Annotated in this window: 50 protein-coding genes and 2 pseudogenes; 40 read left to right on the top strand and 12 right to left on the bottom strand. The window is 50.2% G+C overall.

Annotated elements, in window-relative coordinates:
• Nucleotides 1-1,069 (top strand): IS701 family transposase (locus L1N85_RS20615; RefSeq protein ID WP_235240931.1); only part of this gene is annotated, 1,069 nt, incomplete at its 5' end.
• A gap of 208 nt (nucleotides 1,070-1,277) precedes the next feature.
• Here L1N85_RS20615 and L1N85_RS20610 read toward each other — a convergent pair.
• A complete protein-coding gene (locus tag L1N85_RS20610; RefSeq protein WP_235240930.1) occupies nucleotides 1,278-1,496 on the bottom strand; it encodes a sensor histidine kinase in 219 nt (72 codons plus the stop codon).
• 404 nt (nucleotides 1,497-1,900) lie between these two features.
• Here L1N85_RS20610 and L1N85_RS28025 point away from each other — a divergent pair.
• From L1N85_RS28025 to L1N85_RS20545, 12 genes and pseudogenes are all read left to right on the top strand, one after another.
• Nucleotides 1,901-2,647 (top strand): annotated as a pseudogene (locus L1N85_RS28025) (BMP family ABC transporter substrate-binding protein).
• Complete coding sequence (locus tag L1N85_RS20595) at nucleotides 2,644-2,970, top strand: BMP family lipoprotein (protein ID WP_235240927.1); 327 nt, start codon at nucleotides 2,644-2,646, stop codon at nucleotides 2,968-2,970. Before L1N85_RS28025 ends, L1N85_RS20595 begins: the two are co-directional and overlap by 4 nt.
• Nucleotides 2,971-3,066: 96 nt before the next feature.
• Nucleotides 3,067-3,372, top strand: a complete 306-nt coding sequence (locus tag L1N85_RS20590; RefSeq protein ID WP_235240935.1) for a hypothetical protein — start codon at nucleotides 3,067-3,069, stop codon at nucleotides 3,370-3,372.
• Between the two features lie 242 nt (nucleotides 3,373-3,614).
• Complete coding sequence (locus tag L1N85_RS20585; protein WP_235240926.1) at nucleotides 3,615-3,755, top strand: hypothetical protein; 141 nt, start codon at nucleotides 3,615-3,617, stop codon at nucleotides 3,753-3,755.
• 1 nt (nucleotide 3,756) lies between these two features.
• Nucleotides 3,757-4,362, top strand: coding sequence for an ABC transporter permease subunit (locus L1N85_RS20580; RefSeq protein ID WP_235240925.1), 606 nt, complete (start codon nucleotides 3,757-3,759; stop codon nucleotides 4,360-4,362).
• A 68-nt stretch (nucleotides 4,363-4,430) separates the two neighbouring features.
• Nucleotides 4,431-6,299 (top strand): bifunctional metallophosphatase/5'-nucleotidase, encoded by a 1,869-nt coding sequence (locus L1N85_RS20575; protein ID WP_235240934.1) that lies wholly within the window; start codon nucleotides 4,431-4,433, stop codon nucleotides 6,297-6,299.
• A 206-nt stretch (nucleotides 6,300-6,505) separates the two neighbouring features.
• Nucleotides 6,506-6,910 carry a LysM peptidoglycan-binding domain-containing protein gene (locus L1N85_RS27690; protein WP_235240924.1) on the top strand — a complete coding sequence of 135 codons (405 nt, stop codon included), beginning with the start codon at nucleotides 6,506-6,508 and terminating at the stop codon, nucleotides 6,908-6,910.
• Complete coding sequence (locus L1N85_RS20565; protein ID WP_235240923.1) at nucleotides 6,907-7,146, top strand: polya polymerase; 240 nt, start codon at nucleotides 6,907-6,909, stop codon at nucleotides 7,144-7,146. Before L1N85_RS27690 ends, L1N85_RS20565 begins: the two co-directional genes overlap by 4 nt.
• 38 nt (nucleotides 7,147-7,184) lie before the next feature.
• The gene (locus L1N85_RS20560; protein WP_235240922.1) at nucleotides 7,185-7,553 is read left to right on the top strand and encodes a hypothetical protein; all 369 of its coding nucleotides are present in this window, start codon (nucleotides 7,185-7,187) and stop codon (nucleotides 7,551-7,553) included.
• Between the two features lie 33 nt (nucleotides 7,554-7,586).
• Nucleotides 7,587-7,784, top strand: coding sequence for a hypothetical protein (locus tag L1N85_RS20555; RefSeq protein ID WP_235240921.1), 198 nt, complete (start codon nucleotides 7,587-7,589; stop codon nucleotides 7,782-7,784).
• Complete coding sequence (locus L1N85_RS20550) at nucleotides 7,738-8,103, top strand: hypothetical protein (protein ID WP_235240920.1); 366 nt, start codon at nucleotides 7,738-7,740, stop codon at nucleotides 8,101-8,103. Before L1N85_RS20555 ends, L1N85_RS20550 begins: the two co-directional genes overlap by 47 nt.
• The gene (locus L1N85_RS20545; protein ID WP_235240919.1) at nucleotides 8,094-8,312 is read left to right on the top strand and encodes a hypothetical protein; all 219 of its coding nucleotides are present in this window, start codon (nucleotides 8,094-8,096) and stop codon (nucleotides 8,310-8,312) included. Before L1N85_RS20550 ends, L1N85_RS20545 begins: the two co-directional genes overlap by 10 nt.
• Before the next feature lie 124 nt (nucleotides 8,313-8,436).
• Here the strand turns inward: L1N85_RS20545 and L1N85_RS20540 are convergent, their stop codons facing one another.
• Nucleotides 8,437-9,591, bottom strand: a complete 1,155-nt coding sequence (locus L1N85_RS20540; RefSeq protein ID WP_235240918.1) for an MFS transporter — start codon at nucleotides 9,589-9,591, stop codon at nucleotides 8,437-8,439.
• A gap of 157 nt (nucleotides 9,592-9,748) precedes the next feature.
• Nucleotides 9,749-9,964: a hypothetical protein gene (locus L1N85_RS20535; RefSeq protein ID WP_235240917.1), complete on the bottom strand. Its 216-nt coding sequence runs from the start codon at nucleotides 9,962-9,964 to the stop codon at nucleotides 9,749-9,751.
• A gap of 233 nt (nucleotides 9,965-10,197) precedes the next feature.
• Between L1N85_RS20535 and yunB the strand changes: the two genes are divergently transcribed.
• Complete coding sequence (gene yunB, locus L1N85_RS20530; protein ID WP_235240916.1) at nucleotides 10,198-11,358, top strand: sporulation protein YunB; 1,161 nt, start codon at nucleotides 10,198-10,200, stop codon at nucleotides 11,356-11,358.
• Between the two features lie 103 nt (nucleotides 11,359-11,461).
• Here the strand turns inward: yunB and L1N85_RS20525 are convergent, their stop codons facing one another.
• A complete protein-coding gene (locus L1N85_RS20525) occupies nucleotides 11,462-12,526 on the bottom strand; it encodes a M23 family metallopeptidase (protein ID WP_235240915.1) in 1,065 nt (354 codons plus the stop codon).
• Nucleotides 12,527-12,649: 123 nt separating this feature from the next.
• Here L1N85_RS20525 and lipA point away from each other — a divergent pair, with 123 nt between their 5' ends.
• Both lipA and L1N85_RS20515 read left to right on the top strand, forming a co-directional pair.
• Nucleotides 12,650-13,594: a lipoyl synthase gene (gene lipA, locus L1N85_RS20520; RefSeq protein WP_235240914.1), complete on the top strand. Its 945-nt coding sequence runs from the start codon at nucleotides 12,650-12,652 to the stop codon at nucleotides 13,592-13,594.
• A 26-nt stretch (nucleotides 13,595-13,620) separates the two neighbouring features.
• On the top strand, nucleotides 13,621-14,346 hold the full coding sequence (locus L1N85_RS20515; RefSeq protein ID WP_235240913.1) for a YutD family protein: 726 nt from the start codon (nucleotides 13,621-13,623) through the stop codon (nucleotides 14,344-14,346).
• A gap of 52 nt (nucleotides 14,347-14,398) precedes the next feature.
• On the opposite strand, the gene L1N85_RS20510 is transcribed toward L1N85_RS20515, so the two are convergent.
• Together L1N85_RS20510 and ylbJ are read right to left on the bottom strand one after the other, a co-directional pair.
• The gene (locus L1N85_RS20510) at nucleotides 14,399-15,196 is read right to left on the bottom strand and encodes an NAD kinase (RefSeq protein ID WP_235240912.1); all 798 of its coding nucleotides are present in this window, start codon (nucleotides 15,194-15,196) and stop codon (nucleotides 14,399-14,401) included.
• A gap of 98 nt (nucleotides 15,197-15,294) precedes the next feature.
• Complete coding sequence (gene ylbJ / locus L1N85_RS20505; protein WP_235240933.1) at nucleotides 15,295-16,305, bottom strand: sporulation integral membrane protein YlbJ; 1,011 nt, start codon at nucleotides 16,303-16,305, stop codon at nucleotides 15,295-15,297.
• Between the two features lie 460 nt (nucleotides 16,306-16,765).
• Here ylbJ and L1N85_RS20500 point away from each other — a divergent pair, with 460 nt between their 5' ends.
• Together L1N85_RS20500 and L1N85_RS20495 are read left to right on the top strand one after the other, a co-directional pair.
• Nucleotides 16,766-17,155, top strand: coding sequence for a globin domain-containing protein (locus L1N85_RS20500; protein WP_235240932.1), 390 nt, complete (start codon nucleotides 16,766-16,768; stop codon nucleotides 17,153-17,155).
• Between the two features lie 5 nt (nucleotides 17,156-17,160).
• Nucleotides 17,161-17,901 (top strand): DUF2225 domain-containing protein, encoded by a 741-nt coding sequence (locus L1N85_RS20495; protein ID WP_235240911.1) that lies wholly within the window; start codon nucleotides 17,161-17,163, stop codon nucleotides 17,899-17,901.
• Nucleotides 17,902-17,906: 5 nt separating this feature from the next.
• Here the strand turns inward: L1N85_RS20495 and L1N85_RS20490 are convergent, their stop codons facing one another.
• Both L1N85_RS20490 and L1N85_RS20485 read right to left on the bottom strand, forming a co-directional pair.
• The gene (locus L1N85_RS20490; RefSeq protein WP_235240910.1) at nucleotides 17,907-18,140 is read right to left on the bottom strand and encodes a hypothetical protein; all 234 of its coding nucleotides are present in this window, start codon (nucleotides 18,138-18,140) and stop codon (nucleotides 17,907-17,909) included.
• A complete protein-coding gene (locus L1N85_RS20485) occupies nucleotides 18,137-18,307 on the bottom strand; it encodes a YycC family protein (RefSeq protein WP_235240909.1) in 171 nt (56 codons plus the stop codon). The genes L1N85_RS20490 and L1N85_RS20485 overlap by 4 nt, the downstream gene beginning before the upstream one ends.
• A 118-nt stretch (nucleotides 18,308-18,425) precedes the next feature.
• Here L1N85_RS20485 and L1N85_RS20480 point away from each other — a divergent pair, with 118 nt between their 5' ends.
• From L1N85_RS20480 to L1N85_RS20410, 15 genes and pseudogenes are all read left to right on the top strand, one after another.
• A complete protein-coding gene (locus tag L1N85_RS20480; RefSeq protein WP_235240908.1) occupies nucleotides 18,426-20,207 on the top strand; it encodes a M3 family oligoendopeptidase in 1,782 nt (593 codons plus the stop codon).
• Between the two features lie 135 nt (nucleotides 20,208-20,342).
• A complete protein-coding gene (locus L1N85_RS20475) occupies nucleotides 20,343-21,011 on the top strand; it encodes a CBS domain-containing protein (protein WP_328285252.1) in 669 nt (222 codons plus the stop codon).
• A complete protein-coding gene (locus tag L1N85_RS20470) occupies nucleotides 21,008-21,811 on the top strand; it encodes a pyruvate, water dikinase regulatory protein (RefSeq protein WP_235240906.1) in 804 nt (267 codons plus the stop codon). The genes L1N85_RS20475 and L1N85_RS20470 overlap by 4 nt, the downstream gene beginning before the upstream one ends.
• Before the next feature lie 34 nt (nucleotides 21,812-21,845).
• Entirely contained in the window at nucleotides 21,846-22,244 is a 399-nt protein-coding gene (ndk, locus tag L1N85_RS20465; RefSeq protein WP_235240905.1) for a nucleoside-diphosphate kinase, read from the top strand.
• Between the two features lie 36 nt (nucleotides 22,245-22,280).
• A pseudogene (locus L1N85_RS20460) lies at nucleotides 22,281-22,793 on the top strand (transaldolase family protein); the annotation flags it as partial.
• 149 nt (nucleotides 22,794-22,942) lie between these two features.
• The gene (locus tag L1N85_RS20455) at nucleotides 22,943-24,100 is read left to right on the top strand and encodes a P-loop NTPase family protein (RefSeq protein WP_235240904.1); all 1,158 of its coding nucleotides are present in this window, start codon (nucleotides 22,943-22,945) and stop codon (nucleotides 24,098-24,100) included.
• 5 nt (nucleotides 24,101-24,105) lie between these two features.
• Complete coding sequence (locus L1N85_RS20450; protein ID WP_407946528.1) at nucleotides 24,106-25,341, top strand: CpaF family protein; 1,236 nt, start codon at nucleotides 24,106-24,108, stop codon at nucleotides 25,339-25,341.
• Nucleotides 25,338-26,201: a type II secretion system F family protein gene (locus L1N85_RS20445; RefSeq protein WP_235240902.1), complete on the top strand. Its 864-nt coding sequence runs from the start codon at nucleotides 25,338-25,340 to the stop codon at nucleotides 26,199-26,201. Before L1N85_RS20450 ends, L1N85_RS20445 begins: the two co-directional genes overlap by 4 nt.
• Before the next feature lie 24 nt (nucleotides 26,202-26,225).
• Entirely contained in the window at nucleotides 26,226-27,110 is an 885-nt protein-coding gene (locus L1N85_RS20440; protein ID WP_235240901.1) for a type II secretion system F family protein, read from the top strand.
• A 26-nt stretch (nucleotides 27,111-27,136) separates the two neighbouring features.
• Nucleotides 27,137-27,322: a Flp1 family type IVb pilin gene (locus L1N85_RS20435; RefSeq protein WP_235240900.1), complete on the top strand. Its 186-nt coding sequence runs from the start codon at nucleotides 27,137-27,139 to the stop codon at nucleotides 27,320-27,322.
• A gap of 12 nt (nucleotides 27,323-27,334) precedes the next feature.
• The gene (locus L1N85_RS20430; protein ID WP_235240899.1) at nucleotides 27,335-28,072 is read left to right on the top strand and encodes a TadE/TadG family type IV pilus assembly protein; all 738 of its coding nucleotides are present in this window, start codon (nucleotides 27,335-27,337) and stop codon (nucleotides 28,070-28,072) included.
• Nucleotides 28,056-30,308 carry a hypothetical protein gene (locus L1N85_RS20425; RefSeq protein WP_235240898.1) on the top strand — a complete coding sequence of 751 codons (2,253 nt, stop codon included), beginning with the start codon at nucleotides 28,056-28,058 and terminating at the stop codon, nucleotides 30,306-30,308. Before L1N85_RS20430 ends, L1N85_RS20425 begins: the two co-directional genes overlap by 17 nt.
• Complete coding sequence (locus L1N85_RS20420; RefSeq protein ID WP_235240897.1) at nucleotides 30,274-31,245, top strand: TadE/TadG family type IV pilus assembly protein; 972 nt, start codon at nucleotides 30,274-30,276, stop codon at nucleotides 31,243-31,245. The genes L1N85_RS20425 and L1N85_RS20420 overlap by 35 nt, the downstream gene beginning before the upstream one ends.
• Nucleotides 31,246-31,279: 34 nt before the next feature.
• Nucleotides 31,280-31,813: an A24 family peptidase gene (locus tag L1N85_RS20415; protein WP_235240896.1), complete on the top strand. Its 534-nt coding sequence runs from the start codon at nucleotides 31,280-31,282 to the stop codon at nucleotides 31,811-31,813.
• Nucleotides 31,801-33,321, top strand: a complete 1,521-nt coding sequence (locus L1N85_RS20410) for a DUF6382 domain-containing protein (protein ID WP_235240895.1) — start codon at nucleotides 31,801-31,803, stop codon at nucleotides 33,319-33,321. The genes L1N85_RS20415 and L1N85_RS20410 overlap by 13 nt, the downstream gene beginning before the upstream one ends.
• An 8-nt stretch (nucleotides 33,322-33,329) precedes the next feature.
• Here the strand turns inward: L1N85_RS20410 and L1N85_RS20405 are convergent, their stop codons facing one another.
• The 3 genes from L1N85_RS20405 to L1N85_RS20395 form a co-directional block, all read right to left on the bottom strand.
• Nucleotides 33,330-33,716: a DUF1731 domain-containing protein gene (locus tag L1N85_RS20405; protein ID WP_235240894.1), complete on the bottom strand. Its 387-nt coding sequence runs from the start codon at nucleotides 33,714-33,716 to the stop codon at nucleotides 33,330-33,332.
• 25 nt (nucleotides 33,717-33,741) lie between these two features.
• The gene (locus L1N85_RS20400) at nucleotides 33,742-34,227 is read right to left on the bottom strand and encodes a hypothetical protein (protein ID WP_235240893.1); all 486 of its coding nucleotides are present in this window, start codon (nucleotides 34,225-34,227) and stop codon (nucleotides 33,742-33,744) included.
• A 124-nt stretch (nucleotides 34,228-34,351) separates the two neighbouring features.
• The gene (locus L1N85_RS20395) at nucleotides 34,352-34,789 is read right to left on the bottom strand and encodes a DUF2621 domain-containing protein (protein ID WP_235240892.1); all 438 of its coding nucleotides are present in this window, start codon (nucleotides 34,787-34,789) and stop codon (nucleotides 34,352-34,354) included.
• A gap of 101 nt (nucleotides 34,790-34,890) precedes the next feature.
• On the opposite strand from L1N85_RS20395, the gene L1N85_RS20390 reads away from it, so the two are divergent.
• The 5 genes from L1N85_RS20390 (at nucleotide 34,891) to L1N85_RS20370 (ending at nucleotide 40,261) form a co-directional block, all read left to right on the top strand.
• Nucleotides 34,891-36,021: a deoxyribonuclease IV gene (locus tag L1N85_RS20390; RefSeq protein ID WP_235240891.1), complete on the top strand. Its 1,131-nt coding sequence runs from the start codon at nucleotides 34,891-34,893 to the stop codon at nucleotides 36,019-36,021.
• A 59-nt stretch (nucleotides 36,022-36,080) separates the two neighbouring features.
• On the top strand, nucleotides 36,081-36,983 hold the full coding sequence (purU, locus tag L1N85_RS20385) for a formyltetrahydrofolate deformylase (RefSeq protein WP_235240890.1): 903 nt from the start codon (nucleotides 36,081-36,083) through the stop codon (nucleotides 36,981-36,983).
• Between the two features lie 161 nt (nucleotides 36,984-37,144).
• The gene (tkt, locus tag L1N85_RS20380) at nucleotides 37,145-39,163 is read left to right on the top strand and encodes a transketolase (protein ID WP_235240889.1); all 2,019 of its coding nucleotides are present in this window, start codon (nucleotides 37,145-37,147) and stop codon (nucleotides 39,161-39,163) included.
• A 51-nt stretch (nucleotides 39,164-39,214) separates the two neighbouring features.
• Nucleotides 39,215-39,532 carry a pyrimidine/purine nucleoside phosphorylase gene (ppnP, locus tag L1N85_RS20375; RefSeq protein ID WP_235240888.1) on the top strand — a complete coding sequence of 106 codons (318 nt, stop codon included), beginning with the start codon at nucleotides 39,215-39,217 and terminating at the stop codon, nucleotides 39,530-39,532.
• Nucleotides 39,533-39,739: 207 nt separating this feature from the next.
• On the top strand, nucleotides 39,740-40,261 hold the full coding sequence (locus L1N85_RS20370; protein WP_235240887.1) for a DUF420 domain-containing protein: 522 nt from the start codon (nucleotides 39,740-39,742) through the stop codon (nucleotides 40,259-40,261).
• A gap of 124 nt (nucleotides 40,262-40,385) precedes the next feature.
• Here L1N85_RS20370 and L1N85_RS20365 read toward each other — a convergent pair whose 3' ends face one another.
• Complete coding sequence (locus L1N85_RS20365; RefSeq protein WP_268818398.1) at nucleotides 40,386-41,333, bottom strand: NAD(P)-dependent oxidoreductase; 948 nt, start codon at nucleotides 41,331-41,333, stop codon at nucleotides 40,386-40,388.
• 122 nt (nucleotides 41,334-41,455) lie between these two features.
• On the opposite strand from L1N85_RS20365, the gene L1N85_RS20360 reads away from it, so the two are divergent.
• Both L1N85_RS20360 and L1N85_RS20355 read left to right on the top strand, forming a co-directional pair.
• The gene (locus L1N85_RS20360) at nucleotides 41,456-42,805 is read left to right on the top strand and encodes a glucose-6-phosphate isomerase (RefSeq protein WP_235240885.1); all 1,350 of its coding nucleotides are present in this window, start codon (nucleotides 41,456-41,458) and stop codon (nucleotides 42,803-42,805) included.
• 36 nt (nucleotides 42,806-42,841) lie between these two features.
• Nucleotides 42,842-43,477, top strand: coding sequence for a YigZ family protein (locus tag L1N85_RS20355; protein ID WP_235240884.1), 636 nt, complete (start codon nucleotides 42,842-42,844; stop codon nucleotides 43,475-43,477).
• The last annotated feature ends 122 nt before the right edge of the window (nucleotides 43,478-43,599 follow it).

Genomic DNA, 43,599 nt, shown 5'->3' with positions numbered 1-43,599 from the left:
TGGTAAAGAGCGGCATCTCAGCTCGACTACTCGATTCTTGAATGAGTCGCCGTGGTCTGTGAATCACTTGCAAAAACAACGGATGGGACTAATCATGCAATCGATTCGGAAGCAGCCAAGGAATCGTGGTAAGCTGATTGTTTATCTTCTATTAGACGACACGTCATGCAAGAAAGAATCCACCACTCGCCGAATGGAAGGGCTGGACTTCCACTACTCTCATGAGAATGGAAAAAGCGTGTGGTCACATTGTATCGTCACGATGCATGTCGTCTCCGAAGGGCAATCCTTTGCTTGGGATTATCGCCCGTATTTCCGTGAGAAGTATTGTGAAGATCATCGTCTGACATTCAAAAGTAAAAACGAATTAGCCATGGAGATGATTGAAGCCTTCCCAGCGGATGAAGCCGATTGCATCTATGTACTTGCTGACAGCTGGTATACAAGTCGCGATCTACTTGATGCCTGCAACGCTCGCGGCTTTCATGTCATTGCAGCTGTCAAATCGAATCGAACAATCTGCCCTACAGGTATTCGGACTTCCATGTCCGACTTCGCAGCAACATACATCGATAACGCGGATCTCCGCTCCGTAACCGTGGAGAACAAACGTTACCGCGTCTATGCCTACGAAGGACCGCTTGCGGATACAGAAAATGTTCGGGTGTTATTATCTTGGGAAGGCAAATTTGACGCTAACGCGTGCCCATTTTGTATCGTGTGTACCGATCTAAGCTTGGATCTCGTTACGATCTTAAGCTATTACCGTATACGTTGGCACATTGAAACGGGATACCGTTACTTCAAAGAATTGCTTGGCTTTGATCAATACCAATTGCTTTCGTTTAAGGGCATTAATCGTTATTGGGCTATTCAATTTCTGACCCAAAATCTCTTAGAGCTTCAAAGAATGACATGGTCTAAATCCTCAGCCAAGTTAACGCTTGGTGATGTGGTTCGAAGGTTCCGTCATGAGCATAAGGGGCAAATGCTGCTCTATGTCTTTGAACAAGCGATGCAGAAGAAACCGTTGTTCGACATATTACGAGATCTAAAGATGATCTCATAACGCTCCTTTGACCACTAACACCACCAGTCTGCCTTTTTCAAGGTCAGATTATGTTTTTTGCAAGAGTCAAGTTAATAACTTCGTTCTCTTCATAGTTCGTTTGAGCCAAAATAAAGCTTTATGCGCGATTGTACATTGAATAAGCCTACTTTTCCATGATGCTTTGCCATTTTGATTGAGCGGATCTCCAAATCGTTATTTAGCTTATTCAGCGCTTCAGCCTCCATCCCAACACTTGGTCACTGATACTGATGTAGACGTCCTCTCCGCTGAGCCAACCCTTCACCTCAATGTCGCCGGCGTGCTGTTTCGGGTCGATCCCGTGAATGATTGCGTTTTCGATAACAGGCTGCAAAATCCACTTGATCGTATACAGCTGAAGCAGCTGAGGATCAAGCTGGATGTCATAATAGAAGTCTTCCTTCATACGCAGCTTGTGAATTTGGATCCAGGGCGATACTATCTCCCATGCGCTGCATATCGGCAATATAAAAAGATAACGTTTTCAGCTTTTGATCTAGGATATTGTTGGTTTCCCTTTGGAGCTTCTCATTCAATGTCCGTTCAGAGCCTGATAGCATAAACATACCCGATAGCATTAGCGGTACTTTTAAAAAGTCTCAAATAATGACTTACATATTCAAGCTCTTTCGAGAAAGCGTTTAGCTGGCTTTAGTTTTTTATGACTTGGAATGCGCCATACGTTTGTCCATCATTTTTACACCTTAATCCACGATTTGTCTCACTACTCAAACAAATAGTTTCGTGAGATATTGTAAAAGCAATTATTGTTAATGTAATGGGCTAAAGACAATTTCTGGGGGAGCTTGTATGAAGCGGAGGGTTTGGTTTCTGGAAATCATGCTCGCCATGTGCGTCTCGATGTTAATAGGATGCGGCATCACGAAGGAAAGTGAACGAGATACTTCATATGTGGAAGAAGTTCCTATTAAAGTGGTTCATTATGTAAGCGGTAAACTCGGAGATAAAAGTTTCTTTGATTCGGCAGAGCGTGGATTGAAAAAAAGTGAGATGGTATACGGGCATGAAGCGTCGACCATTGAAGGCGGGAATGATTCCGCGGTATGGGCTTCGGATTTGGAGGAACTGGCTGCCTCTGAAAAGTACGATAATATCATCGTCGGAACGTTTCCAATGACAGACACGGTGAGAAAATTGGCTCAACAATACCCGGATCAGAGGTTCATTTTTTATGATGATTCGGTTAAAGATGACCCCAATGTGTATTCAATGGCCTACTCTCAAAGTGAAGGCTCGTTTTAGGCAGGAGCTTTTGCGGCAATGGTGACGACAAATGCCAAACTTGAAGGATCGAATCCTGACAAAGTCATAGGATTCATCGGTGGTATGAACGACGAAGTTATTAACGATTTCAAGTCGGGTTATGAGCAAGGAGCCGCATTTATCGACCCGGAAGTGAAGGTCGTTGCCCACTATGTAGGTGACTTCACGAATGTTAGTAAGGCTGGCGAGTTGGCATTTAACCAATTCCGTGAGCATAAAGTGGACATCATTTACAATGTTGCGGGCGGTGCGGGGCTGGGCTGGGGATTTTGAAAGCAGGCGCCGAGGCGGGGAAATATACGATTGGTATCGATAGCAATCAAAATTCGTTATACCCTGGCAGCGTATTGACATCGATGCTCAAGAACGTGGACGAATCCGTATTTCGAGCACTCTGTTTTGTTCGCAGCGGCTATCTGCCCTTTGGCACACTGGAAATTATTGGAGTGACGGACGGGGCTGTCGGCATTGCGCGAGACGCCTTGTATGAGAAATACGTACCCAGTGAAATTCGCGAGGAAATGAAAGAAATTGAGGGTGCAATCGCATGCGGAATGATAGAAGTAAAGTCTGAATTGACGAAGGTTAAACCATAATAAGTTTCGATAGACACCACTAGACAAATACAGGATAGGAACATCATTTATGCATAAAAATATTACAATAAATTTGCGGTTGATTAGCAAATCAAAATGAAACCGCTTGCTTTTTCACGTGTTTTTCTGATTGTCATTGATTTCGTAGGATTTGGAGAAGCGCCTGAAGCTGCTACCTTAATAGCCAGGCCTTTGATAGGAATGCCGGGAATATGGGAGAGGACGGCAAATCGTCATGATTTCGCGCTGAAACCATTTGATCGAACTGTCTTGAACGAGTTGATCTTACCCCCAGAAGGATTTGTAATCAAAACCGTAAAAGACCGCTATGCACGTGTGAACAAACGTGAAGCCAATCGAATTGATGAATATAAAGCAACTTTAGGAGGAATCGATCTATGAGAAAATCAAGTGGAAATACTATATTAAGCTTATACGACGATTATGTTGAACTGGATCGCTTTATATCTTTCCAACTTTTTAGTTCGAATGTTTGCGCTGGAACCGAATCAGCAGCGATCCTACATGATCCATGATTCCGCGAAGGTTAACTTGGACTTGCTGTCCCACATGTTTGGCGACGCCCGCTTGGCGTTGTTCTTGCCGCAGGATTGTTCGGTTCCCTCACGTATGGTTCATCGGGAATGAGCTTCGGTGCAGATGTGCCGCCCGAGATTATTCGAATCATCATTGGATTGGTTATCTTTTTCGTTGCATCGCCGGGTATCATTCGTTGGGTGCTTCGTTTTTTAACCAGTGACCGCAAGCAGAAGGAGGTAATCTAAGATGGATTTGATCGTTACCGTCAGCGAAATGTTCATTACGATGCTTGTTTTCTCCACTGTACTTATATTCGCAGCATTAGGGGGATTAATCTCCGAGAAATCAGGCGTAATCAATATCGGATTAGAAGGCTTAATGATCGCCGGAGCTTTTTCCTCCGCCGTGGCAGTCTTATTTGCCGAGGATGCGAATCTTGGCGGCATGTCGCCGTGGCTCGGGCTTCTCACAGGATTACTGTTATTCCTTGCGCTCGGCACAACGGTCTTCTTGGTGAAGCTTATCTATGGGGCGGGCGAAACGAGAACGCTCAAGGAGGTTTTCACAAAGATACACGTTCCTATTCTTTCGGATATTCCGGTATTGGGAAAAGCGCTGTTCGTCGCGTATCCGACAACGTATATCGCGCTCTTCCTGGTGGCAGCCATGTTCTTCGGCATTGCCCAGACGCTGAAGAACCAGATCCAACTATTTCCGTTCGCGGACCAGATCCCTACGGAATTTATCTTTATGTTTCCGAATGTGTTAATCATTCTAGTATTGATCGGAGTGGTAGGAAGGGCAAATCCGCCTTCGGCGCTAGGGGAAGCGTACTATCCTGGAAAAAGATAGACATGACGCGCATTCTACTGACAACGGTTTCAAAGAAACAAAATATATGAGGAGGGTTTCAATTGAAAATGAGAGGAAGAATCATGGTTTCATGCATGACAATCGTTGCATCGCTTATGCTGGCGGGTTCTGCATTTGCCGAAACGTCCCGTACCGTGGAGCACACCCAGTGGATGGCGGAGAAGGATGTTGTGCAAGGCTACAAGGATGGGGATTTGGCTTTAGATCGCGGCATTTCGCTAGCGGAAGCTATTGCTTTCATTGCAAGAGCAAAAGGGGCGGCGATTACGAACAAGCCGGGAAATTGGTCAAGCGGTTATTTGCATTGGGCTTACGGGCAAGGCGCCATTACGCAAGCGGAATTGAAGGCCGGCAACAAAATTCCGAGCACGGAAGCGCTGCAGCGAATGACGGAGAAACTCGGATTCAAACTGTCCTTCTCCGCGTCCGGTCAAGTTACGCGGGGAGATTTTCTGCAGAAATTGGGCGAAGCCGTTACCACGCATGTCACGATCGCCCATACGAACGATGTGCACGGACATATCCAGGAGGATAAGTTCAATAAAGAGTTTGGTTATGCCAAGATGGCAACGCTAGTGGAAGCGTGGCGCAAAGAAAATTCGAATTTCTTCTTATTGGATGCGGGGGATACTTTCCAGGGAACGATATTTGCCAATCAATTTCAAGGGGAAGCCCTGCTGCCGATCTTGAATGCGCTGAATTATGACGTAATGGTGGCGGGAAATCACGAGTTTGATTTCGGTTACGAACAGCTATTGAAGCTTCGCGACCAATTGGAATATCCGATGATCAACGCGAACGTATTCAAAGCGGACGGCACAAACCTGCTCATTCCGACATTTACCATGAATATTGGCGAGAAGAAGTTCGCCTTTATCGGCTTGGTCACGGAGGAAACGCCGATCGCGACTCATCCTAAGAACGTTGTTGGCCTTACCTTCAAGGACCCGGTAGATATCGCTAAAGACTGGGTTCCGAAGTTAAAAAAGGACGCGGACCATGTCATTGTCATATCCCACGTTGGGATTGAGGTAGATAGAGAGATTGCGAGAAATGTCCAAGGAATCGACTTGATCATTGGAGCACATTCCCATACGCCGGTGAGAACGCCCGAGAAAGTGAACGATACCTACATCGTTCAGGATTGGGAGTATGGAAAGTCGCTTGGACGCGTCGATCTCTACTATTACAACAAAGAGGTTGTTCATTTCAGCGGAGGATTGCTGGAATACGATGAGAATGTTCAGGCAGACCCTAAAGTCGACAAGCTTGTTCAAGAAGTATTGAAAAAAGTGGACGAATCTATGAATATCGTAATCTCCAAATCAGAAGTTGATCTTATCGGTGACAGAAAATATTTGCGTTCCGGTGAAACGAATCTTGGCAATTATATTACGGATACAATGCTGGCAAAAACGAAAAGCTTCAAAGGGTATGAGGCGGATGTCGCGATAATGAACGGCGGGGGAATCCGTGCAGGCAAGTCGAAAGGCGACATAACGAAAAAAGATCTTTATACGATGCTTCCGTTCCCGAATACGTTAGTTGTCGTTGAAGTTACGGGAGAAGACATCGTGAAGGCGCTGGAGAATGGAATTAAAGGGGTCGAGAAGACGGACGATCTTCCCGGCAGCTTCCCGCAAATCAGCGGCATGACCTTCACTTACGACTCAAGCAAGCCTGCGGGTTCCCGCGTCTTGGAAGTTAAAGTAGGAGGGAAACCGATCGATCTGATGGGCGCATACAAAGTGGCAACGAATGACTTTTTGGCGGCAGGCGGAGACGGGTATAAAACTTTGCTAAAGGCGAATGTCTTCAACAGCGGATTTACGCTGTATGACGTGATCGAAGAACGCTTGCTGCAACAAAAATCCATCAGTCCTAAATCGGAAGGCCGTATTACATCTGTGAAATAACAAACCAAAGCGCCTCTTTTTATTTCATCTATAAAAGAGGCGCTCCTATAGGGGAGGATACACTTTGAAAATTTCTAATCGATTTCATAAAAGTAGTCTTGTTCTTGCTGCGGGCGCTATGCTCTACCCGCCAGATATGACAAAGAAGGAAAGGTCATCAATGTTAAATACTTGTCATCGCTTCTCCGGATGAAAACCGTCAGATCGTGATCGATTACATACGCGAACAGGGAACCATCAACCCTTCCGCCGATGGCAACTGGTCATTTGCCCCGATTGCAGACAAGGCTAAGATTACGTTCGAAACGTCGCCAATCGCCCGGAATCATTTGAAGAATCTGACTGGCATAACCTATCTGGAGACACTGAAGACCGGATTTGCCAAATACAGAATCGACCTGTCGAAGCCGGCTTCAGGTCCAAAGATGAAACGTCACTCCGATATTATTTATACCGTAAAGGCCGGGGATACGCTATCCCATATCGGGCAGCGGTTCGGCATTAGCTGGAGAAAGCTGGCCGAGTACAATAAGCTTGCAAATCCTCACCGTATCCGGGTGGGTCAGCAGATTCGAATCCCCAATGGCGGCGCAACGAGGGCTTCGAAATGAAAATCTACAACTTGGACAATGTGGATGGGTTCTTCAGCGTACTAGATCAGTGCAAAGGAGTCGTAGAGTTGATCACGCCCGACGGGGATCGGCTTAATCTTAAATCGAAGCTTTGCCAATACGTGGCCTTAAGCAAGTTGCTGAAGGAAGCGAAAATAAACGATATCGAAATCGTGGCCTATGATCCGGACGACGTTCATTTATTATTTCACTTTCTTATGGAAGACAAGAGATAGAAAGCTCTTTCAAACCAATGTTTAGGGGGAGTCATAAAATGTCAATTAGAAGGACTGCAGGTGCCGCTCTATCAGCCGCTTTGCTTCTCGGTGCTCTTATTGGAGCTGAGCATACACAAGCAAAGGAGAGCATGCATAAGCTGAAGGTTATGGTCACAACCGAGATTCACGCGCATCTCATGCCATATGACTATTTTCGCGATGCTCCGGATGAAGGTTTGGGTCTTGCGAAAACTTATTCGCTCGTGAAAAAGGTGAGAGAGCAAAATCCTAACACACTGCTGTTCAACACAGGCGACTTTATGCAAGGTGCAATAATTGGCGAGCATGCGGCAAAAATCCAGCCTCTCGCTGAAGGAGTGCCCTATGTCATCCTTGATCGCGAAGTGGATGGAATACCGATTTAAATTGGGATACTGGGGCTGACTCCCCCGGGCATTATGGCATGGCATGCCGACAAATTAACCGGACAGGTAACGGCTGAGCCGGTAATGGACACGGTCGAGAAATTTTTGCCGCAAATGAAAGAAGAAGGCACTGACCTGATCATCATCAATCTTCATGGCGGGAAGCGGCTTGAGGACGGCAAAAATGCGGTCATCATTCGGCCACGAACAGAGCGTTTTCCCTGGCGATAAAGATTATGACGGGGTTGAAGGGTTGGATAATAAAGCAGGCCTGATTCATGGGGTACCTTCTGTCATGGCGGGATTTGCAGGCGATCATCTAGGCGTAATTGATTTAAAGCTTACCCATAACAACGGGAAATGGAAGGTCGTGGACGGATCTTCGAAAAATATTCCCGTCGAGGAAACGACGGAGGCGGCGCCGGAGCTTGTTGAGGCGATAAAGATGCGGTTGAGGATGCGTTTAATAATAAAGCTCTTGTCACCTATTATTTTCGCTCGGACCATGTTTATATTCATCATGAAAAGGAAGAGGCTCAAGTGGTATTAATCGGGTTGTTCGTGAAAAAAGATGATCATACTGCGAAATTGGAACTTGAAGCGGGTTTTGTGGACGGTATGATGGTGGGGCGAAAAATATTAGACGAGCTCATTACCATTGAAATCGATTATTCTAAATTAAATCCGGAAGCAGAAAACTTTACGATCGAACGTGCGAACGGATCCGTCATTTTCCGAGAAATCGGAAAGCAGCTATAGCTTGTCTTTTTATTTGCTATGTGCGTGAGATAGATTTAGTTATGGAAGTTAGCCTAGCGAGATCCAGGAAACGAGTCCTGATCTCCTAGGCTTTTTCGTGTTTTTGTAAACAACACTCTGCATATCACCTACTTACAGCGGGTTCTCTCACCTTCCAAAAGATGACGGCGAATACTGCCATGCAGAGAAGGGCCACCACGGAATTATACATAAAAACATTACGCATGCCGAAGCTGTAGGTGGCAATCCCGCCTACGAAGCTCCCGATAATCCGCGCCGCGCCGAGATTCAGCAGACCGTTGAACGTTTGGCCGCTCGCTTTCAGCTCCTTCGGCACCTCCTGATTGATGAAGGTAGCCATCGTTACCGTGAGGACGATAAAGATCAGCCCGTGTAATGCTTGAACCGGAAGCGCCCAATAGGGGCTGTCGATGACGGAGAAGAGGTACCACCGTACAGCCGTGGCGGCGGCGGCTACTAATAAGATGTAGGGAATTTTCACTCGTTGAAAGATTTTGTTTGCAAATAGTAAAAAAGGAATTTCGCTCATCGACGAAATGACCATCGACCAGCCAAGCAATAAGTTATCTCCGCCCAATTCTTTGAAGTAGATCGGAAAAAATGCGTAATAATAACCAAGTGTAATTTGCAGCACGAAGTTGATTCCCAAATAGAGCATTAATTTGCGGTTTCGGAACAAGACCGTAACTGACATTTTCCGTCCTTTGGATTGATGTCCTTCAATTTTAGGAAACCGTAACACCAGCAGGAAGCATACGACCATAATGACCGCATATACCGCGAACATGGATTTGATATGGTCCTGAGCGATGATGCCGAAGGCGATGGACATCATCGCGAAGCCGAACGTTCCGCCCATACGGATCAAGCCGTAATTTTGCGATTTGTTGCGATCCAGTACCTCCAGCGTTATCGTATCGCTAATTGCAAAGATCGACGTTTGGAAGAATGTGAAGACACACATCATGAACAGCAGAAAGGCGAATTGCTCCGACAAAGGATATAACAGCATGGATAGGCCGCTGCCTGCAAGCAAGACATAAAGAATGTGGTTTTTTATTTTGGCCTTATCCCCGAAAGCGCCCCAAATCGGCTGCGCCAAGATGGCTACGAGCGGCCCCAAACTAAGCAGCGTTCCGATTTGCAAGGAAGTAAAGCCGATATCTTGAAAATAAACAGGCAGAAATGTGCCGTAGACCGCATTGCCTGCATAGATAAATACATAGAAAAGCACAAAATAATATAAATTAATTTTCACATAATCGCTTCTTTCCGCAGGAAAATTGGACATTGCTTTTTATTATATCACGAATAAAAGCACCCGATTGTGAATTTGTAGAAATTGATGGTAGGACCAAACGGTGCCCTCCTCTCACGCTGCTGCGGAAAGGGGGACACCATTTTGTTGCCGCGTCTTAACGCCTTCTAAGCTCGAAAAATTCGCATGCTTTCCGGTCGTGATAGGCGATATCGCTTACCCCCGATTGAGTCACGACGACGCTGTCGTTAAACCGGACGACGTTTGAGCTCGCGTCTACGATCTGATTATCTTGAAACACGCGAATGCGCAGCTGCTTTTTAATCATTTCCTCAAAGTCTTGGTCACTGCTCAGGCGACGGTTAATGGCCATGCGTAATCTCCTTTAACGAATCATTCTTTTCAGTTAGTCTAACGCATGAGCCTCCGATTGCAAAGTCTTCTTTGTTCGGGAGGCCGGAAGGAAAAAAGTCGATACGCGCCCGATTACTGCTGTCTTATACTTGTATCCTGATCGTTACGATCAGGGGCCGTCTTCTTTTTTGGCCGAGTTCCGCATAAGAATGGGAATAGGAAGCGGACTGTATCAAGCAGGAGGGGATGGTTTTGGCAAAATGGGGCAGGAAGGGCTGGCGGTTTCGACCGTTTGGCGGAAGCCGGATGCATCTTTGGTCAGGTCGTCCTTTTTCAAAGGTGAAGACAGTGCATTGGGGCAGCCGCGGAGGCTCGCAGACATCAGGAGCCGCTCCAAAAAAATGGGGCTCAGGCACGGGCCCCGCAGTGTTGAAATGGGGCTCGCGCTCCGGCTCCGGCAGCGGAAAATGGGGCTCCCGCCGACCTTCGTTTTCGCTTGGCAGCCGTAATCGCAGCGGGGCAACCGGAGGCACGGGAAGCTCATGGGGGGCCCGCCCGGCCAAACCGCGAATTCGGCGCCGTACCTTCGTTATTATCGTACTTATTGTCGCTATGGTCTTTTCGATTCAATCTTTCGTCTACGTGGAAAGGAATTTGCGTCCTCCTCTTATGAATATCGCGAAAATCAGAGTGAAGCAAATTGCGACGGAGGCGATTAATAAGGCAATTACCGAGCAAGTCGCCAAGCGGTCCGAATCGGATAAGCTTATCGATTGGAAGATGAACAGCAATGGTAAAATATCTGGCTTCATGCTGAATTATTCCGAGCATATGAGCATAACCTCCCAGACGATTCATACGGTTCAATCGACGCTCAAGGAAATGGAAAATATCCCGGAAAACATTCCGATCGGCCATGCTTTGAACAGTGCGATTATTTCCTCGTTCGGACCGAGAGTGCCGGTCAAGTTCGAGCCTGTCGGGGCGGCGAAGGTAGAGCTCAGCACCCGTCATAAGGAAGCGGCAATCAATATGATTTTAGTGGAGGTCTATATTCGGATAGTCGCAGAGGTTTCGATTATTATTCCGTTTGATACGGAGCCGCAGCTTGTTGAAACGGAGATTCCGATCTCCTACGCGCTCGTTGTGGGCGACGTGCCGATGTATTATTACGACGGTTCAGGCAAGCCTGTCGGCGATACGGCTGCGCAAGCGCCGAATATTTCGGTACCGCTCGGGCAAGGAACAAACGGCGGCGTTACATCGAATGCCGAAAATAATGAAAATTCAGGAGCCGCGGATGAGGGTTCAGACGGTTCAGACACATCATCCGAAGGTTCAGAAGAGGGTACGGCTAACTCTAACGCACATACGGGAACCGCGAATAACGCCGAAGATTCATCGGGAGAATAAAAAGTAAAAACGACTTTATCGTTCTCCGTTATGACGGATGATAAAGTCGTTTTTGCTGTAGAGTGATACGGCATCATGGAAATGATCGCATGCGTCGGGCGGTTTATTTTTTGGATCGCTTGCGCTTCCGTTCGTCCTGCTCCCATTTTCGCAGCATCGGATACGGGTCGAACGACCACTCGATGAGTCCGCGGTCGCTATAAACGCCATAATGCAAATGCGGCGGGAATTTTCCTTGCGTGCCCGGTTTGCCGTAGCCGGAGCTGCCGACCCAACCGACCACTTGACCGGGCTTTACGACATCGCCGATATTAACGGTTTTGTCAAAGCCGGATAGATGCGCGTAATAGTGGTAAAAGTTGTTTAAATCCCGTATGCCGATCCGCCATCCGCCAAAAGGATTCCACCCTTTCACCTCAACGATGCCGTAGCAGGTGCTGCGGACGGGAAGGCCGTGGGGAGCAAAGATATCCGTTCCCTCATGGGTTCTCCTGCCGCCCCATCCTCGGCCTGCTCCCCACGTATCGCGATAAGAATAGTTGGAGCCGAGGGGGACAGGGAAGGCATGCTCGAACAAATCGAGCTGACCGAATGCGGCATATATTCGCGAAAATTGCTGAATGCGCTGTACGGAGCGGCTGTTCTGATAATACTCCCAAAGGCCGATCGAGAAATCGTCATCCGTCATTCCATAAGCCGCAATTCGGCTGACAAGTGAATAGAGCAGGTCAAAGTCGCTCGTTCGCTCCGCTTGCCCGTTGCCGTCGCCATCGCGGCCGATGCCGTTGAAGAAGCGGATTGAAGCGGGCGTTCTGTCTTCCAAATTCGGATTTAAGGGACCGGCCCAATGCTCTTCATCGATAAAAACGCCGACGGTATCGCCTAGCATCGGCCTGGCTTTAGGCTTGACCTTTGACATGGATCGTTCATACTGATCGACTGCCGCTATCCAATACCAGGGGATTTCAGTCACAATGCTGAGCTTGTCATATAAACCTTTGCGGGCTGCGAGCGCATCCGTCTCTGCCGCCGCCGCTTGCTCCCTGGCCGGTTCAGGTCGCTGAATTTGAGCCGGGGATGCGATCGCATGGCTGACTGGCTGGACTAGGAATAGAGAGGCTGCGGTTAACGCCGCTGTAAGCGGGATAGTCAGTTTCAATCGTCTCATCCTTTCAGAAGCATGACGGTTATAAGGTTATGTTTCGCAAATCATTGGTTTTTATTCGAAATCTGTTATAATTAATCCATGAGTTTTGGACTTATAAATGAACGTGAAAGCAGGTAATGCCGTATGAAACAACAGGAAACGCTAAAAAAGCCGGACTGGCTTCGCATAAAATTAGCAACTGACGGTAATTTTGCCGAAATTAAAGATATGATGCGTTCGAAAACGCTGCATACCGTATGCGAGGAAGCGCGTTGTCCGAATATTTACGAATGCTGGGCGAATCGCACGGCTACTTTCATGATTTTGGGAGATATTTGCACGCGCGCATGCCGTTTCTGTGCGGTTAAGACCGGAATGCCTACCGAGCTCGATTTGGATGAGCCGGAGCGCGTAGCGGAAGCCGCCGAACAAATGGGCTTGCAGCATTGCGTCGTGACATCGGTCGCCCGCGATGATTTGAAGGATGGCGGCGCATCGATATTCGCGGCAACCGTTCACGCGATTCGCAAGCGGATGCCGTTTTGCCGAGTCGAGGTGCTTATTCCCGATTTCTTAGGCAACAAGGATGCTCTGCAAATCGTTATGGATGCGAACCCGGATATTTTGAATCATAATGTAGAGACTGTGGAAAGACTATCCGACCGCGTGCGCGCTAAAGCTAAATACAGCCGCACGATGGAGCTTTTAAAACGCGCAAAAGAGATGAAGCCGAAAATTCCAACCAAGTCGAGCATTATGCTGGGCGTTGGCGAGGAATGGGATGAAATTTTACAAACGATGGATGATTTGCGCGCGGTAGATGTCAATATATTAACACTGGGCCAATACTTGCAGCCGACGCCGAACCATTTGCCTATCGTACGTTATGTTCATCCGGATGAATTCGTAAAACTGAAAGAAGAAGGGCTGAAGCGCGGTTTCCGTCACGTTGAATCGGCACCGCTGGTTCGCAGCTCTTATCATGCGCACGAGCAAACCGATTCGGCACACGCGGCAATTGCTGCAAATATCCAAGAAGCGGGCTTCGACCGTGAGGTTTCCTCCGGTTCTTGCTCCGGCAGCATCTAATCGACGCTCAAGATGAGGTGGAGAATATGGGTTTGATTCATATCGGCGGCAAAACATATGAGATTGTACACGAAAATCGAAACGGCTGGAATGCGGAAGCGTTCCGCGACCGATACAGCGAGGTGCTGGAGCGTTACGATTTCATTGTGGGCGACTGGGGCTATAATCAGCTTCGTCTAAAGGGCTTCTTCCGTGATAATCATCAGAAGGCTACGAAGGACAGCAATCTCTCCGGCATGCCGGATTACATTAATGAATATTGCAATTTCGGCTGCGCTTATTTCGTTCTTGAGAAAACGATCAGCACGAAGAAGGAGCCTGAGGACTACGACCTGGATGCGGATGACGGGTTGCCAAGATTGGAAGCGGCCGATCTTAGAGCCGCGGCAGGGGCTGGCTATTCCGAAGTATCCGAAGCGGGAGACTCGGCTTTGGAGGAGGTTGCAAGCGCGAGAGAAGCAGCTCCTATGCAGGAAAGGCATACTCGCAGTTACCGCGGCGATCATCGGCATGGCAGCTCCAACCGCCACAATCAAGAAAATCGGAAAAGCAACGACAATACCGGTACCGAAGAAAACCGCAGCGGACCGGACAAACGCGGCAATGGCGGCAAGCGCGAGGCTCAGCACCGAAAGAGCTATCGCGGCAACGACCAACGAAGCAAGAAGCCGTACCGGCTTGCAGCCAGCGAGACTGCTGCGGCATCCGCCGAACCGAATGGACCAAAAAAAAGAGACACCGAACGTTCCTAAACGGAGCGGTCGGTGTCTCTTTTTTCAAAAAATGGCGTTGGGTCAATGTCCATTAACGAACGTCATAGCCCAGGAACGCTTCTCGTACGCGGTTCCAGAAGGGGAACGGGCGATAGCGGGCAAAGCTGACCTTACGGCTGGATACGCTGCAGCGGATCGAGCGGATGTCGCTGCGCATAATGCTGACGTGGTCGACCGTAAGCTGAATTCGCTGTTCCTTCTTGGAGATGATGTCGCAGTGATGATGCTGCGGCAGCAGCACCGACGAACCGAGCGTGCGGTAAACGCGATTGTTAATAGATGCGATCTCTGCAATTTGCAGCGTTTCGATGGATGGATGGACGATAGCTCCACCCAAGCTTTTGTTATAGGCCGTGCTTCCGGAAGGGGTGGAAATGACAATTCCGTCTCCGCGAAACATTTCGAACATCTCGTCATTGATGTTGATTTGGGCGACCAGCGTGCCGTCCACGCCTTTGAGCGTAAACTCGTTCAAGGACAAGTAATTGCGGCATTCCGTTGGTGTTTCCAGCTCGATTTCGGCTAGTGGATATCTCACCATTCTAGGCGTTTCACCCGCCATCATTCCGACAAGCTCCTCAAGCTCATCCGCTTGCCAATCCGCGTAAAAGCCAAGATGGCCTGTATGGATGCCGACAAATGCAACATCGGATATTTGATCGACATATTTATGGAATGCCTGCAAAAGCGTCCCGTCTCCCCCAATTGAAATGACGATTTCCGGCGTTTCATCATTTCGAATGAAGCCGCGCTCTGCAGCCAATTGGTGAAATCTCTCTGTCAACGCTTTGGATAACGAATCACCTCGATCGATAACCGCATACTTCAAAGGTAAATCTCCTTCCGAACTCTTAGTATCTAAGATTTTAAAGGAAATTCACTTCGAATTCAATGAGCGTAAGCGTCCTGGGACATTTCGGTGCAAATTTACGGCCCAAGCCAGCCCCAGAGAACGTAAACGAGAGCAAAAGCAATGAAGCTGTGCAGCAATCTTGAGAGTATAAACGGCCGGTAGCGTAAATCGGTACGGCTGAGCAGACTCGCAACCTGCGCGTGTACCGACAGGCCGCCCCATGAAAGCACCCAAGCGGCTATCGCGGCTTGATGCATCAGACCTGTGCCCGCCGTGCCCGCAGCGCGGGCGCCGAGCGTAACCTCAAACAATCCGAATATGCCGGCATCCGCCAGCGTAACCGGCATTCCGATAACGCCGAATAAGAACCGCAATGCTTCGGAGAGAACTTCAACAACACCGGCATGGGTCAGCATCTCCATGACAACGGAGAAGAAGACGACAAGTCCGCCGACGACAATCATTAAGCGAAGTGCCGATTGAACGGAATCCTGAAGCAGCGCGCCGAGCTCTCTTCCATCGAGCAGTCTCGCCTCATGCATCGCTTTAAGTGCTTCGGCAACACGGGAGGGACGACGTATCCTTAGCGTGCCGGAGACTTCGCTGCGTTTATTCGTCGAAGTTGCGGGAGCGTGCCGGTCATGGAAACGCATGAGGAATCCGATTAGAAGTCCGCCTCCGTAATGCGCTGCGGCAAGAACAGGCGCAAGCGCAACATTTTGGAAGAAGCCTACCGAAACCGCTCCGATTAGGAAAATAGGATCAGATGTCGTCGTAAATGCGACTAGCCGCTCCCCCTCCGCACGATTTACGAGTCTCTGTTCCCAGAGTTGCGCCGTCAGCCTTGCTCCTACCGGATAACCCGAGATATAACCCATCGTTACAACAAAACCGCCGATGCCGGGAAGCCTGAATAACGGTCGCATCAACGGATCCAGCAGCTTGCCGAAGAAATGAACGATGCCGAAGCCAAGCAGCAGTTCCGAGATGACGAAGAACGGGAATAAAGCAGGGAAGAGCACCTGCCACCAGATCGAAAGTCCCCGCAGCGACGAGTTCAGCGTTTCTGTTGGAAAGACGGCCATTAACAGCACGATGAATAATGCCCCTAATGCGGTGACAGATAGAGGATGAATGAATGCGCGCAGCAGATTGACCGCCTCCTTATGATGAAGTACAACCCCTCCTACACGTATATGTTTGAAATGGGTCGTCCATCACTTGAGCGGGAGGAAAAAAAAACAAGCTGAAAAGAAAACGTTTACAAAAAAGCTGGATTCCTGTATTTTTTATGGTACAATAGATTTACCTTAAAACGGTTGGAGTGATGAGCTTGAGTATAATTGCTGGCATCCTGGTATGTGCTTTTGTCTATGTCATTCGAGAGTCCCTTTCGGCACCTGGTGAAGAGGATTATGAAGGTTAGTGAGTAATACGTACTATATGACGAGGCCCGTGCGTGAAAATGCGGGCTTTTTTTTGTGCCCTACAAATTTTTTTTGTGATATAATTCTAAATACCTACATAATGGAGTTGATCCTGATGATGAATAGGAATATAAGCCTTTATGATGCGATTGGCGGACATGAGACTTTAAGACTAATTGTTGAAGCTTTTTATCCAAAGGTACAAGCTCATCCTTTGCTTGGACCGCTATTTCCGCAGGATATCGATCCTGTAATAGAGAAGCAATATTTGTTTTTGACTCAGTTTTTTGGCGGGCCGACGCTTTACTCCGATCAATACGGGCATCCGATGATGCGTGCGCGGCATTTGCCATTTCCCATTACTCCCGAGCGGGCGGAGGCATGGCTGGGCTGCATGCGCAGAGCGCTGGAAGAGGTTGGAATAGAAGAACGGCTGCAAGCGATCGTCATAGATAGATTATCCGGACCTGCACACCATTTCGTGAACCAATCAGAAGAGGAGACGTGATCTTTATGGAACCGCTCTACCAATCCAAAATCGAATGCATCTGCTGCGAAAAGACTTATATGACCTCTCGTGTTAGACCCAGCTTCAAAAAAGCGACGAAGACGGATTCTGACTTTTGCGGGTATTACAAAACAGAAGTAAATCCTGATTTCTACGTTGTCCGGGTTTGTCCGAATTGCGGCTTTGCTTCGACGGAGAACGGACTGGAGCGTCTGAACGATCAGCAAAAGAAGCAGTACCACGAGAAGATTGGTTCACAGTGGCAGAAGCAGGATTATTGCGGGCAGAGGAGCGCCAAGCAGGCTATGACCTGCTACAAGCTTGCGCTTCTCTCGGCTCAGGCCGTTGGGGAGAAGGACCGCGTGCTTGCCGGCATTTTGCATCACATCGGCTGGCTTTATCGATACGAATCGAATCAGAATGAGGAAAAAAGGTTTCTGCGGTTCGCGCTTCAGGCATACATACGGGTTTACGAGGCCGAGGGCGTGGCGCTAAATAATGCTAAGCTCATGTATCTTATCGGGGAACTAAATCGACGGATCGGCGAAGATAATGATGCCGTGCGTTGGTTCTCCCGCGTCGTGAATGATAAGAAAATCGTCGATGCGGCAATGATACGCGCAAGCAGGGAGCAATGGCAGCTCATTCGCGAGGAAACGGAAGCCAGACGGCTCAGGTCGTCCGGCGACATTCCGTTTTCAGAAAATAGCGCAGAGGAAGATAAGTCGGTCTCTACGTCTGCTTAATAAAACTATTTACGAAGGACATGATCCGTCAGCAAGTAATCGCGATCCGCGTCCAAAACTGTCACCTTGCTGTAACAGCAAGGGAAGACGAGCAAGCGTTTCATGCCTTCCTGGATGTCCTTAAGCTCGGAAGGACGCACGGGCAGCAAAACATTTTCCGCCTTGCAGAAGGGGCAGCTTGCTACGTAGAGATCGCCCATGACAATGTCATAAGGCCATGCTCTCTCGAACGGAATCATGATTTTTCTTCGCTCTCTGTTGATGCCGGTGTATCGTTCTTAGCCAGTTCTGCAAGCTTCTGCAATAAAATGTGGCGCGGCATATGCATCAAATGCTCTAACGGCACGCCAAGCTGCTCTGCCAGCTTAACAGCCGTATCGGCCGATATTTGCAACGGTTTAGACATGGTGAAATTCCTCCAATCTGGATATAATTAAGTTATACACCGCCTGGAAGGTTTGCGCAAATAAAAAACGCGGCCGCTTCTTGGCTTTTTTTATTTCGGAGAGGAGATGGAGGCTGACATGAAGGGATATCCGCAAAGCTGGAATTTGGACGTTATTTACGAGGGAGGCTCTGGCTCGTCTGCCTTCGCGCAAGAATTGAAAGGAATCGAAGTGGATATCGCGCAGCTGGATGCGGCGCTTTCCCCCGAGGCAGGCAAGGACAGCTTCGAACTGGAGCGATGTACGGAGCTTCTGCAAAGCGTATTGCTTCGCTTGCGACAATCGGAATCATTCGTATCCTGTTTATTGGCTCAAAATGTGAAGGATTCCGCGGCTAGCGCGCTTAACGACCGTGTGAAGACGTTAGCGGCGAGGTTTCTTGGCGTGCTTACCCGTTTTGACAATACGCTGCGGGAAATCGGCGAAGAGGCGTGGACGAAGCTGCTCGGGCAGGAGAAGCTCTCCGGGGTAGCTTTTAATCTAGCGGAGCGGCGCGAGCTTGCGAAGCGGAAGATGGCTCCAGAGCTGGAAGCGCTGGCAGGCGATTTGGCAGTGGACGGCTATCATGGCTGGAGCGATTATTACAATGTAATCGTAGCGAGAGCGAAGTTCACTGACATCGGCAAGAATGGGGAGAAGAAGATCCTTTCAGCCGGACAAATGCAAAACCGCTTATCGGACGGCGATCGATCCGTGAGGCAGGCGGCTTTCGCGGAGTGGGAGCGCGAATGGTCGGAGCAAGCTGAGCTTTGCGCGGAGACGCTGAATCGTATTTCCGGCTTCCGCTTGAAGCTGTATGAGAAACGAGGCTGGGAATCGGTGCTGCAGGAGACGCTGCAAATGAATAGGATGAGCGAAGCGACGCTGCACGCGATGTGGTCGGCAATCGGAGAAAGCAAGCATGTGCTTGTCCGTTATTTGGAGCGCAAGGCGAAACTGCTCGGCGTAGAGAAGCTGGATTGGCATGACGTGGAGGCGCCAATCGGCTCGGCGACTCGGACCATTCCGTATGATGATGCGGCTGCTTTCATCGTCGAACAGTTCCGGACGTTTAGTCCTGAGCTTGCCGACTTTTCGGAAATGGCGTTCAAGGATGCTTGGATCGAAGCGGAGGATCGCGCCGGCAAGCGTCCGGGAGGCTTCTGCACCGCTTTCCCGAAAAGCGGGCAAACGCGTATTTTCATGACCTATTCGGGCACGGCCTCGAACATATCCACGCTGGCGCATGAGCTTGGTCACGCGTATCATCAGCATGTCATGAACGACCTGCCTGCATTGTCGCAGGAGTACGCGATGAACGTAGCCGAGACGGCCTCGACTTTCGCGGAGCTGATCGTGTCGGACTGCGCGATGAAGGCAGCGGTTGATCCCGATGAGAAGCTGGGGCTGCTTGAGGACAAAATCCAGCGCTCGGTTGCTTTTTTCATGAACATCCATGCGCGCTTTTTGTTCGAAAATCGGTTTTACGATCGGCGCAGAGAGGGCCTGGTCTCGATTGAGGAACTGAATGCGTTAATGGAGGCGGCACAGCGGGAGGCCTATTGCGATTCGCTCGGGGAGGTACACCCGCACTTCTGGGCGTCCAAGCTGCATTTCTACTTAACTGATGTTCCGTTCTACAATTTCCCTTATACTTTCGGTTATTTGTTCAGTGCGGGTATTTACGCGCGTGCGCTGAAGGAGGGGGCTGACTTTAAGGAACGATACGTATCCTTGCTGCGCGATACGGGGAGAATGAGCGTAGAGCAGCTGGCGAAGAAGCATCTTGGCGTTAATGTGGAGGAGATCGGCTTTTGGCGGGATGCGGCAGCCTTAACGGCGGTCGATGTCGAGCAATTTTTGGAGATGACAAACGAGTAATAACGGAGGCTGCCGCGATCATAGAGCATTCTATGGTCGCGGCAGCCATGGTGTTTGTTGAATGGAAAATTTTAATATGATATATTATTCATCGAATAGTAGCGTTAAATAGTTTATTTATGACTCATATACGGATTGGAGGGGAGTACGATTCAGCTATCCTCGCGGCAATTGGAGCTTCTTGAGCTCGTGAAGAGGCATGCGCCGATTACCGGTGAACAATTGGCAGAATATTTAGGAGTCAGCAGGCCGACGCTGCGCTCGGATCTATCGCTTCTCGTCATGCTTGGTTTGCTTGATGCGAAGCCGAAGGTCGGTTATTTTCTGGGAAATACGTATCGTTCAAGCGGCGAGCCCCTGCAGCAATTCCACGCTTTAAAGGTGAAAGAGGTGCAGGGGGTTCCGGTCAACGTACCCGATTCCCTGTCGGTGCACGATGCTGTCATTACGCTGTTTACCGAAAATGCCGATACCCTTCTGGTCGTTAACGACCAGAAACGTTTCGTAGGCATTGTAACGCCTAAGGACTTGCTCAAAATAACGCTGGGCAATACTGGCTCCGCAGCCATTCCCGTCAGTATGGTAATGACCCGCTACCCGAATATCGTAACGTTAATGCCCGACGATTCCGTTATGGACGCGATTCGCAAAATGTCGCTCCACCAGGTTGATTGCCTTCCTGTTATTATGTCCCGCGAGGAGCAAGCGGCAGATCCGGAAGTAACCGGCTGGGTATCGAAATCGAACATTATACGTATGATGGCGGACTTTGCTGCGGCAGGGGAATTGGAGGAGCCAGAATGAAGACAGAGCAAACGATATACGTATGCTCCGATGCCGTCGGAGAAACGGCGGAAGCGGTAGCAAAGGCAACCTTGCGGCAATTTTCATCCGAGCGCGTGAAGATTAAGCGGTACGGACATTTAAAATCCGAGGATGAGATTGTCCGCATCGTTGCGGAGGCGCGCAGCACGGGAGGCTTCATCAGCTACACGCTCGTGCAGCCGGAGCTTCGGGAGCTGATGAAGGAAGAGGCGCTTCATGCGGGCGTCCGGGCGGTTGACGTTATGGGGCCGATGATGCAAGCCTATATTGATACGTTCGGCAGCTTTCCGAAGCGGGAGCCGGGGCTTCTGCACTCTATTGATGATGCCTACCATCGCCGGATGGATGCGATTGAATTTGCAGTAAAATACGATGACGGCAAGGATGCGCGCGGCTTTGTGCAGGCGCAGGTTGTATTAATCGGTGTAAGCCGTACCTCTAAGACGCCTCTCAGCATATTTTTGTCCCACAAGGGCATTAAGACAGCGAATTTGCCGCTTATGCCTGAGGTGAATCCGCCCGAGGAGCTGAAATCAGCCCCAGGCCGATTAATCGTGGGATTAACGATGCATCCGGAGCATTTGCTCGAGATTCGTTCGGAAAGGCTGAAGACGCTCGGACTGCCGGCATCGGCCCAGTATGCTTCTACAGAGAGGATTCTAGAGGAGCTTGAATACGCAGAGACGATCATGAAATCGCTCGATTGTCCAATCATTGACGTGACTAACCGGGCAATTGAAGAGACCGCCGGCATTATTATTGAATGGCTTAACAATTAAATGGCTATACCGTTAGAGACAAGGGGGAATCTACATGGATAGAACGTTTGTAATGGTTAAGCCAGATGGCTACGCACGCGGATTAGTAGGCCGCATTGTGGCGCGCTTCGAAGAGAAAGGATTTAAGTTGGTCGATGCGAAGGTGATGCAATTAAGCAGAGAGCTTGCCGAGCATCACTATGAGCATTTACGCTCTAAGGTGTTTTTTGATGAATTAGTCGATTTTATCGTATCGGGACCGGTTTTCGCCATGATCTGGGAAGGCAAGGATGCAATCAAAAATGCCAGGGCGCTTATTGGCGCCACAAATCCGTCAGATGCGCCGGCAGGAACGATCCGCGGTGATTATGCGGTTGACGTGGCGAGCAATATCATCCATGGCTCGGACTCCGACGAGAGCGCGGAGCGGGAGATCAAACTGTTTTTTCGATAAAAAGGGAGTTGACCGGATATGAAGTTTTTCTTGGATAAGGAAATTTGCAACATCGTATCCGGTCCTGTCAGCGCCTAGGTTATCGGCACGAAAGCTGACGATATGCTGAAGGAAGCTCTTGAAATAGCGGAATGGGCTCCTAATGTCGTTATTAAGCTGCCTCTGACGGAGGACGGTCTATATGCGACGCACGCACTTGCTGAGAAGGGCATTAAAACGAATGTAACGCTCGTATTCTCAGCGGCGCAGGGGCTCATGGCTGTCAAAGCGGGATCGACCTTCATCAGCCCGTTTGTCGGAAGGCTGGACGACATTGGCGTTGAAGGCTTAAAGCTGGTTCGCGATCTAAACGCCATTATTAGGAACTATGGTTATTCTACCGAAATTATTGTTGCGAGCATCCGTCATATCGGCCACTTAGAGCAAGCGGCGATTGCAGGGGCTCATATAGCGACCATACCAGGTTCGCTGCTGCCGTCGCTATGGAAGCACCCCCTTACCGACATCGGTATCGAGAAGTTTTTGAGCGACTGGAGCAAGCAGAAATAACTCTGCTGTTGACGGATGGAATAAGGTTATGGTAAATTTTAAAAAAAGTTAATTCTAAAAAACGGAAGCACCGTACAAGGCTGCAGATATCTGCGCCTTCTATGGTGCTTTTTTTGTGTTTTTTGAAGAATTGAGGGGAGGGCTTGCGATTGAGAAAATATCAGCTGGCAGTAGCGGTGAGGGAGCCGGAATACATGAAGCGGCTAGCCGATTACGTGCGTGACAGCCCGCTGTTCGAACAATGGCAGGTGATTGCTTTCACCAATGCGGGCGCATGCATGCAATACGTGAAGCAAGGCTACAGAATCGATTTATTGGCGGCACAGCCGGAGCTTCTAAACGAGCTGAAGGGGCGCGATGAAGCATTTGCCGCTATTCCGACAGCAGCGCTCGTAATGAAGCTTGGTGAAAGCAAAGAAGTACTCGAGCTGCACCAGTACCAGCCGCTTCCGTTATTGCTGCAGCGTTTATCGGATCTGCATGCGATGTCCATTGGTCACCCAGGCCAAATAGACGCGGCCTCCGAGCTTGCAGCAGGCATCAAGATCATTTCGGTATACTCGGCAACGGGCGGTACGGGAAAGACCGCTTTGGCGCTTCATTTGGCGCATGCAGCAAGCACTCATCGCTACCGTACGTTCTATTTGAATTTAGAGAGGTGGAATACGTCAGAGGCATGGCTCGGTCTGCCGCAGAACGGCGATGCTCCTAATGCTCCAGGCGTAAGAGAAGGGCTCTCCGAGTTCCTGTACGGCTTGAAGGCGCAGCCGGACCAATCTGTGAAATGGCTGCTGGAGCATCGTAACCGCCATTCGCTTCTGAAAGGCGACTATTTGGCACCCTGCACAAACATGGAGGATCGATTGACGCTTGGCGCGGAGGATGCGCTTGGCTTGGTAGACGTCATTGCCCGCAGCCGGCAATACGATCTTATCGTAATCGATTTGGATGATGGGCTGGAAGAGCTTCATGCCGCTCTATTCGAGCAATCGAATCAAGTGCTCTGGGTGATGAACGATGACGGCTCCGTACGGGATAAGCAATCGATGAAGCTCCGTTATGGCGAGCAGAGGTGGGGCGAGAGATTCCGCAGTTGTTCTCGCAAATTTGTTTTCGTCAATAATCGGGCGACTACGGCAGCAAAGCCTTCGCTAAGCGAGAGGAATGATATCGTATGCGCACCGGTCCAACTGCCGGAGGTGCCTGAATGGCGCGGGGCGGCTGCCGTGACTCTGCTGTCCTCGCCTTTGTTCCGCGCGGCTGCGGATAAGCTGTTTAAATTTATTCTTCAGGAAGGAGGGGAGTAGAACTGCTGACAGATGAGATCGTCATGGAGCTGCGAAACATGGTGCGCTCGAAAATTGATTTCAGCGGCGCGCTGTCAGACGGCAGCTTAATGAAACTCGTTGAGGAAATCGTGTTCGAGTGGTGTGAGCGCCATCCGCTTACGGCAACGGAGAAGGTGAAACTGGTACGCAGACTATTCCATTCATTTAGAGGGTTAGACATTTTGCAGCCCTTGATGGAGGATGCGTCCGTCAGCGAGATTATGATTAACCATCATGCCGAGATTTTTGTTGAACGCGAAGGAAGAATGACGCTGCTTCCCGTTTCATTTGAAAGCAGGGAGCGGCTGGAGGATTTAATTCAGACCGTTGTGGCCAGTGTCAACCGCGTCGTAAATGAGTCGTCGCCGATTGTGGATGCCAGACTGAAGGATGGCTCCCGAGTGCATGTGGTGCTGCCGCCTGTTGCGCTCAAAGGACCATGCATGACGATTCGAAAGTTTCCCGAGAAGCCGCTTACGATGGAACAGCTGGTGTCAATAGGATCACTAACGGCCGCTGCCGCAGTCTTCTTGAAGGAAATGATCGGCGCGCAATACAACATCTTTATAAGCGGCGGCACGGGAACGGGCAAAACCACGTTCTTAAATGCGTTGTCGCAGTTTATCCCTTCCGACGAGCGAATCGTTACGATCGAAGACTCGGCCGAGCTGCAAATCCGATCGCTGCCTAATTTGGTTTCGATGGAGACGCGAAATGCGAATACCGAAGGCAAAGGGGAAATTAAGATGCGCGATCTCATACGAGCCTCCCTTCGCATGCGACCCAATCGAATTATTGTTGGCGAGGTGCGCGGCGGAGAGGCGCTCGATATGCTGCAAGCACTCAATACCGGACATTCAGGCAGTATGAGTACGGGCCACAGCAACGGGGCTAAGGATATGATTGCTCGCCTAGAAACGATGGTATTAAGCGCTGCAGAGCTGCCTGTGCAGGTCATACGCCAGCAAATCGCTTCGGCCATCGATATCGTCATCCATTTATCAAGGTTTCGTGACCGCTCCCGGAAGGTAATGGAAATATGCGAGGTTGTTGGCGTAGAAGCGGGCGAAATACGGCTTAATCCGCTCTTCCTGTTCGAAGAGGAGAGAGGAGCGGACGGTCAGGTGCCGGGCAGCCTTAAGCGAACGGCAAATTCGTTGGTGCACACCGAAAAATTGGTGATGGCCGGAAAAGGCATGGAGGGAGGAATAAGGGGATGAGCAGTCTGGGAGGGGTGCATCGGCCGAGGAGATTAAAGAATGGCCGGATGCAGGAAATGCTTGAATGGTGCGGCTGGGAAAACGAAGCGATGATGGCTGACATTCGAGCAGGACGCTTGTTAACGAATTATGATCAATACCATTTAAGCCGGAGGCAGTTTGTTATTACGGCCGCAGCTGCAGCGCTCATTATTTTCGCAGCTGTCTACCTGTTTTATCATTCGGTTGCCGTCTCTTACGCGGCGTCAGTCCTCTGTATAATTGCACCGCGATTTAGACGCAGAGCTTTGCGGGATAGGCGCAAGGAGAGGCTGAAGCTGCAGTTCAAAGAAGCGCTGTTTTCGTTAACCTCATCGCTGGCAGCAGGGCGCTCGCTCGAAAATGCCTTTTTATCCGCGCTTGATGATTTGAGGCTGCTGTATCCCGATCCGCGAACCGAGCTTTTGCTGGAATTTCAAATTGTTCGATTTCGATTGGACAATGCTGAGCCGCTCGAATATGCACTGCGAAATCTTGCCGATCGTGCGCATATCGACGAAATCACGCATTTCGTTGACGCGCTCGCTGCTTGCAAGCGTTCGGGCGGAGATCTGCTTGAGGTAATGAAACGGACCTCGATTATTATAGGCGAGAAGCTGGAAACCGAACAGGAAATTGCCGTCATGATGGCTCAGAAAAAGTTCGAGGGGCGAATTATGATGGCGGTTCCGTTCGTATTTCTAGCCTTCCTGGGTTTTGCTGCCCCTGACTATATGGCGCCCTTGTACGGAGGAACCGGCTATTTTTTGTTAACGGCGGCGCTGCTGCTTCTGCTCCTATGCTTCTGGATCATGGGAAAAATGATGAGCATCCGGATGTAGTAAGGAAGGGAGGAAGTACGGCGAATGATTGCGGCGATAGCTGCTGTAACGCTTGCATCCGTCTGGGTTTACATGACTGGAGGGAAGACATTGCAATCGATAGGGCTTCAGCTCATGAGCGGAAAGCGCGATGCGAGGAGATCCGGGCAGCGGCTCAAGCAGCTCTTGATGATTGTCCCCTTTGCGAACATGCTTGAGCGTCTGCACGCTTTTGATTACTTTCAGCTCCCTCTAAGCAGCTACCATATGAAGCTGTTGATACTGAAAGATGGCGATTGGTCCATCGAGCGGACGAAATCGGAGGCGGCGGCCTCCATCGGCATCGGTTACGCCGCGTTAACCGGCTGTGCTTGGCTTAGCTTGCTGGCACAGGAGCCGCTGCTGCTCATGATGGGAGTTTTGTTCGCGCTGCTGCTTGTCACGCGCCCGTTCCTGGAAGCAGGTCGCAGAGTGGAGGAGCGCAAGCAGCAAATAATCTTGATGCTGCCGGATATGCTCAGCCAGCTCATGCTGCTTGTCGGGGCCGGGGAGACGGTACAGCTGGCGCTGGCCCGCTGCCTGGATGGAAAGGATAAGGATCAGCACCCGCTCTATAAGGAATGGCATGATGCGGTGTCATCTATGCGAAACGGACAATCACTGAGTATGGCAATGGAGAGATTTAACCGGCGCTGCGCAGTTCAAGAGGTATCTATATTCACGACGGTGCTGCTTCTTAATTACCGGCGAGGGGGCGAGCATTTTGTGCTGGCATTGAGAGAGCTGTCTTACACGCTTTGGGAGAAGAGAAAGGCAATGGCAAGGATGCGTGGAGAGCAGGCTTCTTCCAAGCTCGTATTTCCGCTCGTCGGCATATTGCTCGTGCTTATGGTTCTGGTGGCCGCTCCGGCTGTTCTGCTTATGTCTTAATTAAAACGAGAGAGGACGTTGGGAAAATGAAAAAGCTAGGTCAAGCTATTCGATCATTTTGGGAAGAGGAAGACGGTTTGGGAACGCTTGAGATTATTTTAATTATTGCGGTTGTCATTATTATTGCGCTGCTGTTCAAGGATTGGATTATTGGATTGATTGAACGTTTAATGGGTAAAGCGGATGATGAGGCGGATAAAATATTTGGTTAGCGGGTGATGGCATTGAATTGGCCGAGTGTCAGGGGGAGGCTGCTGCAGTGGCATAGGAAGGAGCAGGGCAGCTTTACTCTAGAATCGACGCTCGTATTTCCTTTGCTATTGACTCTCATTCTGCTGTTCCTTGTTTTCGGGATGTATATGTATCAGAAGGTTCAGCTGTATTATGCTGCATCGTCAACCGCCGAGCGTGCAGCCTTCGGCTGGGATAACAGCCATCGGGATCCGCGAAGCGGCATGCTTACGGAAACGAAGTATGATGGCCTGTACTGGCGAATAGGGGAAGACGAGATGCTTGGCAGCTTATTTGGTCTGGGAGCAGGGAGCACGGATACCGTAATCACGCTTCCGCAGGAGTTGTCATCTGACGGGGGTGAGATTGATTTGTCACAGAGCAAAATGCTGCGTTCGGTCCAGTGGCTTGAGCGAGCCGGCCTCGGTTACAAAGGTGAAATCAGCTATTCCAACCGCATTCTAAAGAGAAAGATCGAAGTAAAGCTGAAGCAGCCTCTAGCGGTTGATGCATTGGAGCAAAGCTGGTTGAAGCGAGAGCCGAAGACGGTGTCCGCGGCTTCTGTCGTTGATCCCGTTGAGTTTATTAGAAGCGTCGATCTCATGCGTTATTATTCGTCGAAGTTCGCGGACAGGGGAGGCGGAGCGGGACCGGCTAAGGCTCAGGCGGGTAAGGTTCTTGCTACATATCAAGGGATTGGGGGGGAAGATGAGCTTGAGAAGAGTGGATAGGGCAACGCTCTTATACCGCTGCAGGCGGCTTCTATTGGCCGGTGACGGAGCCGTTGCCATATTTTCGGTTATCGTGTTATCTTCGCTGCTGCTGTTTTTCTCGCTGTTAATTGATTACGCGCGGATTGCGGCTTTTCATAAGCTGACCGAAGATGTCGTTCGTTCCGGTATACGTTCCGTCTTGTCCGCATATGACGCTGCCTTATACGAGAGATATGGCTTATTTGGCCGCGGAGGTACGGATGGTGAGCTGCTTTTTACTGAAGTGCTGGAGGCGAACGCAGACGAGAATATGAATTCGATTGGGGAGTCGTACAAGCTTATTCGCATGAAGCCGGAAACTTCTAAGCTGCACACGGCTGATTTTCTGGGAAAGCATGATGTTTTCGCCAGACAGGTGCTTGAAGATATGAAGTATAAGGCACCGGTCGACTTTACGCTGGAACTGGCCGCGAGATTTGCGCCGATGGCGGGAGCCATGAAGGAAGCTGCCGTTACGGTTAGTCTGCTGGAGAATATGCGCAGGCTGTATGAGAAACGGGAAGCGCATTTAGCGTTAGTTCTTGAACTGCAAGAACAGGCTGCCGCTATCGTGAGAGGGAGCGGTATCGATGCGCTCATTCCTGTCCGGACGGCAGAGCTTGCTGCAGGAGGAGATACCGCGTTTGCCATTGTGAGCGAGTACGGGTCGTATGCATCGCAGGTGATGCATGATCAGTCCGTACCGGCTGAAGGCGAGACTATATACGAGAATGAAATTCATGCATACGAAGAAAAGGCTAGAGCTGTCGGAATGGAGCTGCGCCGGCTAAGCTCAGAGCTGCTTAAGAGTCACGAAAAACTGCAGGGCGATGCACGGAAGGAGCTTGAAACAGCCAGGTTGCTTAATACGGATATGCAGCGGCTTGTTCAGCAAGCGAGTGCGTCCACAGCCAGTGACGGATACGATGCGGTATCAAGAAGCAGCGTAACGGGCGCTGGCCAGTATCAGGTGCCAGCGAGCGCTGCAGCGGATATCGAGCAGGTGAGGAAGTCGGCCGATGAGCTTGTGTTGGCCGAAAGCTGGTTTAATCAGTACAGTCAGGAGTTATCGGCACAAGGCTCAGCTGCATCTGCGATCCATATGGAAACGGGGAGCTTTCAGTCGAGCAGCTTAGCCTCGATGTCCAGGCCGATTGCCAGCCTTGCGTCCGACGGTCTGCTGGAGGGTGTTGCCAGCCTGCGTCTTGCCTACGGCATGTACGAAGAGAAATATATTCGTCCAGGAGCTATTTTGGCAAGCCGGAGGCAGACACTGGAAAGCGGAAATGTGAAAGCGCAGCTGAAGCATCAGGAGGAGCAAGCCGGGGTGCTCTGGAAGCAAGCGCGAGGCATGCTGCACGGCTTGACGGCCATACCGCAGACGGAAGAGCATATGAAGCTCTTCGAGCTGGTTCGGAAGCGCTACAATGATAATTTATTGTTCAATCAACAGTCTGACGCAGCGACGGTTAGTTATGAGCAAGGAGCCGATATACATGATGCCGCAAAGCAATCCGCTGCATTAATGGACGGTTTATTTACAGGTATGGCGGGTATGCTCGAGCGAACGAGAGACACCCTTTATGTTGGCGAATATGTCGTAGGGCGTTTTCCTTCGTTTGCCCCGCAAAATTTGAGGATGATGATGACAGAAGGAGATCTGACGGAGCTCTCCCATGCGATTGCTTTCAATAATCAAGAAGCGGAGTACATTCTTTACGGTTTTCATAATCCGGTCGGAAATATCATCGCGGCTTACGGGGAATTATTTGCGGCGCGTCTCGCCGTGCGAACCATGGAGGGTCTTATTGAAAGCCGGTCTCTTGGTCACCCTCTGCTTATATTGTCAGCCGCTCTTCTATACGGTTTGGAGAAGACGATGGAGGATCTGCTCGCTTTCAGTGAGCGAGGTACCGCACCTTTGTCGAAATTTGTGAAGGCGGAGCTGTCTTACAAGGATTATTTGCGGCTATTTATGCTTATGCATGATGCCGATGAAGGGTCCAGGCTGGCCCGGATGATAGCAGTCATCGAACAAAACAGCGGGACGACGCTTTCAGCCGTACCAAGCGGAGTGACCGGTGAAGCCCGGATTTCCATGGAGCTATGGTTTGTTTCCGGACTAATGCGAGAGTTAGGTCGTTTTGGACTATTGGAAGGAAAGGTTGTCGGCAACCGCTATGAGGCAACGCAAACGATTGGCTGGTCCTATTGAAGCAAAGCGCCGTACGAATGAGCAAGGCTCTATTGTTGTCGAAGCCGCTTTAGTTATGCCCGTCATTATAATCGTACTCCTCGTATTTGTCATGCTTATAAGGTTATGCGCCGTGCAGATGGCGCTTCACTCAGCAGCTTCGCAGACCGTAAGACAGCTGGCTGCTCATATGCATCCGGCTGAGCTGGCCTGGCAGCAAGCGGCTACAGCCAATCCGCTGCCTGCGCTGCCTGCTTTGGAGCTTTCCCCGTGGAGTGAGATTGCAGCGGAAGCTGCGGAATGGCTGCCTTCACCGGCTGGAGCGATTGTCCCGTCCGCGCTTAGAGGCGACTTCCGTCCGCTGCAAAATATGGCCTCGACTGAGATAGGACGTACGGTCGTGGAGCCGCAGCTTCGGGATTTCGCTGACATCGCGATCATATCGCCGGAACGGCTGAGCTTGAATTGGCTTACGCTTCCAGATCTAGAGAAGAACAACGAGCCATATTTGGTAATAGCCGTCGAATACGAATTTCCATTCAAGCTTCCCTTTTATGGAAAGCCGATCATTCTGAAGGAGCAGGCCGCCGAGCGTGTTTGGATAAGCGATGCAGCGCCGGCGAGGTATGGGGCTGAAGGCGGAGGTACGGATCGAATAACGCTGCAAATCGTAGCGATAGAACCGGCGCCCCTGCGTCCGGGCAGGAAAGCAGCCGTCATTGTGAAGACGGCGCCCGGCGCTTCCATCTCCTTGAGTGTCATGTACAAAAGCGGCTCCAGCAAAGCGAAGCATCTTGGGGAAGCCATCGCTGACAGCATGGGGTATGTAACGTGGACGTGGCATGTATCCGGTAATACGACGCCAGGCATCTGGCAGCTTACCGTCACGGAGACCGCAAAGCAAGATAATAAGGTATCGATGCATTTTGTAGTCGAAAAGAGCGCCGCCGGAAAATAGCAAGAATAAGAAGCTTGGCGCGAAGGAGATTGGAATGGACATCATTCAGACGGCAGCGCTTGCCGTATTGCTAATTATTGCTTTCGTTACGGATGTTAAATCGCAAATAATTCCTAACCGCTTGACGGTAAGCTTCTTCGCAGCCGCATGGCTGTACCAGTTTACCGTTCACGGCAAGACGGGACTTATTGCCGCTGCTTCAGGTGCCGCCGCCGGATTTGTACCGCTGCTGCTGCTTCATCTTGCGAAAGGAATAGGAGCGGGCGATGTCAAGCTGTTTGCGGCAATTGGCGCGTGGGCAGGCGTATGGATCGTCTTGCAAATGCTGTTTTACGCGATTTTGTATGCAGGCCTGATCGGGATCGTTCTTCTTCTCGTGAATCGCTCCTTTGGACGAAAAATATGGCTGGAGGTGACGGCTCTTACCGTTCCATCATCAGGCTGGAGAAAGCATCAGTGGCTGCAGTGGACCGAATCAGGCAATAAGTTTCCGTTCATGCTTGCGGTAGCGCCTGCGGCGATAACGGTATGGTCGATGCTTCAAGAAGTGAACTTATGGGGAAGGTGATGATCGCCATGCAAAGCTACCGGATAGATTTTGCCATGAATCGCGGGCATGAAATGACGTTAGACCGAGAGTCTGGCATAGATCGCAGTGAACTAGACGACATCGAGCTTCAAATGCTGCATAGCCAGCGTATTCCTTATTTGCTGCCTGTCGATTGGTTTGAATTAGACGGTAAAGTAACCTTTCGCTATACGCTGACCGGTATGAAAATGTTATTGCATCGTATGCAGCAGCAATCGCTTACGATGGAGCAATACTATACACTCATTCTTAGCGTGACGGATGCGTTAAGCGAGTGCAAGCACTACATGCTGCGGCCGGAGGGCTGTTTGCTTGATGAGCAATTTATTTTTATTGGCGAGCAGCTGCATGATATCCGGCTGGCGTACGTTCCGATGAAAGGCGGAGCAGAAGAGCAGCCTATCGGAGCCAATGACCTGCTTGCGTTGATTGTGCGGTTTACTTCCTATGTCGATCGGATCGATGGAGCGGGCTTAAAACGTATATTGCAGCACCTGATCGGCAAGAAGTGGCCTCTCGCAGATTTACGTTCGACGCTGCTGGAATTAATTGGCGGAAGCGAATTGAAGCCTATGACGGCGCAGCCGCGCCTGAGCGAACATTTGATTGACCGTTTCTCTCTGCGTCCGGCCGTGCATCAGCATACACCATTACAGCTGAATGATCTGGAGGATGAGAAGGCAGAGCTATTTGAGAAGCCTATCGCGGCTAGTGACGAATACGCTGATATTCCTTACATACAGGAGCAAGAGGTTGAGGACTCCAAAAAAAAATGGATCGTTACTGCCGCGCTTGTTATCGCGATCGCTTGCATATGGCGCTTTATATATTTCGCGGTATTCACACGCCAAGGTTTGCTCATCAGCGCAGGCATCACGCTGCTGCTGATAGCAGCTATTCTATTTGTTTGTAGAAAGAGCTCGTTTCAGCAGGAGTCTGCGGAAGAGGAAGCGTTCGAAATGGGGCAGCTTATTCCGGCTTCGGGAGCTTTGGCCAAGCTGGAAAAGCGTCATGCGGAGCAAGAAATCGATGAACAAGGCAAGGTTAAAGCATTATACGGGGCGGTGGCGGACAGTCAGGCTGCCTCGCATTATTCCATGGCCGAGAATGCTGTTGTCCCTGCCGCTGAACCGACGGTTCTGCTGGGGAATGCCGGGCCGCAAAAGGCTCCAAGCGAGCCAGCCTTATGGTTAAAGAGAAGCTGGGAGGGTCAAGATTCAAAAATCGATTTAACGGAGACTTGCTTCAAAATCGGAAGAACTGGCGAGCAGGTCAGCTATGCGGAGCATGTAAACGGTGTGTCGCGTCTGCATTTGGAAATTGAACGCGTGGACGGCGAACATAGAGCGAAGGATCTTGGCTCTAGAAACGGGAGCCTGCTAAATGGTCAAACTATGATAGCCTACAAGGCTTATAAGCTCGCAATCGGTGATGTTATCCATTTAGCAGGTGCGACCGGCCCGTCTTACGAGCTAAAATCCGGTTGAGGTTTACGTTATTTACGCCCTACTAAATCCTGCATGGCGCTTGCGATGGTAGGATAGCGGAAGGTGAAGCCGTGCCCGAGCGCTTTGCGCGGCACAGCGCGTTGTCCATCAAGCAGCAAGGCAGACATTTCGCCAAACATGATGCGCTGCTTCGCAGCGGCCGTCCATCGCTGATTAATCGATTCGCCCGCAAGATTGACGATGGCGTCGATTCCATCCATCAAGGACGGAGCAGCTTCGAGCTCTGTCCAGGTTACGTGATGAAGACCGGAGACTTGACGCTGCTCCTTCGAGCTGCTGCGCGAAATAATCCATACCTCATCCTTTCGATTTAACAAAGCTTTCGTCAGCGCACATCCGATAAATCCCGCCCCGCCGGCTACCGCAATCCGCATCCCGTTATCGCTCCTTACTTATCCGCTATTTAATCTCTTCTATTTTGACGAGCCAATTTTGTTTAAAGTCAGCTTCGCCTTCGATGGCTTTCTCCGTATATTCGAATTTCACTTTTGCATTTGGCGGAATATTTTCTACGGTTGCTGCCAGCTCTTCAGTTATTTGAAGAGCCAATGCGCCGGAGGCAGTTACAATTTCTATAGAGTGAGAGTCTATTAGACCCGTATAGTTGCCTTCATCCATTTTGACTGGGTCGACCGGCGGATTCTCTGCACCGTTATTATTATCGGTATCGGCAGTAGGCTCAGGTGAAGAGACATCCGGCTCGATTACACCGCTTTCGTCAGGTAAATCGACCACTGGTCCGTTGTTCACACTTCCTTGCTGCTCGTTGCCTGTATTCGTAGTATCATTGCCGCCGCAAGCTGATGCGGTGAGCATTACAGCTAGAAGAACCGCTCCTGCTGCCGCTGCTTTTTTGCTTCTTCTTCGCTTCGATGAGTTCATCATAAAGAACCACCTCCTGCAGTTATTAACGTAATGGGAGCGCGGAAGGTTACACTTTTATTTAAACGCGGTGCTGCCCTTTGACGCAAAATATAAATGAGCTTAAGCCGCGCGGAACGGCTTAAACTCATTTATTAAGCAGATGCTTATAGGGAGCGTAGTCAATTCCTTGTCGTTCAAGGAAGGCGACCAGGCTGCGGTAATCGCGTTTGGGAGTGGCGCGTATGTAGCCTTCGATGCAATGCTCGCGAGTGACAGACGAAGCGCCGTGCTCAATGGCCACTTGCCCGATCTTGGCGGCGATAGAATGTTTAGCTATATCGCGAAAAGCGCTTGGCACCGGAGAAACCAGCTCGTCAAGCAAGGCCTTGGAGTCATCGTTCCACATGCTTCGGCTGCGTTCTACCCAGTAGTTTTGCCAATCGAGCTTGGACTTGCCGTCTCGCATCGGAAGCACCTTGAGAAATTTTCGAAACATGAAAAATCCGCCAATCGACATAGCGCCAACCATGACGATTGCCCAAAAAACGATAAAGTACATAAACCAGTCAGGCGCAACTTTCATACGTATCTTTCACCTCAATAATGAATTATACCGTATTCCTAGATTTATTTCGACATTCCTTGTAAAATAAGGTTTGATCAACCGAAAGGGGCGTAAATTTCATGTTAAAAATAGGTTCCCATGTATCATTTTCGGACAAGGGGCTGCAGACTGCTGCCGAGGAAGCGATATCGTACGGTTCAAGCACATTCATGATCTACACCGGCGCACCGCAAAATACTAGACGGAAGCCGATCGATTCGTTATATATTGAGGAAGGCAAAGCGCTTATGGAGCAGGCAGGCATCAATGAAATCGTTGTGCATGCTCCATATATTGTGAATTTGGGATCGTACAAGCCGGATACATTCGAGCTCGCGGTTTCATTCCTTCAGGAGGAAATGCGCCGAACGGATTATATTGGTGTTCGTAATATTGTCCTGCATCCAGGCGCTTATACGGATAAGGATGCCGAATTCGGCATTGCGCGCATAGCGGAAGGGCTAAACGAGGTGCTATCGGGCACAAAAGAGACGAATGTCAACATTGCCCTTGAAACGATGGCGGGCAAGGGCACGGAAATCGGCCGCAGCTTCGAGGAGCTGGCTGCCATTATTGACAAGGTGCAGGACAACCATCGCCTAACGGTTTGCATGGATACCTGCCATATGCATGACGCGGGCTACGATCTTGTAAATGATTTGGATGGCGTGCTTGACGAATTCGATCGAGTGGTCGGTCTTGATCGGGTAGCCGTCGTTCATGTGAATGACAGCAAAAACCCGCGCGGAGCGGGCAAGGACCGTCATGCGCCGATTGGTGCAGGCTGGCTTGGGCATGAGGCGATTCATTCGATCGTGCATCATGAAGCTCTCAAAGGACGTCCGTTCATCCTTGAAACGCCATGGATCGGTAAAGAGGACAAAACCGAGCGTCCGATGTACGAGGCGGAAATCGCTTTACTAAGCGGAAATGCGCGTCATCGCTTAGGGGAATCCTACTTCGAGGATGTAGAACGTCTGCATCATTTCTTCGGCAAGCAAGAAATAGATCCAATAACATTTGTGCTTTCCACATGGGACCTGCTCAAAAATGACGCAAAAGCGAAAAAAGCAGATCCGCGCGAGCCGATGGAACGTCTATACGATCTGGTTATCGCAGGCGAAGCATTGCCTTCCTTGCTGACTGAGGAGCAGGTCAATCAGCGAATTACCGCTTGGTTTGCAGGTAAGCAGCTGCTAACAAATGTTTAGTATACGTTTTTTGACAAAAACAATTTTAGAAAGCAGTAGTGAAAGGAAGTTTGAAGTTTATGTCATCGCCATTTAACTCGCCAGACCAAACGAACCTGTCTAACGGCAAGGGCGGCCGTGCACGCATGCTGATTTCTTGTCCGGACCGTCCGGGTATCGTGGCGGCAGTATCGCATTTCTTGTATGAGCACGGCGCGAATATCGTGCAATCGGATCAGTATACAATGGATCCGGAGGGCGGCATGTTTTTCATCCGCTTTGAATTTGATTTGAACGATTTGGAAAAGGAGCTGCCGGTGCTGGTAGAGGATTTCACCAGAGTAGCTGATCGTTTCGATATGAAATGGCATACGTTCCGGGCAAGCCGCAAGAAGCGTCTCGCCGTTTTCGTATCGAAAGAGGATCATTGCTTGCTTGAGCTGCTATGGCAATGGAAAGCCGGAGATCTCGACGCGGATATTTCGATGGTTATCAGCAACCATCCTGACATGCGCGAGCTTGTTGAATCATTCGGTATCCCGTATCACCATATTCCGGTTACGGCGAGCACGAAAGCTGAAGCGGAACGCAAGCAGATGGAGGTCGTTGCGGATAAAGCGGATATTGTTGTCTTGGCCCGCTATATGCAAATCATTTCGCCGAAGTTCATCGAGCAATTCCCGAACCGCATCATTAATATCCACCATTCCTTCCTGCCGGCCTTTGTCGGCGGCAAGCCGTATGCTCAAGCTTACACGCGCGGTGTGAAAATTATCGGGGCGACAGCGCATTATGTAACCGAGGAGCTTGACGGCGGACCTATTATCGAGCAGGACGTACAGCGTGTCAGCCACCGTGATAACGTGGAAGATTTGAAACGCATCGGAAGGACGATTGAACGCGTTGTGCTTGCTCGCGCCGTCAAATGGCATATCGAGGACCGCGTAATCGTACACCATAATAAGACGGTTGTATTCAACTAACTGCATTTTTATGCAACAATCTATTATTTTAGATGGAAAACAAGCATTCAGAATGATACAATATTCAAAGTTATTGCGTACTGGTATGACGCTGATCGTTATAGAGAAACCATATAACGAGACGAAATTAGACTAGATTTAGACTATAGGAGGAATTTGGAATGACGGTTACACAAAAATCGGTTCAACAGCTTTCGATCGATACAATTCGCACACTCGCGATTGACGCAATCGAGAAAGCAAAATCAGGTCATCCTGGTATGCCTATGGGCGCTGCTCCAATGGGCTATCAGCTGTTTGCAAAAAACATGAAGCACAACCCATCGAACCCTGCTTGGGTGAACCGCGACCGATTCGTATTATCTGCGGGTCACGGATCGATGCTGTTATACAGCCTGCTTCACCTGTCCGGCTACGATTTGCCGCTTGAAGAGCTGCAAAACTTCCGTCAATGGGGCTCCCTGACGCCAGGCCACCCTGAGTTTGGCCACACGGCCGGCGTTGATGCAACGACGGGTCCGCTTGGACAAGGTGTGGCAATGGCAGTCGGTATGGCGATCGCGGAAGCGCAGCTTGCGGCTACTTATAATAAAGAAGGCCACGATCTTATTAATCACTTCACGTACTCCATTTGCGGCGACGGCGACCTGATGGAAGGCATCTCTCACGAGGCAGCTTCCTTCGCTGGTCACCTTGGTCTTGGCAAACTGGTCGTATTGTACGATTCCAACGACATTTCCCTTGATGGCGAATTAAGCCTCTCCTTCTCCGAAAGCGTTCAAAAGCGTTTTGAAGGATATGGCTGGCAAGTGCTCCGCGTAGAGGACGGCAACGACTTAGATGCATTGTCTAAAGCAATTGCTGCGGCACAAGCAGATTTGTCCAAGCCTGCTTTGATCGAAGTGAAAACGGTCATCGGCTACGGCAGCCCGAACAAAGGCGGCAAAGGCGGTCACGCCGGTCCACACGGATCACCGCTAGGTGCTGAAGAAACAAAATTGACGAAGCAAACCTACGGCTGGTCGGAAGATCACCAATTCCACGTGCCTGACGAAGTTCGCGCTCATTTCGCGGAAGTGAAAAGCAGCGGCGAGCAAGCAAATGCACAATGGGATGCTAGCTTGGCGGCTTATAAAGAAGCTTACCCTGAGCTTGCGGCACAATTCGAGCTTGCGGTCTCAGGCGCATTGCCAGAGGGCTGGGACGCTGACCTTCCTGCTTACACGACGGCAGACAATGCGGTATCGACTCGCGTAGCCTCCGGCAACGCGCTTAACGGTCTTGCGAAAAACGTGCCAAACCTCGTAGGAGGATCGGCTGACCTTGAGAGCTCGACGATGACTCACCTGAAAGGTCTGACGCAATTTAAACCGGGCAGCTACGACGGCCGCAACATCTATTTCGGCGTTCGTGAGTTCGGAATGGCTGCTGCAATGAACGGAATTGCGCTTCACAGCGGCTTGAAAGTATTCGGCGGAACGTTCTTCGTATTTACGGACTACCTGCGTCCTGCTATTCGTCTTGCTGCGCTGATGAAGCTTCCGGTTGTTTATGTGCTGACGCATGACAGTATCGCTGTCGGCGAAGACGGTCCTACGCATGAGCCGATCGAGCAGCTTGCTTCGATCCGCATCATCCCTGATCTGACGGTTATCCGTCCGGCTGACGCAAACGAGACATCCGCTGCATGGGCTTACGCAGTCGAGAACACTGGCAACCCGGTTGCGCTTGTGCTGACACGTCAAAACCTCCCGATCCTTGAAGGCACAGTTAGCAATGTCCATGAGAATGTCCGCCGCGGAGCTTATGTTGTATCGGACGCTGCAAACGGCAAGCCGCAAGCGCAAATTGTTGCGACTGGCTCAGAAGTGCAATTGGCTGTAGCCGCTCAGAAGGTACTTGCCGAAGAGGGTATTCAAGTTCGCGTCATCAGCATGCCGAGCTGGGATTTGTTCGAGAAGCAATCGAAGGAGTACAAAAACTCCGTCATTCTTCCTGAAGTTAAAGCCCGCCTTGCCATCGAGATGGCTCATCCGTTCGGCTGGGAGCGTTACACGGGAGATCAAGGCGATATTCTCGCAATCGACCGTTTCGGCGCATCCGCACCTGGCGACCGCGTAATCAAAGAGTACGGATTTACGGTTGAGAACGTTGTTAGCAAAGTGAAAGCCTTACTGTAATAAAGGCAGCTTTGCCTTTGCATTCGATATATAAAGGAGATTACACTCACCATGTCTCAATTCGAAAATGTAACGGTCATCAAGAAGGCTAACGTCTACTTCGATGGTAAAGTAACGAGCCGCGCTGTCGTATTCGAGGACGGCACGAAAAAAACGCTCGGCATTATGCTGCCCGGCGATTACGAGTTTGGAACGGACTGCCTCGAAATCATGGAGATTTTGGCTGGCGACTTGAAAGTACTGCTTCCCGGCGAAACCGAGTGGCTGCACATTCAAGGCGAAGGCGAATTCAAAGTGCCTGCGAACACGAAGTTCAAGCTTCAGGTTGCTGAAGTAACAGACTACTGCTGCTCGTATATTTACGAGTAAGCATAGCTTCACTCTCAAAGAAGAGGTTTTCCTGCTCCGGTGTTCATTCGCCTGCAGGGAAGCCTCTTTTTTTGCTGCGCTCATTTCCCTAAAATCATTTTTTCCTCATAATTCGATTTTTCGTGACAAATGCGGCTTAAATCAAATTGATTTCAAGCGGGTAAATCGGATAAGGTTAGTAGAGCAACTTGTTAGGAGGGAGAGCTTTTGAAGGAAAGAAATTTTACGCCCCTGATCGCAATCTTATCGCTGGTCTTGGTGGCGATCATCACGATTTTGTTCTTTATGCCAGCTTATGACGGAGAGATTGGTTTCGATGTCACCATATTGCCGCTCATGAACGCGATTTTCAACTGCTTTACGTTCATTGCGCTTAGCGTAGCGTTGGTTGCAATTTTGAAAAAGAACTTGAAGCTGCACCGCCTATTCATTGGCGCGGCTTTTACATCGACCACGCTGTTCCTTGTCTCCTATGTAACGTACCACTATTTAACGGAATCAACGAAATATGGCGGGGAGGGGGCGCTTCGTTCGATCTATTTCTTCGTTCTGCTCACTCATATCGTCCTAGCGGTAGTCGTTGTGCCGCTTGCGCTCTTTTCCGTCGTTCGGGGCTTGCAGATGAAGGTAGAGAAGCATCGCAAAATCGCAAGATGGACGATGCCGATTTGGCTATATGTAAGCTTTACCGGCGTCGTAGTCTACTTGCTGATATCGCCATATTATTAAGCTGGAAAAAGGCTGAGGGCCGCCGGGATAACCCGGCGGCCTTTCGTGCATTAGGCTGCCGCTTCGGCTTCGCCTGCGAATTAGATACACGGAATACAATTATTTTACACCGGATTAGCGTCTTCTACACCTTGCCGCCGCCGAACTTGCGTCCGATCCATTGCTCGTAGGCTTGCCCTACGCTGGACATGTCCAGCCCGCTTAAGCCGAGCGATTCGCCGATCTGAAATTGGCTTTTCGTCGCTTCCAGCAGGGGCGTCGGTACCTTCAGGCTGTCCGATAACACGGAGCTAAGCTTCAAATCCTTCAGCATCAGTTCAAGCGAAAATTGTACGTCAAAGTTACCCTCGAGCAGCTTCTGTCCTTTCATTTCGGCCGCCTTGCTAGCCGCTCCTCCCGACTGGACAAGCTCCAGGAACGCGCTGCCGTCGATGCCGCCGCTTGCTGCGATCGCCATTCCTTCCGATAACGCGACAACGTTAATGCCTACTATCGTATTATGCGCCAGCTTGGCGATCGAGCCGCTGCCGTTCGGACCCATGGGGATGACCTTCCGTCCCATCGCGAGCAGCACGGCCTCTGCGCCTGCGAGCGCCTCGGTGGAGCCGCCAACCATGAACACGAGCGTTCCGCCTTCCGCAGCAGGCTTGCTGCCCGTTACGGGCGCGTCTAGAAACGATGCGCCGACTGCTTCTGCCGCAGCGGCAAGCTCTTTAGCAAGCGTGGACGATATTGTGCTGCTGTCAATGAGAATATGTCCGCTGCGAGCACCGGCAAATACACCATTTTCACCCCAATAAACCTCGCGGATAGCCGCATCATTACTAATCATCGTAATGACGATATCGGACGACTCCGCTACGGCCGCCGGCGTCCTCAGCTCCTTCGCGCCTAGCGCCAGCAGTGAATCCGCTTTGCCTGGCGTCCGGTTATAAACGGTTACTTCAAATCCTTTGTTCAGCAAATTCGCCGCCATGCCCTGGCCCATAACGCCTAATCCGATAAATCCTACTTTATTCATATGAATTCCTCCGTTGCAAACTGTTTTTATTTGATTATACAAGTTCTTCATCAATTTTTCATAGTTCCGATGCTTGTTTTTATAAAGTAAATCCGATATTGTAGATGCTAAGTTGAAAGGCGTTATCACTGCTTTAATTGTAACAGCAAAACATTTAGGAGGTCTATTTTTCGATGAGCAAAACAGTAAAATTCGACTACACCAAGGCGCTGACGTTTGTCGGCCAGCACGAAATCGATTATTTGGCGGAGCCGGTTCGTCTCGCGCATGAGCAATTACATAACGGAACGGGCGCAGGCTCGGATTACCTGGGCTGGATCGACCTGCCGGCCAACTACGATAAAGAAGAGTTTGCGCGCATTCAGAAGGCCGCTGACAAAATTAAATCGGATTCAGAAGTACTGATTGTGATCGGTATCGGCGGTTCTTATCTTGGCGCCCGCGCAGCGATCGAAATGCTGTCGCACTCGTTCTATAATATTTTACCGAAGGATGAGCGGAAGACGCCTCAAGTTCTATTCGCCGGCAACAACATCAGCTCGACCTATGTGACCCACCTGCTCCAGTTGGTTGAAGGCCGCGACTGGTCGATCAATGTCATCTCGAAATCCGGCACGACGACCGAGCCTGCGATCGCATTCCGCGTATTCCGCGCAGCGCTTGAGAAGAAGTACGGCAAAGAAGAGGCCCGCAAACGCATCTACGCGACAACGGACAGAGAGAAGGGCGCTTTGAAGAAGCTTTCTACGGAAGAGGGCTATGAGTCATTCGTTATCCCTGACGATGTAGGCGGACGTTATTCCGTACTTACTGCTGTAGGATTGCTGCCTATCGCGGCTGCCGGCATCAACATTGAATCGATGATGCAAGGCGCGGCAGACGCATCGAAAGAGTACAGCAATCCTAACCTCGCCGAGAACGAGGCTTACCAATATGCGGCGGCCCGCAACGCGCTTTACCGCAAAGGCAAGGCAACTGAAATACTCGTGAACTACGAGCCTTCGCTGCATTTCGTATCCGAGTGGTGGAAGCAGCTCTTCGGCGAAAGCGAAGGCAAGGACTACAAAGGTATTTTCCCGGCTGCGGTAGATTTCTCGACAGACCTGCACTCGATGGGCCAATTTATCCAAGAGGGCAACCGGAACATTTTTGAAACGGTCATTCAAGTGAATGAAGTGGCTGAGCAAATCACGATCGAGCACGACGCTGCGGATCTGGACGGCCTTAACTTCTTGACGGGAAAAACGATGGACTTCGTGAACAAGAAAGCATTCGAAGGAACGCTTCTTGCGCATACGGACGGCCAAGTGCCGAATTTGATCGTCAATATTGCGGACATGACGCCGTATTCCTTCGGTTACCTTGTCTATTTCTTCGAGAAAGCATGCGGAATCAGCGGATACCTGCTTGGCGTTAATCCGTTCGATCAGCCGGGCGTTGAAGCTTACAAGAAAAATATGTTCGCGCTGCTAGGCAAGCCGGGCTTCGAGAAAGAAAAAGCCGAGCTGGAAGCAAGGCTATAGTCGGCCGGTTTGGTCGGTATACGGGAGCCGAAGTTTATGAAGCTCGATAAGTATAGGACGGTCAGGCGGCAGGGTCATGCGGAGATCGTGATCAAGAAGTCGCGTTTCATCGGCCATGCAAAGCCGGTGGAAACCGAGGAGGAAGCGGTCGCTTTCATTAATGAGATCAAGCAGCTCCATAAGCAGGCGACACATAATTGCTCAGCCTATATCGTGGGCGAACGGGATCAGTTCCAGAAGGCATCTGATGACGGAGAACCAAGCGGTACGGCAGGCAAGCCGATTCTGGAGGTTATTAAGCACAAGGGGCTGAAAAATGTCGCCGTCGTCGTGACGAGGTATTTTGGCGGGATTATGCTTGGTGCCGGCGGACTCGTCCGCGCTTACACCGACGGAGCGGTTGCCGGTATCGGAGCAGCGGATGAAATCGTCAACGTACGGCATCGCGAGGTGTTCGTAGATGTCGATTACACGTGGTACGGCAAGCTGGAGAACGAGCTGCACGGCAGGGGCACCCGGGTCGGCGGGACCGATTTCACGGATCGCGTCATCGTGCGCTGTTTGCCTGAAGCGCCTGAAGCGGAAGCGTTTATCGCTTGGATAACCGATCTGACGCAGGGTCAAGCGAGCATTGCCGAGGGAGATAACGTCTATTATATCGAAGGCGAATAAGAAGGAGTGGAGTATCGGCGACATGCTAATCTGGACCCTATGTCAAGGACACTTAAAAAAAGAGTGGTATTGAACAATTAGGAAACCAATAATAGATGATTCCTGTACTGAACAGGGGTCAT

This window comes from Paenibacillus alkaliterrae, from assembly GCF_021532375.1.
In the GTDB taxonomy this organism is placed as follows: domain Bacteria; phylum Bacillota; class Bacilli; order Paenibacillales; family Paenibacillaceae; genus Pristimantibacillus; species Pristimantibacillus alkaliterrae.
This window is presented reverse-complemented; position numbering and strand designations above follow the sequence as displayed.

What these genes read in the sequence shown, in the direction of transcription:
- L1N85_RS20585 (WP_235240926.1), top strand. Translation starts at nt 3,615, where the DNA reads ATGAGCTTCGGTGCAGATGTGCCGCCCGAGATTATTCGAATCATCATT.
- L1N85_RS20610 (WP_235240930.1), bottom strand. Translation starts at nt 1,496, where the DNA reads ATGAAGGAAGACTTCTATTATGACATCCAGCTTGATCCTCAGCTGCTT.
- L1N85_RS20535 (WP_235240917.1), bottom strand. Translation starts at nt 9,964, where the DNA reads ATGGCCATTAACCGTCGCCTGAGCAGTGACCAAGACTTTGAGGAAATG.
- L1N85_RS20515 (WP_235240913.1), top strand. Translation starts at nt 13,621, where the DNA reads ATGGGTTTGATTCATATCGGCGGCAAAACATATGAGATTGTACACGAA.
- L1N85_RS20550 (WP_235240920.1), top strand. Translation starts at nt 7,738, where the DNA reads ATGCGGTCATCATTCGGCCACGAACAGAGCGTTTTCCCTGGCGATAAA.
- L1N85_RS20500 (WP_235240932.1), top strand. Translation starts at nt 16,766, where the DNA reads ATGAATAGGAATATAAGCCTTTATGATGCGATTGGCGGACATGAGACT.
- L1N85_RS20470 (WP_235240906.1), top strand. Translation starts at nt 21,008, where the DNA reads ATGAAGACAGAGCAAACGATATACGTATGCTCCGATGCCGTCGGAGAA.
- L1N85_RS20485 (WP_235240909.1), bottom strand. Translation starts at nt 18,307, where the DNA reads ATGTCTAAACCGTTGCAAATATCGGCCGATACGGCTGTTAAGCTGGCA.
- L1N85_RS20490 (WP_235240910.1), bottom strand. Translation starts at nt 18,140, where the DNA reads ATGATTCCGTTCGAGAGAGCATGGCCTTATGACATTGTCATGGGCGAT.
- L1N85_RS20435 (WP_235240900.1), top strand. Translation starts at nt 27,137, where the DNA reads ATGAAAAAGCTAGGTCAAGCTATTCGATCATTTTGGGAAGAGGAAGAC.
- L1N85_RS20440 (WP_235240901.1), top strand. Translation starts at nt 26,226, where the DNA reads ATGATTGCGGCGATAGCTGCTGTAACGCTTGCATCCGTCTGGGTTTAC.
- L1N85_RS20420 (WP_235240897.1), top strand. Translation starts at nt 30,274, where the DNA reads ATGAGGCAACGCAAACGATTGGCTGGTCCTATTGAAGCAAAGCGCCGT.
- L1N85_RS20580 (WP_235240925.1), top strand. Translation starts at nt 3,757, where the DNA reads ATGGATTTGATCGTTACCGTCAGCGAAATGTTCATTACGATGCTTGTT.
- ndk (WP_235240905.1), top strand. Translation starts at nt 21,846, where the DNA reads ATGGATAGAACGTTTGTAATGGTTAAGCCAGATGGCTACGCACGCGGA.
- L1N85_RS20560 (WP_235240922.1), top strand. Translation starts at nt 7,185, where the DNA reads ATGTCAATTAGAAGGACTGCAGGTGCCGCTCTATCAGCCGCTTTGCTT.
- L1N85_RS20555 (WP_235240921.1), top strand. Translation starts at nt 7,587, where the DNA reads ATGGCATGGCATGCCGACAAATTAACCGGACAGGTAACGGCTGAGCCG.
- ppnP (WP_235240888.1), top strand. Translation starts at nt 39,215, where the DNA reads ATGTCTCAATTCGAAAATGTAACGGTCATCAAGAAGGCTAACGTCTAC.
- tkt (WP_235240889.1), top strand. Translation starts at nt 37,145, where the DNA reads ATGACGGTTACACAAAAATCGGTTCAACAGCTTTCGATCGATACAATT.
- L1N85_RS20445 (WP_235240902.1), top strand. Translation starts at nt 25,338, where the DNA reads ATGAGCAGTCTGGGAGGGGTGCATCGGCCGAGGAGATTAAAGAATGGC.
- L1N85_RS20355 (WP_235240884.1), top strand. Translation starts at nt 42,842, where the DNA reads ATGAAGCTCGATAAGTATAGGACGGTCAGGCGGCAGGGTCATGCGGAG.
- L1N85_RS20395 (WP_235240892.1), bottom strand. Translation starts at nt 34,789, where the DNA reads ATGAAAGTTGCGCCTGACTGGTTTATGTACTTTATCGTTTTTTGGGCA.
- L1N85_RS20575 (WP_235240934.1), top strand. Translation starts at nt 4,431, where the DNA reads ATGAGAGGAAGAATCATGGTTTCATGCATGACAATCGTTGCATCGCTT.
- L1N85_RS20390 (WP_235240891.1), top strand. Translation starts at nt 34,891, where the DNA reads ATGTTAAAAATAGGTTCCCATGTATCATTTTCGGACAAGGGGCTGCAG.
- L1N85_RS20365 (WP_268818398.1), bottom strand. Translation starts at nt 41,333, where the DNA reads ATGAAGAACTTGTATAATCAAATAAAAACAGTTTGCAACGGAGGAATT.
- L1N85_RS20405 (WP_235240894.1), bottom strand. Translation starts at nt 33,716, where the DNA reads ATGCGGATTGCGGTAGCCGGCGGGGCGGGATTTATCGGATGTGCGCTG.
- L1N85_RS20495 (WP_235240911.1), top strand. Translation starts at nt 17,161, where the DNA reads ATGGAACCGCTCTACCAATCCAAAATCGAATGCATCTGCTGCGAAAAG.
- purU (WP_235240890.1), top strand. Translation starts at nt 36,081, where the DNA reads ATGTCATCGCCATTTAACTCGCCAGACCAAACGAACCTGTCTAACGGC.
- L1N85_RS20415 (WP_235240896.1), top strand. Translation starts at nt 31,280, where the DNA reads ATGGACATCATTCAGACGGCAGCGCTTGCCGTATTGCTAATTATTGCT.
- L1N85_RS20590 (WP_235240935.1), top strand. Translation starts at nt 3,067, where the DNA reads ATGAAACCGCTTGCTTTTTCACGTGTTTTTCTGATTGTCATTGATTTC.
- L1N85_RS20360 (WP_235240885.1), top strand. Translation starts at nt 41,456, where the DNA reads ATGAGCAAAACAGTAAAATTCGACTACACCAAGGCGCTGACGTTTGTC.
- lipA (WP_235240914.1), top strand. Translation starts at nt 12,650, where the DNA reads ATGAAACAACAGGAAACGCTAAAAAAGCCGGACTGGCTTCGCATAAAA.
- L1N85_RS20480 (WP_235240908.1), top strand. Translation starts at nt 18,426, where the DNA reads ATGAAGGGATATCCGCAAAGCTGGAATTTGGACGTTATTTACGAGGGA.
- L1N85_RS20525 (WP_235240915.1), bottom strand. Translation starts at nt 12,526, where the DNA reads ATGAGACGATTGAAACTGACTATCCCGCTTACAGCGGCGTTAACCGCA.
- L1N85_RS20400 (WP_235240893.1), bottom strand. Translation starts at nt 34,227, where the DNA reads ATGATGAACTCATCGAAGCGAAGAAGAAGCAAAAAAGCAGCGGCAGCA.
- ylbJ (WP_235240933.1), bottom strand. Translation starts at nt 16,305, where the DNA reads ATGGCCGTCTTTCCAACAGAAACGCTGAACTCGTCGCTGCGGGGACTT.
- L1N85_RS20410 (WP_235240895.1), top strand. Translation starts at nt 31,801, where the DNA reads ATGGGGAAGGTGATGATCGCCATGCAAAGCTACCGGATAGATTTTGCC.
- L1N85_RS20565 (WP_235240923.1), top strand. Translation starts at nt 6,907, where the DNA reads ATGAAAATCTACAACTTGGACAATGTGGATGGGTTCTTCAGCGTACTA.